At 39.2% G+C, this 57,671-nt stretch carries 53 protein-coding genes (2 of these 53 cut by a window edge); 29 read left to right on the top strand and 24 right to left on the bottom strand.

What is annotated here, in order from left to right:
• From B4Z90_RS16650 to B4Z90_RS16665, 4 genes are all read right to left on the bottom strand, one after another.
• Positions 1–902, bottom strand: the 5' end (the start) of a protein-coding gene (locus B4Z90_RS16650) for an outer membrane beta-barrel protein (RefSeq protein ID WP_201639732.1). The gene continues 1,822 nt to the left of window position 1, outside the view; 902 of the gene's 2,724 nt are visible here — the first part of the coding sequence; its start codon is at positions 900–902; its stop codon lies off the left edge, out of view.
• A gap of 188 nt (positions 903–1,090) precedes the next feature.
• The gene (locus tag B4Z90_RS16655; protein ID WP_286802808.1) at positions 1,091–1,444 is read right to left on the bottom strand and encodes a hypothetical protein; all 354 of its coding nucleotides are present in this window, start codon (positions 1,442–1,444) and stop codon (positions 1,091–1,093) included.
• Positions 1,437–1,988 (bottom strand): RNA polymerase sigma factor, encoded by a 552-nt coding sequence (locus B4Z90_RS16660; RefSeq protein ID WP_070562291.1) that lies wholly within the window; start codon positions 1,986–1,988, stop codon positions 1,437–1,439. Before B4Z90_RS16660 ends, B4Z90_RS16655 begins: the two co-directional genes overlap by 8 nt.
• Before the next feature lie 7 nt (positions 1,989–1,995).
• A complete protein-coding gene (locus tag B4Z90_RS16665) occupies positions 1,996–2,310 on the bottom strand; it encodes a hypothetical protein (RefSeq protein ID WP_139144912.1) in 315 nt (104 codons plus the stop codon).
• 107 nt (positions 2,311–2,417) lie between these two features.
• Between B4Z90_RS16665 and B4Z90_RS16670 the strand changes: the two genes are divergently transcribed.
• The 16 genes from B4Z90_RS16670 (at position 2,418) to B4Z90_RS16745 (ending at position 19,992) form a co-directional block, all read left to right on the top strand.
• Positions 2,418–3,788: a dipeptidase gene (locus B4Z90_RS16670; protein WP_286802810.1), complete on the top strand. Its 1,371-nt coding sequence runs from the start codon at positions 2,418–2,420 to the stop codon at positions 3,786–3,788.
• A gap of 61 nt (positions 3,789–3,849) precedes the next feature.
• Positions 3,850–4,752, top strand: coding sequence for a LysR family transcriptional regulator (locus B4Z90_RS16675; protein ID WP_070562282.1), 903 nt, complete (start codon positions 3,850–3,852; stop codon positions 4,750–4,752).
• Positions 4,753–4,832: 80 nt separating this feature from the next.
• Positions 4,833–5,813 (top strand): c-type cytochrome, encoded by a 981-nt coding sequence (locus B4Z90_RS16680; RefSeq protein WP_070562279.1) that lies wholly within the window; start codon positions 4,833–4,835, stop codon positions 5,811–5,813.
• A gap of 31 nt (positions 5,814–5,844) precedes the next feature.
• The gene (locus B4Z90_RS16685) at positions 5,845–6,315 is read left to right on the top strand and encodes a DsrE family protein (RefSeq protein WP_070562276.1); all 471 of its coding nucleotides are present in this window, start codon (positions 5,845–5,847) and stop codon (positions 6,313–6,315) included.
• Positions 6,316–6,319: 4 nt separating this feature from the next.
• Positions 6,320–7,234 (top strand): substrate-binding domain-containing protein, encoded by a 915-nt coding sequence (locus B4Z90_RS16690; RefSeq protein ID WP_112373778.1) that lies wholly within the window; start codon positions 6,320–6,322, stop codon positions 7,232–7,234.
• Positions 7,235–7,300: 66 nt separating this feature from the next.
• Positions 7,301–8,092 (top strand): lysophospholipid acyltransferase family protein, encoded by a 792-nt coding sequence (locus B4Z90_RS16695; RefSeq protein WP_286710145.1) that lies wholly within the window; start codon positions 7,301–7,303, stop codon positions 8,090–8,092.
• Complete coding sequence (locus B4Z90_RS16700; RefSeq protein ID WP_070562268.1) at positions 8,074–8,832, top strand: ABC transporter ATP-binding protein; 759 nt, start codon at positions 8,074–8,076, stop codon at positions 8,830–8,832. The genes B4Z90_RS16695 and B4Z90_RS16700 overlap by 19 nt, the downstream gene beginning before the upstream one ends.
• A gap of 122 nt (positions 8,833–8,954) precedes the next feature.
• A complete protein-coding gene (locus tag B4Z90_RS16705) occupies positions 8,955–9,176 on the top strand; it encodes a DUF2795 domain-containing protein (RefSeq protein WP_028072584.1) in 222 nt (73 codons plus the stop codon).
• Positions 9,177–9,327: 151 nt separating this feature from the next.
• The gene (locus B4Z90_RS16710) at positions 9,328–9,795 is read left to right on the top strand and encodes a hypothetical protein (RefSeq protein ID WP_146752998.1); all 468 of its coding nucleotides are present in this window, start codon (positions 9,328–9,330) and stop codon (positions 9,793–9,795) included.
• 361 nt (positions 9,796–10,156) lie between these two features.
• Positions 10,157–11,146, top strand: a complete 990-nt coding sequence (trpD, locus tag B4Z90_RS16715; protein WP_070562080.1) for an anthranilate phosphoribosyltransferase — start codon at positions 10,157–10,159, stop codon at positions 11,144–11,146.
• Between the two features lies 1 nt (position 11,147).
• Complete coding sequence (locus tag B4Z90_RS16720) at positions 11,148–11,774, top strand: phosphoribosylanthranilate isomerase (RefSeq protein ID WP_112373782.1); 627 nt, start codon at positions 11,148–11,150, stop codon at positions 11,772–11,774.
• A complete protein-coding gene (gene trpB, locus B4Z90_RS16725) occupies positions 11,771–12,955 on the top strand; it encodes a tryptophan synthase subunit beta (RefSeq protein WP_070562076.1) in 1,185 nt (394 codons plus the stop codon). The genes B4Z90_RS16720 and trpB overlap by 4 nt, the downstream gene beginning before the upstream one ends.
• 3 nt (positions 12,956–12,958) lie before the next feature.
• Positions 12,959–13,720: a tryptophan synthase subunit alpha gene (gene trpA, locus B4Z90_RS16730; RefSeq protein ID WP_112373783.1), complete on the top strand. Its 762-nt coding sequence runs from the start codon at positions 12,959–12,961 to the stop codon at positions 13,718–13,720.
• Positions 13,721–13,904: 184 nt separating this feature from the next.
• A complete protein-coding gene (locus B4Z90_RS16735) occupies positions 13,905–16,370 on the top strand; it encodes a phosphocholine-specific phospholipase C (RefSeq protein ID WP_286802813.1) in 2,466 nt (821 codons plus the stop codon).
• A 170-nt stretch (positions 16,371–16,540) separates the two neighbouring features.
• Entirely contained in the window at positions 16,541–17,140 is a 600-nt protein-coding gene (locus B4Z90_RS16740) for an HYC_CC_PP family protein (protein ID WP_115047266.1), read from the top strand.
• Positions 17,141–17,406: 266 nt separating this feature from the next.
• Positions 17,407–19,992, top strand: coding sequence for a TonB-dependent receptor domain-containing protein (locus B4Z90_RS16745; RefSeq protein WP_286802814.1), 2,586 nt, complete (start codon positions 17,407–17,409; stop codon positions 19,990–19,992).
• A 55-nt stretch (positions 19,993–20,047) separates the two neighbouring features.
• Here the strand turns inward: B4Z90_RS16745 and B4Z90_RS16750 are convergent, their stop codons facing one another.
• Both B4Z90_RS16750 and B4Z90_RS16755 read right to left on the bottom strand, forming a co-directional pair.
• Positions 20,048–20,626: a Maf family protein gene (locus B4Z90_RS16750; protein WP_286802816.1), complete on the bottom strand. Its 579-nt coding sequence runs from the start codon at positions 20,624–20,626 to the stop codon at positions 20,048–20,050.
• 2 nt (positions 20,627–20,628) lie between these two features.
• Positions 20,629–21,147: a KdsC family phosphatase gene (locus B4Z90_RS16755; protein WP_070562067.1), complete on the bottom strand. Its 519-nt coding sequence runs from the start codon at positions 21,145–21,147 to the stop codon at positions 20,629–20,631.
• A 912-nt stretch (positions 21,148–22,059) separates the two neighbouring features.
• Between B4Z90_RS16755 and B4Z90_RS16760 the strand changes: the two genes are divergently transcribed.
• The 7 genes from B4Z90_RS16760 (at position 22,060) to B4Z90_RS16790 (ending at position 31,305) form a co-directional block, all read left to right on the top strand.
• Positions 22,060–25,485, top strand: a complete 3,426-nt coding sequence (locus tag B4Z90_RS16760; RefSeq protein ID WP_286802818.1) for a hybrid sensor histidine kinase/response regulator — start codon at positions 22,060–22,062, stop codon at positions 25,483–25,485.
• On the top strand, positions 25,473–26,312 hold the full coding sequence (locus B4Z90_RS16765; protein ID WP_236560115.1) for a CheR family methyltransferase: 840 nt from the start codon (positions 25,473–25,475) through the stop codon (positions 26,310–26,312). The genes B4Z90_RS16760 and B4Z90_RS16765 overlap by 13 nt, the downstream gene beginning before the upstream one ends.
• Before the next feature lie 6 nt (positions 26,313–26,318).
• Positions 26,319–26,879, top strand: a complete 561-nt coding sequence (locus tag B4Z90_RS16770) for a chemotaxis protein CheB (protein ID WP_070562064.1) — start codon at positions 26,319–26,321, stop codon at positions 26,877–26,879.
• Between the two features lie 22 nt (positions 26,880–26,901).
• Positions 26,902–28,503 (top strand): response regulator, encoded by a 1,602-nt coding sequence (locus tag B4Z90_RS16775; protein WP_115047260.1) that lies wholly within the window; start codon positions 26,902–26,904, stop codon positions 28,501–28,503.
• Between the two features lie 176 nt (positions 28,504–28,679).
• Positions 28,680–29,213, top strand: a complete 534-nt coding sequence (locus tag B4Z90_RS16780) for a plastocyanin/azurin family copper-binding protein (protein WP_286802820.1) — start codon at positions 28,680–28,682, stop codon at positions 29,211–29,213.
• 214 nt (positions 29,214–29,427) lie between these two features.
• Entirely contained in the window at positions 29,428–30,834 is a 1,407-nt protein-coding gene (gene lpdA, locus B4Z90_RS16785) for a dihydrolipoyl dehydrogenase (protein ID WP_070560648.1), read from the top strand.
• A gap of 66 nt (positions 30,835–30,900) precedes the next feature.
• Positions 30,901–31,305, top strand: a complete 405-nt coding sequence (locus B4Z90_RS16790; RefSeq protein WP_046674085.1) for an acyl-CoA thioesterase — start codon at positions 30,901–30,903, stop codon at positions 31,303–31,305.
• Between the two features lie 19 nt (positions 31,306–31,324).
• Here B4Z90_RS16790 and B4Z90_RS16795 read toward each other — a convergent pair whose 3' ends face one another.
• The gene (locus tag B4Z90_RS16795) at positions 31,325–31,453 is read right to left on the bottom strand and encodes a hypothetical protein (protein WP_262511800.1); all 129 of its coding nucleotides are present in this window, start codon (positions 31,451–31,453) and stop codon (positions 31,325–31,327) included.
• Between the two features lie 19 nt (positions 31,454–31,472).
• Positions 31,473–31,772 (bottom strand): DUF3817 domain-containing protein, encoded by a 300-nt coding sequence (locus B4Z90_RS16800; RefSeq protein WP_046674086.1) that lies wholly within the window; start codon positions 31,770–31,772, stop codon positions 31,473–31,475.
• A 245-nt stretch (positions 31,773–32,017) separates the two neighbouring features.
• Here B4Z90_RS16800 and lpdA (B4Z90_RS16805) point away from each other — a divergent pair, with 245 nt between their 5' ends.
• Entirely contained in the window at positions 32,018–33,406 is a 1,389-nt protein-coding gene (gene lpdA / locus B4Z90_RS16805) for a dihydrolipoyl dehydrogenase (protein WP_115047258.1), read from the top strand.
• A 75-nt stretch (positions 33,407–33,481) separates the two neighbouring features.
• Here lpdA (B4Z90_RS16805) and B4Z90_RS16810 read toward each other — a convergent pair whose 3' ends face one another.
• The 4 genes from B4Z90_RS16810 to B4Z90_RS16825 all read right to left on the bottom strand — a co-directional run bounded on the left by B4Z90_RS16810 (position 33,482) and on the right by B4Z90_RS16825 (position 36,381).
• On the bottom strand, positions 33,482–34,486 hold the full coding sequence (locus tag B4Z90_RS16810; RefSeq protein WP_070560710.1) for a LacI family DNA-binding transcriptional regulator: 1,005 nt from the start codon (positions 34,484–34,486) through the stop codon (positions 33,482–33,484).
• A gap of 127 nt (positions 34,487–34,613) precedes the next feature.
• Positions 34,614–35,144, bottom strand: coding sequence for a hypothetical protein (locus B4Z90_RS16815; protein ID WP_070560652.1), 531 nt, complete (start codon positions 35,142–35,144; stop codon positions 34,614–34,616).
• A 77-nt stretch (positions 35,145–35,221) separates the two neighbouring features.
• Positions 35,222–35,701 carry a hypothetical protein gene (locus tag B4Z90_RS16820; protein ID WP_070560653.1) on the bottom strand — a complete coding sequence of 160 codons (480 nt, stop codon included), beginning with the start codon at positions 35,699–35,701 and terminating at the stop codon, positions 35,222–35,224.
• Positions 35,702–35,730: 29 nt separating this feature from the next.
• Complete coding sequence (locus B4Z90_RS16825; RefSeq protein WP_172462322.1) at positions 35,731–36,381, bottom strand: ABC transporter ATP-binding protein; 651 nt, start codon at positions 36,379–36,381, stop codon at positions 35,731–35,733.
• A 172-nt stretch (positions 36,382–36,553) separates the two neighbouring features.
• Here B4Z90_RS16825 and sucC point away from each other — a divergent pair, with 172 nt between their 5' ends.
• From sucC to B4Z90_RS16840, 3 genes are all read left to right on the top strand, one after another.
• On the top strand, positions 36,554–37,747 hold the full coding sequence (gene sucC, locus B4Z90_RS16830) for an ADP-forming succinate--CoA ligase subunit beta (protein ID WP_046674091.1): 1,194 nt from the start codon (positions 36,554–36,556) through the stop codon (positions 37,745–37,747).
• A gap of 323 nt (positions 37,748–38,070) precedes the next feature.
• The gene (gene asnS, locus B4Z90_RS16835) at positions 38,071–39,516 is read left to right on the top strand and encodes an asparagine--tRNA ligase (protein ID WP_112373791.1); all 1,446 of its coding nucleotides are present in this window, start codon (positions 38,071–38,073) and stop codon (positions 39,514–39,516) included.
• Positions 39,517–39,664: 148 nt separating this feature from the next.
• Entirely contained in the window at positions 39,665–40,285 is a 621-nt protein-coding gene (locus B4Z90_RS16840; RefSeq protein WP_070560659.1) for an L-threonylcarbamoyladenylate synthase, read from the top strand.
• Positions 40,286–40,967: 682 nt separating this feature from the next.
• On the opposite strand, the gene B4Z90_RS16845 is transcribed toward B4Z90_RS16840, so the two are convergent.
• The 5 genes from B4Z90_RS16845 to tilS form a co-directional block, all read right to left on the bottom strand.
• On the bottom strand, positions 40,968–41,294 hold the full coding sequence (locus B4Z90_RS16845) for a DUF721 domain-containing protein (RefSeq protein WP_070560660.1): 327 nt from the start codon (positions 41,292–41,294) through the stop codon (positions 40,968–40,970).
• Entirely contained in the window at positions 41,287–42,390 is a 1,104-nt protein-coding gene (gene recF, locus B4Z90_RS16850; protein WP_115047256.1) for a DNA replication/repair protein RecF, read from the bottom strand. The genes B4Z90_RS16845 and recF overlap by 8 nt, the downstream gene beginning before the upstream one ends.
• Positions 42,391–42,423: 33 nt before the next feature.
• A complete protein-coding gene (locus B4Z90_RS16855) occupies positions 42,424–42,744 on the bottom strand; it encodes a DUF4834 family protein (RefSeq protein ID WP_115047254.1) in 321 nt (106 codons plus the stop codon).
• 89 nt (positions 42,745–42,833) lie between these two features.
• Positions 42,834–43,328: a hypothetical protein gene (locus B4Z90_RS16860; RefSeq protein ID WP_070560665.1), complete on the bottom strand. Its 495-nt coding sequence runs from the start codon at positions 43,326–43,328 to the stop codon at positions 42,834–42,836.
• Between the two features lie 192 nt (positions 43,329–43,520).
• A complete protein-coding gene (gene tilS, locus B4Z90_RS16865) occupies positions 43,521–44,852 on the bottom strand; it encodes a tRNA lysidine(34) synthetase TilS (protein ID WP_115047252.1) in 1,332 nt (443 codons plus the stop codon).
• 54 nt (positions 44,853–44,906) lie between these two features.
• On the opposite strand from tilS, the gene B4Z90_RS16870 reads away from it, so the two are divergent.
• On the top strand, positions 44,907–47,480 hold the full coding sequence (locus tag B4Z90_RS16870) for an OstA-like protein (protein WP_236560114.1): 2,574 nt from the start codon (positions 44,907–44,909) through the stop codon (positions 47,478–47,480).
• A gap of 158 nt (positions 47,481–47,638) precedes the next feature.
• On the opposite strand, the gene B4Z90_RS16875 is transcribed toward B4Z90_RS16870, so the two are convergent.
• The 7 genes from B4Z90_RS16875 to B4Z90_RS16905 form a co-directional block, all read right to left on the bottom strand.
• Complete coding sequence (locus tag B4Z90_RS16875) at positions 47,639–48,214, bottom strand: non-canonical purine NTP diphosphatase (RefSeq protein WP_112374049.1); 576 nt, start codon at positions 48,212–48,214, stop codon at positions 47,639–47,641.
• A gap of 147 nt (positions 48,215–48,361) precedes the next feature.
• Positions 48,362–49,021, bottom strand: a complete 660-nt coding sequence (locus tag B4Z90_RS16880) for a hypothetical protein (protein ID WP_236560113.1) — start codon at positions 49,019–49,021, stop codon at positions 48,362–48,364.
• A 91-nt stretch (positions 49,022–49,112) separates the two neighbouring features.
• Complete coding sequence (locus tag B4Z90_RS16885) at positions 49,113–50,093, bottom strand: deoxyhypusine synthase family protein (protein WP_046674101.1); 981 nt, start codon at positions 50,091–50,093, stop codon at positions 49,113–49,115.
• Between the two features lie 129 nt (positions 50,094–50,222).
• Positions 50,223–51,092, bottom strand: a complete 870-nt coding sequence (locus B4Z90_RS16890; protein ID WP_159332732.1) for a hypothetical protein — start codon at positions 51,090–51,092, stop codon at positions 50,223–50,225.
• Between the two features lie 21 nt (positions 51,093–51,113).
• Positions 51,114–52,589, bottom strand: a complete 1,476-nt coding sequence (locus B4Z90_RS16895; protein WP_115047248.1) for an N-acetylmuramoyl-L-alanine amidase — start codon at positions 52,587–52,589, stop codon at positions 51,114–51,116.
• Positions 52,582–52,953 (bottom strand): BlaI/MecI/CopY family transcriptional regulator, encoded by a 372-nt coding sequence (locus B4Z90_RS16900; protein ID WP_070560671.1) that lies wholly within the window; start codon positions 52,951–52,953, stop codon positions 52,582–52,584. Before B4Z90_RS16900 ends, B4Z90_RS16895 begins: the two co-directional genes overlap by 8 nt.
• Before the next feature lie 250 nt (positions 52,954–53,203).
• Entirely contained in the window at positions 53,204–54,301 is a 1,098-nt protein-coding gene (locus tag B4Z90_RS16905; RefSeq protein WP_115047246.1) for a mandelate racemase/muconate lactonizing enzyme family protein, read from the bottom strand.
• Between the two features lie 303 nt (positions 54,302–54,604).
• On the opposite strand from B4Z90_RS16905, the gene gltB reads away from it, so the two are divergent.
• Positions 54,605–57,671: the 5' portion of a glutamate synthase large subunit gene (gene gltB / locus B4Z90_RS16910; RefSeq protein ID WP_070560673.1), read on the top strand. It continues 1,448 nt past the right edge of the window; only the first 3,067 of its 4,515 coding nucleotides appear in the window; the start codon lies at positions 54,605–54,607; its stop codon lies off the right edge, out of view.

Raw genomic sequence — 57,671 nt, forward strand, 5'->3', positions numbered from 1 at the left:
CTCATCGATCCGTCATCACCATAGGATACACCTGAATCACCACCATACTTTTGGGCATCCTGCCAGTTCATGCTCGTGGTACCATTATTACCGAAAAGCCCATAAACTGATATTTTTTGCGAACCCTTAAACTTGTTCAACATCAATTGCCCCATATAGTAGTCGTCGGTTCCACCACCAAGAAGCGCTTTTCCGAACATGCCATTTTTAGAGCCTTCTTTTAGCTTTACATTGATAGTTTGCTCACGCTGACCATCATCCACTCCTGTTCGCTCTGCCTGCTCGGATTTTTTCTCGTAAACCTGAACTTTATCCACCATATCCGATCGGATGTTGCGCGTTACCAGCGTCGGATCATCGCCAAAAAATTCCTCGCCGTCTACCAATACTTTTTTGACTGTTTTACCTTGTGCAGTAATCTTTCCAGATGCATCAACCGTGATGCCGGGCAAAGCTTTCAACAGGTCTTCAACTTTGGCATTCTTCTCAACTTTAAAACTGCCGGCGTCATATTCAGTGGTATCACCTTTAATAGTGATTGGGATACGGCCCGTAACGATGACTTCTTGTAATAATGTAGCTGTGTTTGTTAGACCAATAGCCAATTTGGAATAATCCACACCGGATTGGATCTCCGTATAAAAATCACCATACTTGGGGTAACTCACAATAAGCACATAAGATCCTGTATCGGGCTTGGCTAAGGAAAATAGACCATTTTCATCAGACCGGGTAAAGCCTGTTAATATAGAATCTTTAGCAGTCAATAGCATAACTGTTGCGTCTGATAACTTTAGTTGGTCCTTTACATCACTTATTTTTCCAGCAATCTTGGATTGACCCAAAGCCAGACCAGGAATAGCAAAAATGAAAAATAAGAGCATTTGTAAAACTCTTTTCATAAAATTGTTGGATAGTAAATTAATATCAATATAACATTAGTAGATAAAACCAATGTTTTGTTACAGTAAATTTAATTTTATTTCTAAAAAAACTAATTTTGGCCCACGCCCCCACTATTTGAACGAAATAGGAAGTCCTTTGTACAAAAACTCAGGTCCTATACCTTTACTCAAAAAAAGATTTTTTGCTAGACTTGATAATGTTTTTTCTGTTGCATATTGATCAACCGCCACAACTGCAGACAAAAGAAGCATATCAATAGGGCAAAAGATATTTGACAAGCTATCGCACTATAATTTTTAAGATCCGGGGTTATATCTGCAACTTCAATTTTGGCCATCAGATAATTATTTAACAGGATTCCGCAAACAGTCCCAAGGAGAAAAAATGTAATCGCATACTTTTTATTTGACAGGGCTTTTTCTTTATCTTTCTCAAGCGCTACGATGCTGCCCATGATCCGTTGTTCAAAATCGTCGAATGGCATTTCTATTTTGCTCATTTGCATAACCCTTCTGAATTTTTCCTGCTGCTTATCCATAATACTCTGCTTTTTTAATTAACTGACTCAAGATGATCTGCATATTTTTACGGGCCCGGTGTAAGATCACTTTTGTATTTGCCAATGTCCAGCCCATAATTTCCTGGATTTCATCCATAGACTGTTCTTCTAAATAAAATAAACGTAATGCAACAGACTCCCGGGCGGGCAGGATAGTGAGTGCATCGTTGATCATTTCTTTTCTTTCATGCGCGATTATTTCATCCAATACAGAATCCTCATGCGATGTGTCATGGTGGGAAAGATCAAAATTGACCAGGTCCAGTTTCTTATGTCGAACGGCATTAAAAGCCACATGCACCACAATCCGGTAAAACCAGGTACTAAATTTAGATTTCCCTTTAAAGGAAGACAGCGATTGATAGCATTTTATAAATGCATCCTGAACGGCATCTTCTGCCAAATGCTCTTCCTTCACAATAGAAAGAGCGACAGAAAATGCCATATCCTTATACGTTTTTATAAAATAACGATAAGATTCCACATCACCTGACAGAACTTTTCGAATATAGATTTCATCCATTGGCGGGTTAAATATCGCGTTTTTTATCCAATCGGTTAGCAATTATCATCGCAACTCCTGCAGAAATAATCAAAATTGCTACGGCAAGTGAATCTGGCAAGTCTGTATTGATATAGTTATCCAAAATCCCGACAATGAACAGACCTACTCCGATACCAAGGACCAAAATTCCGGGTTTTTGCCAATCCAAAGACTCCTTTTTCCTACTTTCGCTAGGTAGGTGTACTGTGGCACTTCGATAACGCATAATAAAATAAACACACAAGGTAATACACGTAAATAATCCGACGCCCAAAACGGCTGCTACTGATTGCTTTTCCATAATTATTTGAATTAGTTTTTACATTAGTCACGGCTATTCCCGAAAAGGTTACAACAAATTGAGTTAAATGTGTCGATTTGTGTAAATTTGTTTCAAACACAAACAATATGCAAAACATTAAAGAATATGTAGAAGCAAACAAGCAACGTTTTTTAGATGAGTTGTTTGATTTATTGCGTTTACCATCAGTAAGTGCCGATCCTAAATTTAAAGGAGATGTGGAAAAAACTGCTGACTTTGTTGCTCAGAAATTGCGTGAAGCCGGAGCGGACAATGTAGAAGTCTGTCCTACCGCTGGTAATCCAATCGTTTATGGAGAAAAAATTATCGATCCGGCACTTCCTACAGTGTTGACATATGGTCACTACGATGTACAACCTGCTGATCCTTACGAGCTGTGGGATACCCCTCCTTTCGAACCGACGGTCCGTGATGGCAAAATTTATGCACGTGGTTCTGCCGACGATAAAGGTCAGTTTTATATGCATGTAAAAGCCTTCGAATACATGATTAAAAATGATGCTTTAGCATGTAACATCAAATTTATGATTGAGGGTGAAGAGGAAGTAGGCTCAGTCAATTTGGGCACGTTTGTTAAAGAAAATACAGAGAGACTGAAAGCAGATGTTATCGTTATTTCTGATACCTCGATGATCAGCATGGAGCAACCTTCTTTAGAAACTGGCTTACGCGGCCTTTCTTATGTTGAAGTTGAAGTTACGGGGCCTAATAGAGATTTACATTCCGGCGTATATGGTGGAGCAGTAGCCAATCCGGCGACGATATTAGCAAAACTGATTGCATCATTACATGACGAAAACAATCATATCGCTATCCCTGGATTTTATGATGATGTTGTCGAATTGACCGCCGAAGAACGCAAAGCATTAAATGAAGCACCTTTTGACATTGAAGAATACAAAACAGACCTGGGTATCCAAAATGTCTGGGGAGAAAAAGGTTTCACAACATTAGAACGCACCGGTATTCGACCAACCTTGGAGGTAAATGGTATCTGGGGTGGTTATATCGGTGAAGGCGCCAAAACAGTACTTCCATCAAAAGCGAATGCGAAAATCTCCATGCGTCTTGTACCAAACCAAAACTCTCACCGTATTACGGAGCTTTTCAAAAAACATTTTGAATCTATTGCACCAGATTATGTGAAAGTTGAAGTAAAGCCCCATCATGGTGGTGAGCCTGTCGTGACACCGACCGACAGCATTGCTTACAAAGCAGCAGAGAGAGCGCTACATGAAACATTTGGTGTTCAACCGATCCCAACTCGGGGTGGCGGATCTATTCCAATCGTTGCTCTTTTTGAGGAAGTATTGGGTTTAAAAACAGTACTTCTAGGCTTCGGTTTGGATAGTGACAACCTGCACTCGCCAAATGAAAAATATGGTATTGAGAATTACCTAATGGGAATTTCAACAATACCTTTATTTCATAAATATTACGCGGAACTAAGCAAATAATTTAGTTTTTCATTAGATAAAGGGTTATTTTTAAATTTTAGAAATAACCCTTTATCGTTTTATGGATTTTGACTTCCGCTTAATTGTATTTTACACTGCTGCTCAGCACCTTAACTTCACCAAAACGGCCGCTGCCCTTTTTATCTCGCAACCAGCAGTAAGCAAAAACATCCAAGAACTAGAAAAGAAACTTGGCGTACCACTCTTCGAAAGAAAGGGTAACAATCTTAATTTAACCGATTCAGGTCAAATTCTTTATAAATATGCCCAACAGATTATCAATCTATACAATCAGGCGGGCCAAGAAATACAGGAATTGCAAGAAGGACGAAAAGGAAATCTGGTGTTGGGAGCCAGCACAACCATCTCCCAATATGTTTTACCCGCTCTACTTGCTGATTTTCTATCCCAATACCCCAACAACCGTATTCAGTCTTTTCAATCCAATAGCCGCAGTATTGAGGAACAGCTTATTGATAAAACATTGGATTTAGGTATCACGGAGGGGTCTACCGACAACCGGGCCCTGAAATACATTCCTTTTATGAAGGATGAACTGGTTCTTGTCACAAATAGCCAAAACCCACTATTAGATCAATTAAAAAATCCAGTATTATCCGATATCACACGCTTACCTTTGGTACTACGCGAGCAGGGCTCGGGTACACGAACAATTATTGAGAACGCACTAAAAGATAACCGCATCAATCTATCCGAAGTACAGATAGAAATGATCTTACCTTCAACAGAGAGTATCAAAGGCTACCTTGCCCGTCGCAACAGCTTTGCTTTTTTGTCAATTCATACGGTGCAAAAAGAAGTGTTAAATAATTTATTGACCATTGTCGATATTCCACAATTGACAATAGAACGTTACTTCTATTTTACCCATTTATATGGAGGACTTGCCGGTACGCCCAACCAGTTTCTGCAATTCTGTCTACGGCAAAACTTCAAGTTATAACCAAATGTTATGTCTCATAAACAAACTTCGTTTTAATTCCAGGTTGGAGCCGCATAGATTTGTACAAATGAATTAGCGGAATGGATTATAAAAAACTTACAAATTACTTAAAGGCACTCAGCTGGATCATCGTCGCATTGGTCATTACTTGTACAACTTTATGTGTGTTTCCACTCAAACATGAGAATCGGAAAAACCGAGCAGATGCTATTGATATACACAACGACTCCCTTATTACACACGTTTCCCAATTTAAGGAAATCTCCTTCAAAGATAGCCCCGAAGGTGAAATGGCCAGTTATGGTGAAAAGCTAATTAAAAACACATACGATTATTTTTATGATGGTGAAGTCAAGATTGGAAACAAGCTGGCCTGTAGCAGCTGCCATCTTAATGGCGGCACAAAGGCTTTTGCTGCTCCTTACGTCGGGCTCACCAATGTCTTTCCAACCTATATTGGACGAGAAAATAAGATTGAATCACTTGAAGAGCGCATCAATGGTTGTTTTGAGCGGAGTATGAATGGTCGAGCTATTCCCGAAAACAGCAAGGAAATGAGGGCTATTGTCACCTATATCAAGAACATCAGCGTGAATACAGTTAATAAAGGTCGGTTGGCAGGCCAAGGATTTATAAAAATGGATATTCCCAACCGTGCGGCGGACCTGAAACATGGTCAAGTGGTCTTTGAGAACAAATGTGCCAGTTGTCATGGACGAGATGGACAGGGGCTGCCTCAAACAGCTGGCAAAGGATATCAATATCCACCCTTATGGGGTAAAGACAGCTACAATGATGGCGCGGGGATGGCACGATTGCTTACCGCGGCCCGTTTTATCAAAGCGAATATGCCTTTAGGCGCAACTTATGATGCACCTCAGTTGAAAGACGACGAAGCCTATGATGTGGCGGCGTATATCAATTCTTTCGATAGACCTCAAAAAACAGATAAGCAATTGGACTATCCTAATCTAAGCAAAAAGCCCAAAGATAGCCCCTATCCACCTTATGCCGATAACATTAGTATAGAACAACATAAACTCGGACCTTTTAATTTTTAAACATACATATCCCTTTAAATCAATAATAAATATGAAAAAACAATTTACAATCGCTTGTATTTTATTAGCGATAATGACTATTCAAGCGAAAGCACAGGACAATAAATTGTTGCTCGATAACCATCAATACAGCGGTGCCGTTGCGAAGAAAAAAGCGTATAAAGCTATCTATCAACTGGACAGCAATGATCCAAAAACAATTGAAAAAGCAATTCGCAATATTAACAATGTCTTGAAGGACCCGCGATTAAAAGGACGTTTACAAATTGAACTGGTTGCATTTTCTGGCGGTACCGAAGCCTACCTAAAAAAGAACAGCCAATACGAGAAACCCTTGAAAGATCTCGTCGAGAAAGGCGTTATCGTAGCGCAATGCCTGAATACGTTGGAAGAGAAACATATTGCCAAAGAAGAGCTATTTGATTTTATAGGTTATGTTCCTAGCGGAAATGGTGAATTAATCTTACGCGCAAATGAAGGTTGGGTTATCGTTAAACCATAGTATAATGAGAAATTTTCTACTGCTTGGTCTAACAATAGCATTATTGGGTGTCCAGGAAATTAAGGCACAAGAACATCGTTTTGATCCGCCCTGGAATACTCCACCAGAATCGGCGCTAAATTTTACGGTACCCGGAATAGACAATATTCCAGATTTATATGGTGATATCGAGAATCCGCAGCTTACCGTTTTTTTCGCTGGCAATCAATTTATGGTCGTCGATGATCTACTCGCATCATTCAAACAAGAATACCCACAATACGAACGTATTTTTGTTGAAACACTGCCACCAGGCATTTTAGCCAAGCAGATTAAAGGCGGTTCAATTACGATAGGCAATCTACGCATTACGCATAAACCCGATATTTACACGGCGAGTAAACGGGCGATCAACGAAATGGCAGATTATTTTAGCCATACGCAGGTGTATTGCTATAACAATATCTGTTTGATGGTTCCAAAAGGAAATCCCGCTAATATCAGCACATTGAATGATCTGGGGAATGACAAAGTTCGTATCAGCATGCCTAATCCCCAATGGGAAGGAATTGGGGAGCAGATCAAAGCATCCTATAGAAAAGCCGGGGGCGAACAACTCGTCAAAAAAATCATGGAAGATAAGGTCAACGACGGCAGCACTTATCTGACTAAGATCCACCATCGCGAAAGCCCCATGCGTGTATTGTATGGACAGGCTGATGCGGCTCCAGTTTGGGCTTCTGAAGTCGTTTATCAAAAACTAATTGGCCATCCTGTCGAAGGGATTACCATTCCTGATGCGCAAAATACAACCGCAACTTACGTTGCTGCAAAATTGAAAAACGCACCGCATACGCAGGCTGCAGATGACTTTTTAAAATTCATGGACTCGCCAACAGCCAAGCGTATTTACAAGAAGTATGGTTTTACAGTAGACTAAAAAAGAAAATGGATAATTAATTATCCATTTTCTTTTTTTACTTTAGGTCAAAATTAGTTGACTTGTATGATCCTATTGCTCAAAAAACTCCATCGGTATTGGTATTTTATCAGCGTTCTACTTGTTTTTCTTCTGTTTTTCCCTTACATCTATTTTTTAGCACGACGTCCCGAAAAAAATTATGCTCGGATTGCCCGTATGCGACGCTGGGTATCAGTTGGTGGTTCGGCCTTAGCTGGTGTATTTTTTAAGGTGAGCTATGAATCAAAAATAGATTGGAACCGTTCCATGGTATTGTGTCCCAATCATACTTCGGTCTTGGATATAACAGCCCTTACCTACTTGTGCCCCGCTCCTTTTTCATTTATTGGAAAAGCTTCCCTGCTTAAAAACCCGGTTACACGCATTTTTTTCAAAACAATAGATATCCCGGTCACAAGAAGAAGTAAAGTATCTTCTTTCAAGGCTTTTCAACGTGCCAATGAACTCGTCCGAAGCGGAAGAAGTGTGGTTATCTTCCCAGAAGGAAAAATCGACGATGGTTTCCCCCCACAGATTCACGCATTTAAATCCGGAGCCTTTCGAATTGCTATTCAGAATGACGTTCCCACAGTACCCATTATTATAGAAAATGCCTGGGATATCTTTTTCGATGACGGCTCGAAAAGAGGATCTCGGCCGGGAATAGTTAAAATACATGTATTCAAGCCGATAGAGACTAAAGATTTTAACGATGATAATGCATCGGAACTAGAAAAAGTTGTATATGACAAAATGCATTCCTATTGGATTATGAAGAATAAATCGTATTTTCATAACCTAGAGAATCTCCAAAAAATATGTCAGGAAAGATCTTAATCGAAATCAAGGATATTGCCAGAGAGTACCAAATTGGTGCAGAAACAATTCATGCCTTAAGCTCCGTTACACTCAACATCCATAAAGGAGAATTTGTTGCCTTAATGGGGCCTTCAGGATCAGGCAAGTCCACGTTAATGAACATTCTCGGTTGTTTGGATACCCCTAGCCGGGGAGAATATATCCTCAACGGGATTAATGTGAGTGACATGACTGACGATGAACTCGCCGAAGTAAGAAACAAAGAAATTGGTTTTGTCTTTCAAACGTTTAACCTATTACCAAAGAATACAGCACTTGAAAATGTTGCACTTCCCCTAATTTATGCGGGCTATAATAAAGTTAAACGTGAGGAAAAAGCTACTGCAGCATTGGAAAGTGTCGGCTTAGGACATCGTATGGATCATAGGCCGAACGAGCTCTCAGGAGGACAACGACAACGTGTGGCTGTTGCAAGAGCGTTGATCAACGATCCATCCATTATACTTGCCGATGAGCCAACAGGAAACCTTGATACCAAAACGTCTATTGAAATTATGGGTCTACTGGAAGAAATTCACTCCAAGGGCAATACCATTATCCTAGTGACTCATGAAGAGGATATCGCATTACATGCACACCGTATTGTACGCATGCGAGATGGCTTGATCGAAAATGATTATCCAAATCCTGATATTAAATCCGTGTCCCCAAGACTTAATGCGTTAAACGAAAAGGGAAGTGATTTTGAGAATATCTAAAAATATTATAACGTTAACAATCAACCACTTACATTAAAACCACAAAAATAACACGTGATTTACTTGCTTAAGTTAAATTAAATCATAGTTTTGCGAAAATAGAGAACTTAAATTGTTTTTATATGTATTGGACATTAGAATTAGCTTCGCATCTAGAAGATGCACCATGGCCAGCAACAAAAGATGAATTAATCGATTACGCTATTCGTTCGGGTGCACCTGTTGAGGTGATTGAAAACTTACAATCTCTTGAGGACGATGGTGAGCCATATGAAAATATCGAAGAAATTTGGCCCGACTATCCAACAAAAGACGATTTCTTCTTCAATGAAGATGAATACTAAAAAATAAAAAACGCCTTTTTAATAAAGGCGTTTTTTATTGAAAACATCCCCCTCTTTTCGGAGACACCTCAGTATGGTGTATACCGATTAGCTCCCGAGTTTTTTTATTCCCTAGTTTTAATCCATTTAGATGAAACTAAGTCTTACAGATATGAAGATAAAATTAAAGCTATTGTTGTTCCTATTGATTAGCTGTATGGTCAGCCAAAGCTTATTTGCTCAGGAACAACAAACATCCAATGAATATATTGTTGTTTTAAAAAGGTTTGTCCAACGTTTACATGATCCTAGTCTAGCTACTGATATTATACTAAGTCAAGATCTAATCACATCAAAAAAACTAAACGAAGACCTGCAAGAATACTTATTGGCAAGCATCGATGAAATCAGGATAAATGTACAGAGCAAAAATATCAACCAACTGGAATATCTTAGCTTTGCTCAAGCGGGAAGAAAAGAAACAAGTGATATCGATCTCGAAGGTATTGATCCACAACAAGTCTACTTTGTCAAATACCTCAAGCGTTTTGTATTTGCTGCCGTTATTCGTGATAGAAAAATAGCTTCTTTTACATTAGTCTCTAAAGGTAACAATAAGGCCCATTTTGTATTCTATTAATTTTCATCTTGTTTTCATCGCCCCCATTTTATCAGATACCTGCTCTTATAACCCTTAAATATCACGCTCAGGCTTACATAAATGCGCGCTTATCAGGTTTTATTTTACAGCATATTTGTGAGCAATATTAAGCCAATGATGCTTTCTTAAAAATTTTTCAATAAAAACACTTGCATTTTATAATTCTATCAACCATATTTGTATTAATAAAAACAACAATGATAACAACTGTCTCAAATAAAGCTTGGTGGTGGCACAACGAATAACGTTGTGGCAAATTCCTATTGCATTATTTGATTAATACGTCAAGATATGATGGGCTTGCCTAAATAAGGTAAGCCCTTTTTTTATTTAAATTACCATGAAAGAAATTTTAGCGCATTTATTTGAATACAAGACATTTTCTCGGCAAGAGGCCTACGAGATTCTAACCAACATTGCCATGGGCAAATATGACAGCCACCAAATTGCGGCATTTATGACCGCTTATGGTATGCGCAGCATTCGCGTTGAAGAGCTTGGAGGGTTTAGGGATGCGATGTATGATTTATGTCTCAAACTGGATTTTGATGGTTATGATTTAATTGACCTTTGCGGTACAGGTGGGGATGGTAAAAATACCTTTAATATCTCGACAATAGCATCTTTTATCACAGCTGGGGCTGGTTACCATGTCGCAAAACACGGTAATATCGGGGTATCTTCGAGCTGTGGTTCTTCCAATGTCATGGAATATTTAGGCTATCAATTCAGCAACGATAAGGCTGAACTACAACGCCAGCTTGATGAAGCCAACATCTGTTTTCTCCATGCACCATTGTTTCACCCTGCAATGAAAACTGTTGCCCCGATACGTCGTGCATTGGGTGTTAAGACTTTCTTTAACATGTTAGGGCCATTGACAAATCCTTCCAATCCTAGATTTCAGTCTGTTGGTGTATTTAGTTTAGAATTGGCAAGACTGTATGGTTATTTATACCAAAACACCAACAAACAATATTCCATTATTCATGCTTTGGACGGTTATGACGAGATATCCATGACCGGTGATTTTAAGTTAATCAACAACCAAGGGGAAAATTACTACAACATGGAAGAGCTTGGTTTCACCCCAGTCTCAGCCCAGGAGCTGACAGGAGGTGAAACGATAGCGGATGCCGCCCACACATTCTTATCGATATTGAACAATCAGGGTACAGATGTGCAGAACAATGTTGTTTTGACCAATGCCGCATTTGCGATCAAGACCTTTAACCCCGAAAAATCTTTTGGCGACTGTTTTTATGAAGCAGAAGGTTCATTGATGGGAGGTAAAGCTTTACGAAGTTTCCAAAAACTAATCAAAAAATAAAATGGCGGTCAAAGTAAAAGTTTGTGGTATGAAATATCCCGACAATATAACCGCTGTAGCTTCCTTGGGCATCGATTATATGGGATTTATATTTTATGATCAATCCAAACGTTATGTTGGTCAAAGCTCCTCCGCATACATTAAGGAGCTTGACGGCCTAAGCAAAGTCGGCGTTTTCGTCAATGCTAGCCTCTCAGCAATTCTAGATAAAATAACTGAATTCCAACTAAATGTAATTCAATTGCATGGCGATGAATCTGTCGAATTCTGTCTTGAATTGAAAGAAAAATCAGGGGTTATCATCTTGAAAGCCTTCGGAGTTGATCAAAACTTTGACTGGATACAGCTTGATCCTTACGCTAAAGTTGTGGACTACTTTTTATTTGATACCAAAAGTAGTTCCTATGGTGGTACAGGAGTACAATTTGACTGGTCCCTATTGGACCAATACAAACTTACTACCCCCTATTTTCTCAGCGGTGGTTTAGATCCCGAAAATATCAAAACAGCGCTAGAAAGAAATGATCCACGACTATATGCCCTGGATTTAAATTCAAAATTTGAAGTAGAACCCGGCTTAAAAGATATTGCGCTATTAAGCCACAGTATAAATACAATTAAAAAATGAGTATATATCAAGTCAATGAAAAAGGATATTATGGTCCCTTTGGAGGAGCCTATATCCCTGAGATGCTCTATCCAAATGTGAAAGAGCTACGTGAAGAATATCTCAAAATTATCGAAGAAGAGAGCTTTCAGGAGGAATTTAACCAACTGCTCAGCGATTATGTCGGACGTCCTTCTCCATTATATCATGCCAAGCGTCTATCTGAAAAATATGGAACTACGATTTACTTAAAACGGGAGGATCTTAACCATACCGGAGCGCATAAAATCAACAATACCATTGGCCAAATTCTATTAGCGGAACGCCTGGGCAAAAAGCGCATCATTGCGGAGACAGGCGCAGGACAGCATGGCGTAGCCACAGCGACCGTCTGTGCACTCAAAGGTATACAATGTGCAGTGTACATGGGAGAAGTTGATATTCAACGTCAGGCTCCAAATGTAGCACGGATGAAAATGATGGGTGCCGAAGTTATTCCGGCAACATCAGGGTCCAAAACGCTAAAGGATGCTACCAATGAAGCTTTGCGAGATTGGATCAACAATCCTGTCGACACCCATTATATCATTGGGTCTGTTGTGGGACCACATCCTTATCCCGATATGGTTGCTCGCTTTCAGTCTATTATTTCTGCCGAAACGAAAAAACAGCTCTTGACAAAAACAGGAAGAGAAAATCCAGATATTGTATTGGCCTGTGTCGGTGGAGGCTCCAATGCGGCAGGTATGTTCTATCATTACCTCGATGAAGAATCGGTTCAATTGTATGCCGTAGAGGCCGCTGGACACGGTGTTGATTCAGGCGAATCCGCTGCTACAACAGCATTAGGAAAAGAGGGAGTTTTACATGGAAGCCGATCTATACTTATGCAAACAGCGGATGGCCAGGTCATCGAACCTTACTCCATATCGGCGGGACTCGATTATCCTGGTATTGGCCCCCAACACGCTTGGTTATTCAAATCCGGTAGAGGTAACTATGTCAGCGTAACTGACGACGAAGCGATGCGTGCAGGTCTTGAGCTTACGCGATTAGAAGGTATCATACCGGCTATTGAGAGTTCTCATGCGCTGGCTTATCTGGAAAAAATACCTTTTAAAGGCGATGAGACTGTCGTTGTCTGTCTTTCTGGACGTGGTGACAAGGATCTAGATAATTATATGAAATACTTTGATTTTTAAGGCATGAATACAATTGAGAAAAAAGAAGGTACCCCCCTTTTATCGATATATTTTACAGCTGGGTATCCAACATTGGACAGCACAATCCATATTGCAAAGAAATTGGAAGATGCCGGCGCGGACTTTCTGGAAATCGGTTTCCCTTATTCCGATCCAGTGGCAGATGGACCTGTCATTCAGCACAGTTCTGAAATTGCCTTGGCAAATGGTATGACTGTAGAAAAGTTATTTAATCAGTTGAATGACCTGCGTAAGCATGTCAGTATCCCCGTATTTTTGATGGGCTACTTTAATCCTGTACTTCAATTTGGTGTGGAAAGATTCTGTGAAGCATGTAAAAATGTAGGCGTTAATGGTGTCATTATACCCGACCTACCAATGGATGAATACGAAGAACTTTACAAAGAGACGTTCGAGAAAAATGGGATCGCCAATATATTCATCGTAACACCGCAGACTTCTGAAGAACGCGTCAGAAAAATAGACAGCCTTTCTAGGAGCTTTATTTATTTACTTTCTTCCAATGCAACGACGGGTAAAACACTTGATGTTGGAGACGATACAGCAGCTTACTTTAAGCGGATACATGATCTCCAATTAAAAAATCCATTGATCGTTGGCTTCGGTATCTCCGATAAACCGACCTTTCAAAAAGCAAGCAAGCATACGGCGGGTGCCATTATAGGTACTGCATTTGTAAAACGGTTAAAGGAACCGGATTATCTCGACCAAATCCCAGCATTTATCTCGTCTATCAAAGCTTAACCTACAGGCTAAAAATTAGCAAAGCATTATTTTTTTAATAAGAGTTCGATCTAAAGTCTTTTTTCTTGGATCGAACTCTTATTTTTAAGACGGTTTTTGAAAATGTATTTTTTCAAAGAGAATATCTTTGCTGCCTTAATTAACCAAGCAATAGGCGGCCCGTCAAATCTATACTGATATAACCATGGATACACGAAGAGATTTTTTAAAGAAAGCGGCTATGCTTGCCGGGGGAGCATCTCTCTCCCATGTTATTCCATCCGCTATTGCGAAGGCGATGGCTATTAATCCAGCATTGGGCAGCACCTTTTATGATGCCGAGCACGTCGTTTTATTAATGCAGGAAAACCGTTCATTTGATCATGCCTTTGGAACACTACGTGGTGTAAGAGGCTTCAATGACCCAAGAGCTATCCGTCAACCCAATCGAAATAAAGTATGGTTTCAGACGCAAAAATCCGGAGAAACATTTGCCCCCTTCCGATTGGATATCAAAGATTCAAAAGTTACCTGGATGGGCTGTCTTCCGCACAACTGGACCGATCAAACCGACGCAAGGAATAAGGGTAAAATGAACAGATGGTTGGATGTAAAACATTCTGGATTTAAAGAATTTGCCGATCTACCGTTGACTATGGGACATTATACCCGTGAAGACATTCCTTTTTACTACTCTCTGGCAGACTCTTTCACAATCTGTGACCAACACTTTTGTTCGAGCATCACCGGCACGAATCCAAACCGGCTTTATTTCTGGACGGCCAATATCCGGGAAAATCTGACAGGAAAAGCCTTAGTTTGGAATGGAGACTCCGAGTTTAGCGGGAAAGCAACATGGACCACTTTTCCTGAACGCCTTTCGGAATTAGGCGTAGACTGGAAAATCTATCAAAATGAAATTTCTTCAAGCAGTGCTGGTTATAGTGGAGAGGCAAACAGCTGGCTCGCCAATTTTGGTTGTAATCCGATGGAGTACTTCCCCCAATATCAGGTCAAATATCATCCCCGCTATCGCCAGCTCCTGACTCTAAAAAAAGAAGATCTCGAGCGCAAAATTAGCGAAACACCAGCTGCCGAAGCACTTGAAGATTTAAAGAAAAATCTCAAGCATATTCAAGAAGAATTACAGCGATATACAGCCGATAACTTTGAAAAGCTCGACGAGCGGACAAAAGATATTCATCGCCGTGCCTTTGTTAACAACAGTGCGCAGCAAGATTATATGGAATTGGAAACAATGCATTATCAAGAAGGGGGGCAACAGCGCGAGTTACAGATCCCTAAAGGAGATGTCCTGTATCAATTCCGAAAAGATGTTGAGGAGGGTAAACTTCCAACCGTATCTTGGTTAGCTCCGCCCCAGCTTTTTTCTGACCACCCCGATTCTCCTTGGTTCGGCGCATGGTATGTCAGCGAAATTATGGACATTCTCACCCAAAATCCAGAAGTTTGGAAAAAGACAATTTTTATACTTACTTATGATGAGAATGATGGGTATTTCGATCACTTTGCACCCTTTACAGCACCAAACCCTGATGATACAGAAAGTGGAAAAGTATCCGAGGGAATAAACCCTGCGTTGGAATTTGTACGCCGCGATGAGCAATATTATCCTGAAAGCGGAAGGGAAAGCAATATCGGTCTTGGCTATCGTGTACCGATGATTATTGCTTCTCCGTGGACCAGAGGCGGTTGGGTCAATTCACAAGTGTTTGACCATACCTCCAGTTTACAATTCCTGGAGAAGTTTATTAATCACAAAATCAATAAAAATATAAAAGAAACCAACATCAGCACTTGGCGGCGTACCGTATGTGGAGACTTAACTTCGGCATTTAGACCCTATCATGGCGAAACCATGAACAAACCTATTGTGCTGGAGCGGGAACCTTTTATCCAAGAGATTCACCAAGCCAAGTTCAAAAGTCTTCCCATGGGGTTCAAAGCGCTTAGCGCAATGGAGATCAAACAAATAGAGCAAGACCCCGGCAGTTCACCCTATTTCCCAAAACAAGAAAAAGGGCTTCGGGATTCATGTATCCTTCCTTATGAACTTTATGTGCATGGCGAATACCAATCCAAAGGGGATTACCTGGTCACATTTGAGGCTTCAGATAAAATTTTTGGCAAACAGGCCGCAGGCGCACCATTTACAGTTTACCATGCTGCTAGCTACAAAGGAGAAGTTGGAACCTCCAGAAATTATGCGGTTGCTCCAGGAGATCATGTAACAGACCATTGGCCGCTAGATGCCTTCGACAAAAGAATGTACCACCTCGAAATCCATGGTCCAAACGGATTTTATCGGGAATTTAAAGGCGACGCGGATAATCCACATGTAAAGATCCGCTGTACGTATGAAAAAAGTAAAAATGAAGCAGCATTTACTGGCCGTTTGTCTTTCTCCTGTACAAACAATGGAAAAACAACCGAGCAACTTATTTTTGAGGATCTCAGCTATGGAAAGGAAAAAAGAAGTTTGCAACTTAAAGGTGGACAATCCATCACGATACATTTTGAATTGGCTAAACAAAACTTTTGGTACGACTTCAGCCTTACTTGCAGTGGTTTTCTAAACTTCGAAGAACGATATGCAGGTCGTGTAGAGATTGGAAATGCCGGAAAAAGTGACCCTTTATTAAGCCGATAAACAACACGAATGGGAGCATCTAGAAAATGTTCCCATTCTTATAAAATCTTCCTTGAGTAGTCAAATTTAAGGGACTAAACTACATAGGCTGTTTCCCTGTAAAGTGCTCCTAAAAAACACCGAACATACTGTACTATTCCTGTATACGACGAGCCAGATGGTAAAATCCCTTGTACAATAGAATTGCCCCAACAATCAAAAAGATAGCTAGCAAATACGAGCTGACCGGATTGATAAATAATAAATTCATAACTTTGGTAAATTTTAGTTTTTCATTTGTTACTACAAGTTATAACATTTATCCAAAATATTACAAAAAAAAATTACATATTTTCTTTATTTTTGCTTCTATGAAGAAAATTGCACTATTAATCGGCCTATTTTTCTATTTGCTCGCAGCAAGTGGTGCCTCAGTGCATCTTCATTTTTGCCAAGGGGAAACACAAAGTGTATCGTTATCGGAAAGCCATAATATGGCCTGCCCTCTGTGTGCCAAGTCTGCAAAAAAACAGCAGAAACACTGTCATGAAACAGGAAGCTGTAAAGATGTTAAGATCGAAGCACAAAAGGTCGATAAATTCAGCAGAGTAACACAAAATCTTGATTTTAACCATTTTTCTCCTGCAATAATTACGCTTCATTGGATACTTAATTATTATCATTTCGCTGGGGAGGAAGACGATTTTTCTAAACTAACGTATACCGATTTTGCGAGCTACAATAGACAGAGCCCTCCTGTTTTTATTCTCAATCAAAATTTTAGAATTTAATATCACCTCTTTTCACTGAACGCAGTTCATTTTCTTGAATTGATCGAAGTCCACTATAGTTTTTCTATCTCGCGAGAATAGCAGACTGTTATTCCCAACATTCATCTTTCCGTAGCTTATCACGGAACAAAAAAAAATGGATTTTAAATCATTCAGCAAAAAAAATTGTAGAACTGAAAAAAATAAATCCGTACCCCATGCATGTGGTTGCGCGATATCATGAAGATAAAATTAAATGCTAGTTGAAGCGAATACTCTTAATTAAAATGATGAATCAAATTTTCAAAAAAATATATACAACGACCATCCTATCCTTATTTTTTCTGGCATTTGTACAGGCACAGACCGACAGTACGCGCACACTTACAGTGGCCGGAAATTGCGCTATGTGTAAAAAACGTATTGAAACGGCCGCAAAAATGCATGGCGTAGAAACGGCCGTTTGGAATGCAGGAGACAACCTATTGCAAATCAAATATAACCCCCAAAAAGTTCAGTTGGAGGCAATCAAGAAAAATATTGCTCAGGTTGGTCATGATGTTGACAACCTGGTGGCCACTGATGAAGCCTATGCTAAACTCCATGAATGCTGTATGTATCCGCGACTGGAAAATGGCAAAGTACCCGAAAAGAAAGCGGTGACAACCGATAACCATGATCATCCACATACCGTTACCGGTGTTGTTGTTGAAGAAAATGAAAAGGGGGATCTTAAACCCATCATTGGCGCCAATTTACACTGGGCCAACCTTCCAACCAAAAACACAAGGACAAACGAAAATGGTGTTTTTAAATTGGACCACAAAGAAGGGTTCAACAAATTGGTTGTAAGTTATGTAGGGATGAAATCTGACACCATCACCATCAAAGATCTGCATGAAGTCATTATGATTACAGCGAAGGGTAATGTGTTGATGGAAGTCGAGGTTAAAGGAACACGACGCTCAAATTATATTGACCGTATGACACCTGCACGACTAGAAGTTCTTACCGGAAAAGAGTTATTCAAAGCGGCTTGCTGTGATTTAAGCGAAAGCTTTGAAACCAACGCCTCCGTCGATGTCGTCAGTGCTGATGCAGTAACAGGCAGTAAACAGATTCAAATGCTAGGCCTTAGCGGTATTTATACCCAATTAACCGTTGAAAATTTACCTGGGCCACGTGGGCTCGCTTCTCCTTTAGGTTTAAATTCTATTGCAGGTACATGGATTGAATCTATTCAAATTGCGAAAGGTATCGGTTCCGTAGCCAACGGTTTCGAAAACATGGCGGGACAGATCAACGTCGAATTGAAGAAACCTCAAAATTCAGAAAGATTGTTTTTTAATGCCTATGCGAACAACATGGGACGTACAGATGTCAACTTAAATCTTTCACAAAAAATTGGTCAGCATTGGTCCACTGCAGTGCTCCTGCATGACAATTTCATGTACAATAAATCCATGAACTTTAGTCACAACGGATTTAGAGATATACCCGTTGGCAATCTATTCTCTGGTGTCAACCGCTGGTTTTATGAAAATGGAAAAGGGCTTATGGTACAATTTGGGGTTAAATATCTCAATGACGACCGTACAGGCGGACAGATTGATTTTAACAAGAAGACAGATAAGGGTACCACAAATCGCTATGGTTTGGGATTTGATATCGAACGCGTAGAAGGTTTTGCTAAAATTGGTTATGTGTTCCCCGAAAATAAGCACCGCAGCATAGGTCTCCAGCTTGCAGGATCAAACTACAATCAAAAAAGCTATTTTGGGCTCAATAACTACGATTCGGAGCAACAAAATGGATATGCTAATCTCTTATTTCAAGATATTATCGGGACAGTCGCCCACAAGTATCGCGTTGGTGCCTCCATTAATTATGACAATTACAATGAGTGGTATTTAAAAGATCAAAACTTCAAAAGGAAAGAAGTGGTTTCGGGAGCATTTGCAGAATATACCTATAGTCCATCAGAAAAATTTGATGCCATTATTGGTCTTCGCCAAGACTACAACTCCCTGTATGGATGGTTTACAACACCACGCATCCATTTACGTTATGCCCCGCTTTCGGGAACAACAGTTCGAGCTAGCTCAGGAAGAGGTCAACGTACTGCAAATATATTTGCGGAGAACACGGCAGTATTGGCTAGTAGCAGAAAATTGGTTATCCAATCGCCTAATATATACGATAAGGCTTATGGCCTACAACCTGAAGTCTCCTGGAATAGCGGAATAGCGATAGACCAAAGTATGCGGATCTTCGGACGTGAGGCTTCGGCATCAGTTGAATTTTTCCATAACAGCTTCTCTAATCAGGTCGTGGTCGATTACGAAAATCCCCGAGAGATCAATTTTTATAATTTGAATGGAAAATCTTTCTCCAATAGTTTGCAAACAGAATTTCGCTTGATGCCAGCACCACATTTTGAAACGAGGTTGGCCTATCGCTTACTTGATGTTCAAACTGATTTTGAAAGTGGCAGAAAGACCAAACCGCTATTGGCCAAACACCGTGGTTTTGTCAACCTGGCATATAATCACCATTCTGGCTGGAGTGTAGATTATACATTGAATGTCGTTGGACAAAAACGCATTCCATCAACAGCAGAGAACCCCGTTGAATATCAAATGCCTACAGCATCAAAGGCTTATGCGACAATGAATGCGCAGATTAGCAAAACTTTTGGGAAAGAGAAAAACTTCACCGTGTATGTGGGCGGAGAAAATCTGTCTAATTATTTCCAAAATATGCCAATCCTTGCCGCGGATCAACCCTTTGGAAACTATTTTGATACGTCAATGCTTTGGGGTCCTTTAACAGGACGCATGTTCTACACCGGCGTTCGTTATTTCATCAAATAACAGCTAAGCTAAAAAAAATCAAAGAGTAATAAAAAAGCGGCAAAAGCCGCTTTTTTTATATTAACTTTTTCAATTCTTGATAAAGCTTTGCCGTGGGTAATCCGACCACATTATTGTATTCCCCTTCTATCTTTTTTATGGCGATTAAGCCGATCCATTCCTGTATCCCATAAGAACCTGCTTTATCTAGTGGCGAAAATTGAGTAACATAATGATCGATTTCATCCAACTCTAGTTCGTAAAAATAAACAGTTGTCGTCTCGACAAAAGTGCTCATCTTACCCTCCCATGAGATCGCTACAGCAGTCAGCACCACATGTTTCTGACCAGACAAGTTTGTTAGCGTTTCTCTGGCTTCCTGTTCATCTTTGGGCTTACCTAAGATTTCGCCCTTATCCGATACCACAATAGTATCGGCACAGATAACCAAACAATCTTTTTTATCCGCAAATGCTCCCGCTTTACAAATAGCAATTTGACGAACGACCTCAGCTGCAGACAAATTCGGATCCACATATTCTGCCGTTTCCCGTACGTCGACTTCAAATGTCAGTCCAAGCCCTGCTAACAGCTGCTTTCTCCGTGGAGACTGAGACCCTAATATAATTGTTCTATTTTTTAGATTTTTCAACATCCCTATATGCTTTTTACCGTTTCATCCTCATACCAGTTGCCTTGTACTTTCATTACCTTTTCGATCAATTCACGTACAACTCCCTTTCCGCCACAAAAACCAGACACATAATGTGAAATTTTCTTGATCTCTTCTACTGCATCTGCCGGAGAAACAGCTATCCCAACGGACTTCATGCAGCTAAGATCAGGGATATCGTCGCCGATGTACATCAATTGATTTAATTCAAGCTTGTAATCACAAGCAAGTTCTTTCATTTTAGAAAGCTTGTCCGTAACTTTTGAATAGACTTCTTTGATCCCCAAACCTTTCATCCGCTGCTCGACGCCCTTCGAACCTCCACCTGTGATAATAAAAATCGGATAACCTTTCTTGATCGCCAACTGCATGGCATAGCCATCTTTTATATGAAATGTACGTAACTGATGCCCTTCTTCATTAACTTGCACAGTACCATCAGTCAGCACACCATCTACATCCAATACAAATGCTTTTATCGATTTAAATTCAGTCAATACCATAAATATATTTTTTGTAAAAGTAAGGCATTTCGAGTAATAATTCGCGAAGCGATACTGATCAAATTGACAACACTGTCAGACAATTATTCAGATAAGCCAAAATATCATTTGTGTGTCACAACATAGTTGTATTAGCAACTTATTCTTAAAAATATTTGGATGCTACGGTATATTTACCGTATCTTTGTAGAAGATAATTAAAGGTTATCTCGCTATGAAACACTAACAGCAAGCAATCAGAAGAGTTATTGACTTGAAGCTTGCATAAGATTAAAAAAACAATCATTTTTAGTTTTCACGGCACAACACGGCAACTAATTTAGTTTAGAAGCCCTTAAAGAGTCTTTTCATAATTTAGGTTTATAATTGGTTAGTAACGAACCCTGGTGCCCATCATCAGGGTTTTGTTTTTATAAGTATTTTTTCTTCTTCTATTTCATAGATTCTACTATTTGATGATTACCATAATATCTTATTATCAATCGAAATAACAATCGGTCTGACAGATCTTCATATCACCTTAAAGCTTACTACAGTTTTCCATCTATTATTAAACAGTGATCAGTCACTCAATATTCAGTTCATACTGAGTAATCACTGAACAAGCACTGAACAATCACTGAACAAATACTGTTAGAATATCAAACCTGATCACTACTTGCCCCCAATGTGCTGCGACTAAGAATGAAAAGACAAAAAAATGGTCTAAGTTACGCTTAAGCAACAAAAAGTCGATGTTGTGCGCAAATAGATTGGTGGGGATCCTTGACGGCTGTACAGGTTTGTTTCTATGCTGACTTTTGATTATTTTAGGAATAGCAAGTTTTTTTGTTATTTTACATATATCTTTTTCCCCAGGTACCATCGAAACACAATACCTACAGAAAAGTAAAACGATAAACTCATTCTCACATGGATCGAAAAAATTATAGAAAGCAAATTACCATTGGAGTGATCATTTCTTTTTCGCTTATCTTCCTTTCAGCCCTATATTTTTTCATATCGCTGCATCATAACTTAAATAACGAGCGAAGTATTGTTCGTGTCGCCGAAAATAGATTCAATATCATTAATGAAATCAAATCAAGTGTAGACGAGGTAAATGACATCAAACTTGATTACGTGAATAAGAAAGACGCTTCACTATTTATTCCTTATAAAATGGAATTAAAAAAAATGGATGAACTGTTACGATCTTTAAGTCTAAAAGATGATTTCTATCATGTTCAGCCAAACAGCACTGAAAACATCCGAAAGGATATTGTTGCATTTTACGACTTTGAGCAGGATATTGATAACACGAAGGAAACACAATCCATATCCCATAATATTCACGAGCGAAAAGCCTCGATATTAAATCAGATCGATCTCATGTCGAGAGACTTATTGGATCAAAGGGCAAGACTCTTAGAAAGATCTAGAAATGAACTACAACTGGCCCAGTACATTACTTACCTTTTCATCGCCATTGGCCTAAGTGGATTTTTCTATATTCTCGCCAAAATTTCCTCGATCTCTAGATTTCTGAGGTCTACAGTGAAAAGTCAGCAAGAATCCAATAACCGCCTCCAACTGTTGCAAGACCAGACCAACAGTGATAACTGGATTTTGAATGCTATTAATGGCATCGACGAACAATTACGCGGTGACTATACAAACAAGAAAATTGCCGAAATAAGCCTACATGCTATTGCTTCCACGACAAAAGCATTAGGTGGGACTATTTATATTTTCGATGATAACTATCAGGAGTATCAGCTTTGCCACAAAATTGGCATTTCCTCCACACAGTTTATCAAACGAACGTTTAAGGAAAACGATGGTATTTTGGGCGAAGTCGCAAATAATCATGAAGTCGTTAAAATAAAGGACATCGACCACAAGCATCTTATCTTAGAAACCTCATTATCCGACCTCTTAGAAACTGAGATTTATATTGTACCCTTCTCTTATGAAAACCAGTGTGTCGGTATCATGGAAATTTGTTGCCCAATTATTAATGCGAAGGACGAGCAACTGCGATTTAACTTCTTGGATAAAGCAAAAGATAACATTGCCGTTATCATAAAAGTAGCCCAAACGCATGGAAAGCTTGCTGATCTTTATGAGGAACTTCAACAACAAACAGAGGAATTAGAGACTCAACAGGAGGAATTGAGAACAACTAATGAGGAGTTAATCCATAAGACACATTTGTTGGAGGCTTCTGAGGAAGAGCTTAGAGTACAGCAGGAAGAGCTTATCCAAACCAATAATGAGCTGGACGAGAAGGCCAAATTGCTCTTTGCACAAAACGAAGATCTGGAAAAAGCCCGTCAGTCCATAGCCCAAAAAATAGAGGAAGTAGAGCTGTCGAGCAAATATAAATCTGAATTTATGGCCAATATGAGCCATGAATTACGGACACCACTCAATAGTATTCTCATTCTTGCCAAATTACTTCAGGATAACAAAAAGAAAAACCTCAGTGAAGACCAAATAAAGTATGCTTCTGTTATTCATAGTGCCGGCTCAGATCTCCTACATTTAATTAACGAATTGTTGGATCTGGCAAAAATTGAATCGGGGAAGGTTGAAGTCCAAAAAGAACGTATCAACACGTACGACCTTGTCAATTATATTAAAGATTTTTTCAGCGATACCGCAGCGTCGAAAGATATTCACTTCTTACTCGATGTCAATGTAAATGCACCGCAGGAATTCATTGGCGATGAACATCGTATACAACAAGTCCTCAAGAATTTATTATCGAATGCGTTCAAGTTTACAAGTGAAAAAGGCGAAGTTTCTTTAGGAATAATAGCTGAAGCAGAAAATCTTCTTTTTACGGTCAAAGATAACGGGATCGGGATCGCCCCTGAAAAACAAGAGCTTATCTTTGATGCTTTTAAACAGGAAGATGGCTCAACGAGCCGTAAATATGGTGGCACAGGTTTAGGCTTATCGATATGCCGCGAAATTGCTAGCTTATTAAAAGGGAAAATAATCTTATCCAGTAAGGTTGGTGAAGGTAGTATCTTCACCTTCAGTATCCCGCTAGAACAAGAAATTCAGGTTCCGAAAGTACCATCTATCGAAAAAGAAAGTAATCCGCCAACACAAATTCCGAAGGAAAATCCTATAGTCGAAAAAACAAAGTCAATCGACAACGATGGAAAACACAATAAACTGCTGATTATTGAAGACGATTTCATTTTTGCAGATATTCTAAAAGACTACGCCGAACAAAACGGCTACGATGTATACATCAGCTATGATGGGCAAGATGGGCTACAAAAAGCACAGAATTTACGCCCTGCCGCGATTATCCTAGATATTATGTTGCCTAAAATGGACGGCTGGGAAGTTCTTCGTAACCTCAAAAAAATCGACAGCACCAAGGAGATTCCTGTGCACATGATGTCGGCAGGAACATTTTTACATGACGAACCTATTTCTGCCGGAGCCATCGGGTTTATGGCTAAACCTGTGTCAGAAGAATCTTTGGCTGAAACATTCTTAAAAATAAAAGCATCGACTAGTCATCCACTGAAAAAAATTCTGCTGGTGGAAGATCAGGAAATCCAAAGCGATTTTATCAAACAATCTTTGGAAGAACAGCACATTCAGATATTTCAGGCCTTCAATGCGAGACAGGCTCTCGATTTATTAGATCAAGAGAAATTGTTTGACTGCATCATTATGGACCTAAACCTTCCTGACAAATCGGGCATTGAACTCCTGAATGAAATCAAATCGAACGATCAATTTAGGGATTTACCTATTATCATCAATACAGCAATGGAACTCACGACAGAGCAGACTTCCGAAATTTTGCATCACAGCCAAGCGATGGTCCTTAAGTCAGCGAAATCAAATAATCGCCTGATCGATGAAGTTAATTTATTCTTAAATAAAATCCGCAGCAATAAGAGCGAATACAATATGTTCAATCACGCCGGAGCTTCTGTCATTGCTGAAAACAATTTAGCTTCCAAAACAGTACTACTAGCAGATGACGATATGCGAAATATATTTGCCCTTAGCACGGCGTTTGAAAGCTATGATATGAACATTGAAATTGCCAACAATGGTCAGGAAGCATTAGATATTCTTGAACGAAATGAACAGATTGACCTTGTCTTAATGGATATCATGATGCCCGTGATGGATGGTTATGAAGCTATTGAAAAAATAAGGGCAAACAAGAAATTTGCAAACCTTCCAATTATTGCTGTGACAGCGAAAGCCATGAAAGGTGATCGGGAAAAAACAATTGCTGTTGGTGCAAACGATTATATTAGTAAACCGGTTGATGTTGACAAATTAATATCCCTAATGCGCGTATGGCTGAGTTAACTGATAAAATAGTAGCAATGATCAATTTTGAAGAGTTAGAAGAAGTTATTGATATAGTCAAAAATCTCCACGGATATGATGTGTCCGGCTATACAAGAGCTTCTTTAAAAAGACGTGTGACTAGAATAATGGAACTTAACAAGCTCAATCTACAGGAGCTAAAGTCCAATTTGATCAATCAGCCCGGATTCAGCACCTATTTCCTACAGGAAATTACAGTCAATGTGACTGAAATGTTTAGGGATCCCGATTTTTATAAAGCTGTAAAAACGGATGTATTTCCCTATCTCGCAACTTATCCACATATCAAACTCTGGAGTGCAGGTTGTTCGACTGGCGAAGAAGTCTATTCGCTAGCCATCTTATTAGAAGAAGCAAATCTTTACCAACGGGCGTTTATCTATGGCACCGATATTAATGGCAAAGTGTTAGAAAAGGCAAAACGCGGTATTTATTCGCTTACGAAAGTTAAGGAATACTCGGAAAATTTTATTAAGACGGAACCGAAAAACTCATTGTCAGATTATTATACAGCGATGTACAACGCCGCTACCATTAATAATAGTCTTAAAAAAAATGTCCTTTTCTCCATACATAGTTTGGTATCCGATGGCGTTTTTAATGAATTTCAACTGATTACCTGCCGTAATGTATTGATCTATTTTGATACTGAATTGCAAAATAAAGTCCTGGATTTATTCTATCATTCACTTTGCCATCTGGGCTTCTTATGTTTGGGAGCAAAAGAATCTTTAATCAACTATAAAGATGCTGCTAAATTTAAGATCGTAAACAAAAAACAGAATATTTACCAAAAAATTGGGTAGTAGGTAATGGAAAGAAAAATTCTTTTATTAGCGGGGTCTGCAGGTGGGTTTAGTGTGATTCTAAATATTTTAAAGTCATTGGAACGGCCAATTCGCATACCCGTTATTGTCATCGTACACAGAAACCCTAAGTATGCTTCTAGTATTGAGGACACGCTATCTAAAGCACTTGTTCAAAAAATAAAAACTGCAGATGATAAGGAAGCGATAGAAAATGGAACGATCTATTTTGCCCCTGCAGGCTATCATCTTTTAGTTGAACCAGACTATAGCTTTTCTTTGGATATCTCAGAACCTGTTCAATATTCCAGACCATCAATTGATGTGACTTTTGAATCCGTAGCCGAAATATATAAAGAAAATTGTACAGCTATTTTATTCTCTGGGGCGAATCAGGATGGTGCACAAGGACTATTAATGATAAAACGATACGGCGGGAAGACATTTGTACAAGACCCTGTGACTGCTGAAGTTCCCATCATGCCCGAAGCAGCTATTCAACTCGATGCGCAGGAACGCATTTTGAGCATTCAAGAAATAAAGGACTACGTCAAACAGTTGACTTAAAATTGTATTTAGATTTGCTAAAATGAAGAAGGTAAATATATTGATTGTCGATGATAAAATTGAAAATATTATCAGTCTAACAGCATTACTGGAGGATATCGAAAATATAAATATAGTGACGAGCACAGATCCCAACGAAGCTCTAAAAATCTGTTGGAAAGAGGATATTGATTTAGCACTTGTTGACGTACAGATGCCCGAGATCAATGGTTTTGAATTTGTTTCCTTCCTAAAGAAGAATCCGAAAACAAACCATATTATCCCTATTATGGTAACAGCAATCTCAAAAGAAGACAAATACCTTATTCAGGGACTAAATAGTGGAGCTGTGGATTATTTATATAAACCGCTTAACCCGGAAGCAACGATCGCGAAAGTAAAATCTTTTGTCCAGCAATTACTGATACAGCAAGAAATTAAAGAGAAAAACATAGCCTTAGAAGAATCAAAACAGGCGATTCTCAAAGCTAAAGAAGAGGCCGATCTTGCTCGAAAATCCAAGGAAACCTTTTTGGCCAATATGAGCCATGAGATCCGTACCCCGATTAACGGTATTATGGGCATTACACAGATGCTAAAAAACTCGCAGCTCACGCTAGAGCAAGAAAATTGGATCAATAAATTGGATTCTGCCTCTCAAAATCTGTTGACTATTATCAACGACATACTCGACCTATCTAAAGTTGACTCGGGTATGATGAAACTTAATATGGAATCTACCTCTGTACATGATATTACGGATGATCTAAACAATCTCTTCATTGATAAAGCGGTCTACAAAGGCCTGGATTTTTCAATTGATGTGGACGATCGGATCACAAGTTATTTTCTAACCGATCCACTTCGATTAAAACAAATACTGACCAACTTTATCTCCAATAGTTTTAAATTCACCTCGGAAGGTTCTGTTGTATTAAAGATTCAACTCCTAGCAGAAGATAACCATAGCATTTGTTTAGGTTTTCAGGTAATAGACACAGGGATCGGCATTGTAGAAGATGCCCTGGAGAAAATATTTATTGCGTTTGAACAGGGAGAGGATAGTATCACCAAAAAGTTTGGCGGTACAGGACTAGGTCTTGCAATTGTAAAACGTATTGCTGCGCTGCTCAACGGTCGGGTTTTTGCTTCAAGTGAATACGGTAAAGGAAGTATATTTTCTTTTGAATGTACCTTTGATAAAATCAAAGACAAACCGGTAGAGAAAGAAACGCAGGTACTCTATACAGAATTACCCAAGTTCAACTTTCCGATGATTTTGATTGCTGAAGACAATGAATTAAACAGTTTTATGCTGGCGAATATCCTGAAGAGCTGGAATTGCGATATCACTTTGGCGACAAATGGCCTCATTGCATTAGAAGAAATCAATAAGAAAAAAATTGATCTGGTGTTTATGGACGCCCATATGCCACTCATGAGTGGTTTTGAAGCAATCAAGGAAATACGTCGAAACACGAATCCGATAATCGCAAACATGCCGATTATTTCCATTTCAGCCTCTGTGCTTCAAGCCGAACAACAGGAAGCGCTCGATGCAGGAGCCAATGAAGTCGTCGGAAAGCCATTTGATCCTATCAAATTATATAAAACAATTGATACTTTATTGTCAAAATTGAAATGATAGTTTCAATTTATCAATGAAATCATTAATTTTAGAACATAAACAATATGTTTTGATGTTATTTCTCAAGAACGCACATCCAGAAAGGAATCAAGTTCGTCATAACTTCATCACTAAACCGCTAGAGGCTGCGGAAATGCCTACAATAAATAAAAGATAAACAAACAATCATTCAAATGAAAAAACTTTTTATGATACCAGCAGTTGCAGTTGCTTTATCAATTGCATCTTGTGGTGGAAACAGTGACAAGTCTGAAAAATCAACTGGTACAGAAGCGACAACTTCAGCCGAAAGCCAAGCAACAGAAACAGTGCCTGGTATTGAAAACGTAGCTATTTCCAACAGCTTATCTTTAGAAGGTAACGATCAAATGAAATATAATAAGGATCTTTTCCGTGTAAAAGCGGGTGAACCAGTAGAATTATCTTTCAAAAATGCAGGTACTATGCCGAAAGAGTCCATGGGACATAACGTCGTTATCCTAAAACCAGGTGTTGACCTTCCAACTTTCGGTGCTGAGGCTGCTGCAGCTGCTGCAGACGAATATATTCCAAAATCAGCTTTATCTTCAATTGTTTCGCACACCAAATTATTGGGACCTGGAGAAACTGATAAAATCACATTTACACTTGAAAAAGGAGTTTATACGTTTATTTGTAGCTTCCCTGGTCACTATGGTGTTATGCAAGGAAAAATTGTTGCAGAATAACAAATAAGTAAAAAAGGATATTCATATTTTGAATATCCTTTTTTAGATCTATCCCCCTTTAAAGCACCGCCCCGTTCCTCCCCAAGGTGCATAATTTCCATTCTTTTATCAAAAAAATGTAAAGTAAGGGTCTTTGATCACAAATCGTAAGTTTTGATTTCCTATCCCATTAATAATCATTAAATTTGTGCTACAAAAAAATAAAACGTAATCAATGCAATACGACGTAATTGTAATCGGAAGTGGTCCAGGCGGATATGTAGGAGCTATCCGTTGTGCCCAATTAGGATTAAAAACAGCTGTTATTGAAAAATATAGCACATTTGGTGGTACTTGTCTTAACGTTGGATGTATTCCTTCAAAAGCGCTTTTAGATTCTTCGGAGCATTACCACAATGCTGCGCACAATTTTGATGCATTTGGCATCAGTTTGAAAGATCTGAAAGTAGACATGGCAAAGATGATTGCTCGTAAAGACGATGTCATTGCCCAAAATACTGCCGGTATCACCTTCTTATTTAAGAAGAATAAAATTGACAGTTTTCAGGGTGTGGGTTCATTTGTGGACAAAAACACCATCAAAATAACGAAAGCAGATGGTTCTACAGAGCAGATCACTGCTAAAAATGTAATTATCGCAACGGGATCGAAACCGACTTCATTGCCTTTCTTACCTGTTGATAAAAAAAGAATCATTACCTCAACCGAAGCACTTAACCTAAAAGAAATACCAAAACACCTTATTGTCATTGGTGGTGGTGTTATCGGTTTGGAACTCGGTTCTGTTTATGCGCGTTTGGGTTCAAAAGTATCTGTTGTTGAATTTGCAAAATCTATCATCGGTACAATGGATGGTGGCTTAGGAAAAGAACTACAACGTGTTTTGAAAAAATCATTGGGCATGGAGTTCTATTTAGGTCATAAAGTGACTGGAGCTTCCGCGAAAGGTAAAGTTGTAAAAGTAACTGCTGAAGATCCAAAAGGACAAGAAGTAACTTTAGAAGGCGACTACTGTATCGTAGCCGTTGGTCGTACCGCGTATTCTGAAGGTTTAGGATTAGAAAATATCGGCATCACAGTAGAAGAAAGAGGTAAGAAAATCCCCGTTAATGCCCATCTGGAAACAGCAGTGCAAGGTGTATTTGCAATTGGTGATGTGATCACTGGAGCAATGTTGGCACACAAAGCTGAGGACGAAGGTGTATATGTTGCAGAATATATCGCAGGTCAAAAACCACATATTGATTATAATTTGATTCCAGGTGTTGTTTATACTTGGCCTGAAGTTGCTTCTGTTGGCAAGACGGAAGAACAACTTAAAGAGGCTGGTGTAAAATACAAAGCTGGATCATTCTCTTTCAAAGCTTCTGGTCGTGCAAAAGCATCGGGTGACACCGACGGTTTTGTAAAAGTACTGGCAGACGCGACAACTGACGAAGTATTAGGTGTACATATGATCGGTCCTCGTGCAGCAGATATGATTGGTGAGGCAACCGTAGCTATGGAATACCGTGCATCTGCAGAAGATATCGCACGTATTTGCCACGCACACCCAACCTACACGGAAGCAATCAAAGAGGCGGCGCTAGCAGCTACAGCAAATAGAGCAATACACGCTTAGGCGATAAATATCGAAACGTAAGGGGAAAAGGAAACTTTTCCCCTTTCTCTTAACTACCTAAACACGATGAATTTTTACACAAGAAAGTGGGTCAAACCAGAAGACCTAAATCCCAATGGAACATTATTTGGCGGAACACTCCTGCGATGGATTGATGAAGAAGCGGTCATTTATGCTATCGTTCAATTAGGAAACCCCAAAGTGGTTACGAAATTTATTTCAGAAATTAACTTTGTAAGCTCAGCCAAACAAGGCGATATACTTGAACTGGGTATTGAAGCGATCAATTTTGGAACAACATCGTTAACGATGCGCTGCGAGGTCCGCAATAAAATATCCAGAAAAACAATTCTATCAATCGATAAATTGGTCTTTGTAAACCTGGATGAAGAAGGTAATCCTGCTCCCCACGGAAGGGATAGCATTACCTATGCGTATATGGGTATTGAGAAGACAGGTAGAGAGGATTAAACATCTCTCTCCTGTCTTATTAATTGATATCTCCCGCAAAGGAGAGGGACACACGTATTCGTCCATTGAATACAGGCGATTCCTCTGGTCTATTCGCAATCCAATTCCTTCTCTTACCTCTTCCTGAACCTTTATAAAAATCATGCATTTGAATTTTTATACAAATACTATGACTTCTGTCTTTTTCCTTCGATTTCTTTTTTAAGGTCCAATTCCACCCAAAAGCCAAAAATAGGGATCAAGGATGCTAAGAAATATTTTACCGCTTTTAATATAGGCCACTTGTATTCTACTGTTGACATAATCAGCATAACCACAAAAATAACAACAAAGAAGCCATGAATGGAACCGGCTATTTTGACAGCTTCGGGGATTCCCGCAAAATACTTCAAGGGCATAGCAATAAAAAACAAGCAAATGGTGGAGATAGCTTCCCACAAGGCGATCTGTCTGAATATTCTTAACATAATGATAAACTGTGTATTGTGAACTTCAAAAATAAGACACTAAAAACGCTTTAACTATTATTTTTCCCCCTTTGACCAGGATGTGACATTCAGCTAGAAACAGCGACAGCGTTTTATCAGAAACCGCCAATTTTACAATAAATAGTTCATATTCATCAGAAAAAATGCGTACTTTTGAATGAATATATGCTTCACATATTTTGTCATTTGAAGCTATAACACTCAACTACAGAATATTTATTTATATGAATTACGACATCATTGTAATCGGTAGTGGTCCAGGCGGGTATGTTGCTGCCATTAGAGCCGCTCAGTTAGGGTTCAAAACAGCGATTATTGAACGCGAATCATTAGGCGGAATCTGTCTAAACTGGGGCTGTATCCCTACAAAAGCATTATTGAAAAGTGCTCAGGTATTTGAATATTTAAACCATGCCGCTGATTACGGCATCAATGTTCAAGGTGGTGAGGCTGATTTTGACGCTATTGTCAAAAGAAGTCGCGGGGTTGCTGAAGGAATGAGTAAAGGTATTCAGTTCTTGATGAAAAAGAATAAAATCGACGTCATCAATGGAACTGCAAAAATTAAAAAAGGTGGTAAAATCGATGTGAAAGGAGCAGACGGTTCTACTAAAGAATATTCGGCAAAACATACCATCCTAGCGACTGGTGCACGTTCACGTGAATTGCCTAATTTACCGCAAGATGGTAAAAAAATCATCGGTTACCGTCAGGCAATGACACTTCCTGAGCAACCAAAGTCTTTAGTTGTTGTTGGCTCCGGTGCAATCGGTGTTGAATTCGCTTATTTCTATAATGCAATCGGAACAAAGGTAACGATCGTAGAGTTTATGGATAGAATCGTTCCTGTTGAAGATGAAGAAATTTCAAAACAATTAGAGAAAAGCTTAAAGAAACAAGGTATCACCATCTTAACGAAATCTGAAGTTCAATCCGTTGACACAACAGGTGAGTTGAGCAAAGTTTCAATCAAAACAGAAAAAGGTATTGAAGTTATCGAAGCAGAGATTGTATTATCGGCTGTTGGTATCGCTCCAAATATCGAAAATATCGGCTTGGAAGAGGTTGGTGTAAAAACTGATCGCGGCCGTGTTGTTGTAGATGATTTCTACAAAACAAACATCGAAGGTGTATATGCTATCGGTGACATCGTTAAAGGCCAAGCCCTGGCTCACGTTGCCTCAGCAGAAGGGATCACATGTGTTGAAAAAATCAAAGGGCTACATGTTGAACCTATTGACTACAATAATATCCCAGGCTGTACCTATTGCTCCCCAGAAATTGCTTCTGTAGGTTATACTGAAAAAGCGGCAAAAGAAGCCGGCTATGAAATTAAAGTTGGTAAATTCCCATTCTCAGCTTCAGGAAAAGCTTCAGCTGCTGGTGCGAAAGATGGCTTTGTTAAAGTTATCTTTGACGCTAAATATGGTGAGTTTCTAGGCGCACACCTTATCGGAGCCAATGTGACCGAGATGATTGCAGAAGTTGTTGTTGCCCGCAAATTGGAAACAACAGGTCATGAAATGATTAAAACGATCCATCCTCACCCAACAATGAGTGAAGCGATTATGGAAGCTTGTGCTGATGCTTACGGTGAAGTGATCCACTTGTAGTATTAAAAAAAATAAAACTAAAAAGGGGAAAANNTTTTCCCCTTTTTAGTTTTATTGCCGAATGGATAATAGCGATTACATAACCAATCGTGACTTAAAGACGATCTGTTGATCGACAATTTCGGTATTGTCAATGCGTTCAAATAAGATTTCAGCGGCTTTACGCGCTTGCATGCCTGGAAATTGCTCTATGCGCCCCATTGGCGGATTTTCCATATATTGCCATAACGGATAGTTGGCATAACTAATAAAGAAAATATCTTGATTTAAGACAAGACCCTTTTGTCTGGCTGCTTTCATCAAATCAAGTGTAACAAAGTCATTAAAAGATATAATGGCTGAAGGCCGCTCAGACATCGCGAATATATGATCCATCGCTTTCTCGTTTCCTTCCGTACTCAAATCCGTTTCGATGATATTCTTCTCCAGAATATCCATCCCATTCCTTTTCATTGCCGATAGGTAAGCTACTTTTCTGTCTTCACTAGCGGGCAGTGTTTTCGGCCCATTTACAAGCGCGATAACTTTGTGTCCACGGGCTACGAAGGCGTCCACAGCTTCGTTCATACCCGTAGAAAGATCACTTTGTACTTTATTGATATTGGGTAAACTAGGCACACAGTCAAAGAAAACAATCGGGATACCGGACGATTCCAATTTCTCAATAAATTCCAAATTGGTCGTCTTTTTACCTATAGACATTAAAATCCCGTCAACACGATGGTTTTTAAATGTTTTTAAAATTTGCTCTTCCCGATCAGGATCATCCAAGGATTGCCCCATCAGAACTGTATATCGGTGTTCTGATGCAACATTTTCAATTTCACTAATGGCGAAAGAAAAAAACGGTTCAGACAAACTCGGTAAGATTACAGCAATCGTAAAAGTTTTACGCTGCTTGAAGAATATAGCCGTCTGATTGGGTTCATAATTCAATTCTTCGGCCATTTTTTTAACCCGCATTGTTGTTACCAGTCCAATACTTGGGTGATCATTCAATGCTCTAGAAACTGTCGAAGGACTGATTTTGAGCTTCTTGGCAATTTCTTTAATCGTGGCAGGCTTGTTCACTTTATTCATAAATCCAAGGGCTTTATATAAAAATAGGGCTTTTATATCCCTAATCATAATTTTTTCTCAACAATATCGACAACGACTTTAATGGCAATTATTGTTGGTAGATTCAACAAAGATACTGACTGTAAACTTAGTCTACAAATTGAATTGCAGCCGTTTCAACGGTAAACTCCTTGGCGAGGAACTCCAATGGATCAATTTCCCTAAAAACAAGTTCATCTTTAAAATAAACCTTTATATCATCCCCATATTCACCCCAATCCACAAATTTAACTTTATTGAGTTGTTCTAGCGGATTTCCTTTCGTCAAAATACATACATGTTTATCTGCCGCTTTTAATTGCTTAAACAGCGTATTAATATGATCAAACAAATGTAACCGTAGCGGCAAAATTGCATTGACATGAAGCCGCTCAAAATTCTCTTTATATTTTGGATCAAATCCAAAAGTTTGCTGCGCATGTTCGAACAATAAATACTCACCTTGATGCTCAAGGTGATTTTTCATAAATTGAACCAAATCTGCTTGCGCAGGAACAGTCTCTGTAAATTCTATAAAACTAGCAAAAAGATAATATACTTGAAGTAAGTAATCCTTTTTAGGAAAAACAACATCATCCAATTCAAAAACATATACCTTTTTATCTTCTGGAAACATCATGATAAGTAAAAGCTTAAAATTAAGGGTTGTGTCGACATCGTTAAAACCTTAATGACACTGGCCACAACAATAAGATTCTATTTGGACACACAGATTAGCGCTAAGTCCTCGCCTGAATCCGAAGTGACAAACAATCCATCCAATGGCCTGTCAAATCTCGTCGAATCCAATAAATTGTTCCCCTTCGAAAGGAGTTTATAAGGCAATTCAGCAGGTGGATTTTCCATAACAGGAATAGTTTCAAGCTGCTGTTTATCGGGGACAAGAACGGAGATCTGATATTCCTCAAATAAAACCTTGGCAGTGGACAATGGCTCCAGCTCAAAACCACCCAGAGGCAAAACATAATCAACCTCTTGGTCTAAACTTAATTTGAGTATCTCATGCGCAAAAGTAGGAAGAAGACCTTTTGGAATTTTAGCATATTTCCCTGAGGCTAAAAGCAATTCGGGAATATCTTCTGAACTTGCATATAATATTTCGAAATCAGTCCCAAGTCTTTTAGCGATACGCATCGCCAAAGGTCTGGTCCCGAAAGTTATGAGTATTTTCTTCATTAAAAATATAATTATAATCCCGATTACTGTTACACGACTAACCCATCGCGCATATGAATCGTTCGATCCGAAATTCGGGCAAGCTCCTCATTATGAGTAACGATAATAAATGTCTGTTGAAATTTATGTCTAAGATCAAAAAACAATTGATGTAAAGCTGCCGCGTTCTCTGAGTCAAGATTACCCGAAGGTTCATCGGCCAAAATAATGGAAGGATCATTGATCAAAGCGCGGGCCACAGAAACGCGTTGTTGTTCGCCGCCAGACATTTCAGCGGGCTTGTGGTCAATACGATGAGAAACCCCCAATAATTCCAGCAATTCTCTTGCTTTAGCTTCCGCCTCGGATCTCCCTTTTCCCTGAATAAAAGCTGGAATACATACGTTTTCCAAGGCCGTAAATTCAGGCAGCAAATGGTGAAATTGAAAAACAAAACCGATATGTTCATTACGGAAAGCACTGAGCTTTTTAGCATTCAATTTTTGAACATCAACACCATTGATGAAAACTGTTCCCTGATCAGGCTTATCCAAGGTACCAATAATATGCAACAGTGTACTTTTTCCAGCTCCTGAGGCACCAACAATACTGACGATTTCCCCTTTTTCAACAGCGATATCAACACCTTTCAAAATTGGTAATGATCCATAAGCTTTGTGAATTCCTTTGGCATGTAACATCATAGGACAAAGATAAATAAATTTACGATACCACGAGTTTGAATAAATAAGCTGTTATTTCTCTATTCCAGCCATTTTATTTTGTCTAAATGTCAAAAAATAGATAAAAGAGCAACTTATCCCTTGTCTTATCCCCCAAAAAATTATATTTTTACGCCAAATATTTTTGCAAATGAACATTCACGAATATCAAGGAAAGCAAATACTAAAGAGCTTTGGTGTGCGCGTACAGGAAGGTATCGTAGCAGATACTCCAGAGCAAGCTGTGGAAGCGGCCAAAAAAATGAAAGAAGACTACAATTCTGATTGGGTTGTTGTTAAAGCTCAAATTCACGCTGGTGGCCGTGGTAAAGGTGGTGGTGTCAAGTTGGCTAAGAACTTAGATGAAGTCAAACAAAGAGCAACTGACATCATTGGCATGCAATTAGTAACGCCTCAAACTGGACCTGAAGGTAAAAAAGTAAACAAAGTTTTGGTAGCTCAAGACGTTTATTATCCAGGCGAGAGCGAAACAAAAGAATTCTACATGTCTGTATTATTAGACCGTGCTAAAGGACGTAACATCGTTATGTACTCTACAGAAGGTGGTATGGATATCGAAGAAGTTGCAGAAAAAACACCACACTTGATTTTCAAAGAAGAAATCGATCCAAAAGTAGGCTTACAAGGATTCCAAGCACGTAAAATTGCTTTCAATCTTGGTCTTTCTGGTGCTGCACACAAAGAAATGGTAAAATTTGTTGCTGCTCTTTACAAAGCATACGATTCTACAGACTCTTCTATGTTTGAGATCAATCCGGTATTAAAAACTTCAGACGACAAGATCTTAGCAGTTGATGCGAAGGTAAATCTTGATGAGAACGCTTTGTACCGTCACCCAGATTACGCTGCTATGCGTGACGTAACTGAAGAAGATCCGACGGAAGTTGAAGCTGGTGAATCAAACCTTAACTACGTTAAATTAGATGGTAACGTAGGTTGTATGGTAAATGGTGCTGGTTTAGCAATGGCTACAATGGACATCATCAAATTAGCTGGTGGTGAACCTGCAAATTTCTTGGACGTAGGTGGTACTGCTAACGCTGAAACTGTAAAGGCTGGTTTCAATATCATCTTAAAGGACCCTAACGTAAAAGCGATCTTAATTAATATCTTCGGTGGTATTGTTCGTTGTGACCGTGTTGCTCAAGGTGTAATTGATGCTTACAGCGAAATCGGTAACATCCCTGTTCCAATCATCGTTCGCCTTCAAGGTACGAATGCTGAAGAGGCTAAAAAATTAATTGATGAGTCCGGTTTACAAGTTTATTCCGCAATCTTATTGAAAGAAGCTGCTGAATTGGTAACAAAAGTATTAAAAGGTTAGTTCCTTTAATCATCATAACAAAAAGCGCGGATTAGTTATAATCCGCGCTTTTTTGTTTCTATCGGCTATTTCTGTACGCCACAACGAAAAAAAAGCACTTCCTACCGATCCGATATTTCATAGCAAAGTGAGCTATGTGTCGTTTCCCCTGCTTTGCGTTTTCACCCATCTTTATTTCAGAAAATATTTTTCCTTTGCACATTAACGAACCATCTTCAAGTGAATTAAATCAACATTTATAACCAATAAACCAACAGAATAGCTTATTTTTGTATTGCTTTTCTAACAAAGCATCTTTTACAAGTCAATCTCCAAAAATTAAGATGGAACACACAAGAATAAAGGAACTATTGAATGCCACAGAATTTGGCAAAGAGGTCGTTGTTAAAGGTTGGGTAAGAACTTTCCGTAACAATCAGTTTATAGCAATCAATGACGGTTCGTCAATCAATAATATTCAAGCAGTAGTCGATTTTGAAAATACACCTGAAGATATCTTAAAACGGATCACCACTGGAGCAGCAGTTCGCGTAAAAGGTCAATTGGTAGAATCACTGGGTAAAGGGCAAAAAGTTGAGGTTAAAGCGACAGAAGTTAGTATTATTGGCGACTCTGATCCCGAAAAATATCCATTACAGCCCAAAAAGCATAGCTTAGAATTTTTACGTGAAATTGCGCATTTGCGTTTCCGTACCGGAACATTCAATGCGGTTTTCAAAGTGCGTAATGCTTTAGCATTTGCAGTACACAAGTTTTTTCAGGAAAATGACTTTGTCTACATGCATACACCAATCATCACAGGTTCGGATGCGGAAGGTGCTGGAGAAATGTTCCAGGTTACAACCTTGGATTTAAAAAACCCGCCACGTAAAGAAAATGGAGATATCGATTTCAAAGAAGACTTCTTTGGGAAATCGACGAACCTTACTGTATCAGGCCAATTAGAAGGGGAGCTTGGCGCTATGGCCTTTGGAAACATCTATACGTTCGGCCCTACATTTAGAGCGGAAAACTCAAATACAACACGTCACTTAGCCGAATTTTGGATGATCGAACCAGAAATGGCTTTCTATGAATTGGAAGACAATATGGATCTGGCCGAAGCTTTGCTGAAATATGTCATCAAATACGCTTTGGAAACTTGTCCAGAAGAAATTGAGTTCTTAACAAATCGCTTAATGGAAGAAGAGAAATCAAAACCAGCTGCGGAACGGTCAGAATTAAACCTGGTAGAGAAATTGAACTTTGTTTTAACAAACGATTTTGAACGCGTAACCTATACAGATGCCGTTGAAATATTAAAGCGTAGCAAACCAAACCAGAAGAAACAATTCAAATATTTAATTGATGACTGGGGAGCTGATTTACAATCGGAACACGAACGTTATTTGGTGGAAAAACACTTCAAAAAACCTGTTATCTTAACAGACTATCCACGCGAAATCAAGTCCTTTTATATGAAGCAAAATGAGCCGGATGCACAAGGAAGAAACACAGTCCGTGCCATGGACATTCTTTTTCCAGGTATTGGTGAAATGGTCGGTGGTTCGCAACGTGAAGAAAATCTTGATCGCTTACTCGATCGCATGGCTGAAGTTGGTATTCCTGCAGAAGAAATGGAGTGGTTCTTGGATACACGACGCTTTGGTTCAGTCCCACATTCAGGATTTGGTGTAGGCTTTGAGCGCTTGGTATTATTCACAACCGGAATGACAAATATCCGCGATGTAATACCATTTCCGCGCACACCGAAAAACGCAGAATTTTAATCTAAAGAACAACAGCCAAAACAAAATATTTTGGCTGTTGTTCTTTTATATATAGTGTATCTGAATGCAGATAATAACCATTGCCCTATTGACATCCTACAATAGGGCCTGAGATTAGACCTAATTCAGGTGCTTAACAAAAATAAAAATGCTCATTAAGATATATAACGATAACCCCAATCCCAGGGCAATAGAACAGGCAGTTGATATTCTTCGCCGTGGTGGTGTAATTATCTACCCTACCGATACCGTATACGGTATTGGCTGTGATATCACGCAACAAAAAGCCATAGAACGCTTATGTGAAATTAGGGGGCTAAAACCAGAAAAGGCGAACCTATCATTTATCTGCTATGATTTAACAGATATTTCGCAGTACACAAAATCCTTCGATACCTCCGTATTCCGTGTATTGAAAAAAGCATTGCCAGGACCCTTTACTTTTATTTTTAACGCAACAACTAAAGTCCCTAAGCTCCTAAGTTCCAAAAAGAAGACCGTGGGTATCCGTGTTCCAGACAATAATATTGTTCGTGAAATTGTCAGACAATTAGGCAACCCTATTGTGACAGCCTCCATTCACGATGAAGATGAAATTATTGAATATTCTACCGATCCAGAATTAATTCACGAAAAATACGAAGATCTAGTTGATGCTGTTATAGATGGCGGTTATGGCGATAATGTCGCATCTACCGTGGTTGATCTTACAGAAGGAACTTTTGAAGTAATTCGTGAAGGAAAAGGTGACTTGGAGCAATTCCTATAAAAACCAACTTTCAATAGAAATTCTACATACTGACCTATTTGCAAAATTTTCCCCAGCGTCATTGTTGGTAATTTGTGCATAAACTACTCCCGTCAACATACTTATTAACAAAACAAGCTACTTATTAACATAGAGAATGTTAATAAGTAGCTTAATGACCTATGCGCATCAACATAAAATGTGCACAAGTAACCACTTATCAACATGAAATTGTTAATAACACAAATTAACAGGAGTCAAAAAAACACCAAAATGTGTATAAGTAGGGGGTTATACACATAAAAATGTGTATAAGTTAGCGGTCATCGACAAATTTGTTAAATAGCGTGTTTATAAAAAAGCTATACTAACAGATCCCTGTGGAAAGTTAAGAACTATATGCTATCCGTCTTTTTATCGCTATGTTGAAAAGGTCAAATCTGCGCTTTGTTTCTATAAGTAGTTTTCAGAAAAGGAAAAAACAATCCAACACAATTCACCTTGGACAAATCTAACCTGTGCATTTCCGACCGGTTGCTTTTCAAACTGTTTGATAGTTGGGCTCCATTCCTCTTCTGCTGTCGCGTCAATGAGAATACTCGTTTTAATTCAATACGCTCGAAGTTTGAGAAAAGTTTTAAGGCACTAGCCTCAGATATAGGAAAAAAATATTAAAAGAGTTGCTCTAACATGAAAGGAGGTTTTATAAAATCACGACTTCTTCAATAATGACGTGACCTACATATTCATTTACTCTTCCTAGAATTTGTCTTCGCATAAGCGCCAATTCATTCTTAATAACAGCAGACTCTACCCGTACGAACAGTTTTTTATCACGAACATATAGCTGCTGTGTGCGATTAGCAATAGCCTTACCAATTAATTGAGGCCAAACAGATGCGATCGAAGTTTCATCAAATTTCCTTCGTAGCTTATAAGCCTCCAAAAGACGCTCAACCCCCTCTTTAATCGTCATATCGTCGCTTGACCGAATGAATTCTAGGCTTTTTTTAGTTTGCTTCTTATACATTGACTTGTCCTCCTTCAATATCAAAGATACGAACAGGGCGGCTGATTTCGTCAAAGATTCGCTGAATTCTCATGGAATCTGTATCCGTCAGGAAAATCTGTCCAAAATCATCTTCTGAAACCATCTGCATCAATTTATGTGTACGGCGATCATCAAGTTTATCAAAGATGTCATCCAAAAGAAGTAAAGGCTTAAAACCTTTTTTCTGTTGTAGATAAGAATATTGCGCAAGCTTCAGTGCAATTAGAAAAGATTTTTGTTGGCCCTGGGAGCCAAACTTTTTTAAGGGCATTCCACCGTGAATGGTAAAGATCAGATCATCTTTATGTATTCCCTGAGTTGTGCGTTCCAGAATACGGTCACGTTCCAAATTCTTCTCCAAAATATTTAGAAAAGAATCAGCCATTAAAGGCGATTCATAGTGTAAGTGAACAGACTCTGCATCCTCGGTAAGGAACTGATAGTGTCGATCAAACTCTGACTGAAATTCCTCCATAAAAGACCTTCTTTTCTGGAAAATAATATTTCCTACTTCTTCAAGTTGAAAATTGAGAATTTCGATTAGGCCCAGATCCAATACACTGGTTTGACGCGCTTGTTTAAGGAGACTATTACGTTGGGCTAAAAACTTATTATAAATAATTAGGGTATCTAAATATTTATTATCTGTCTGGGAAATCACATTATCGACAAACTTTCTGCGCTCTTCACTCCCATCTGTTACGATGATGCTATCATTGGGAGATATCATGACCAAAGGAAATAAGCCGATATGGTCAGCGAGTCGGGGATAATCCTTTTTATTTTTTTTAAACTGCTTTTTCTGATTTTTCTTAAGGCTACAAGAAATGAAGTCACTAATTGATTCTTTATCAAACTCACCCTGTACCATAAACCAGTCATTACCTGATTTGATATGCTGCGAATCAATTGGATTGAAATAACTTTTACAGAGTGATAAATAGTGAATCGCATCCAAAAGATTGGTTTTACCAACACCATTATTCCCTGTAAACGCATTTACCTCGGGAAGAAATTCCAAAGATGATTCCGAGTAATTCTTGAAATTCAGAACAGAAAGTTGCTTCAGCCACATAGCACAAAGATACGCTATTTGGGTTGCTAAAAATTATTTTATTTCCTCAAAATCCACAAACTCACCAGCAGTTTCAGTCCCTTTACGTTCAGGGCCATCCTTCGGTGGAATGTAATCGACATGTACCTTCCCTTCGGGCTGAGACCTTTTACTTTCCTGTTGTCCTTGACCATTACATTCATAATAAAATGTACCGCCTGATCCTTGGCTACCGTATGCTCCACCCTGCTGCTGCGCTTTTTTCATCAACTTTTCAGCTGCCTTACGCATTGCAAATGGTAAAAATAATCTAAATAAGAATCTTACTACAAAGTAAACAGCGAATGCAATAAGTATAAATTTTAAAAATGCCATAGTTAATTCGTTGCTATTTTCTCAAATTTAACCAATAACTCGATAAACTGTTGTCTTTAAAATGTCAGATAAGAATTTATTAACAAATTTTAAGACTTTCCTAATCGCCCTTTTGTTTCCATAATTATTCGATAGAGCTCTTCTTGGCGCTGTGTTCCCAATACGTAAGTAAGACCATCTTTATCTGTTAAAAAAACAGCATTTTTGCCACCAGCAAAGAATTTAATCTTTCCTTTTGTATGCAGGTTATAAACCGGATTATTGAAAAAGAATGTGCTATAAGGCGCCTTTTCTATTTTTGTAATAGAGGCAAGATCGATTTTGACGACACGAGTAGACCATAGTCCACTAATCAGTATATGGTCTTGAAATACTTCCGTACGGAATAATACCATATACATCATGACAATGGACGTGATGATAATACCTACTCCTACGATAAAGAACAATTGACTCGATATCAAATGGTCTAAATTCAAATAAAATGCTGTGAAGCAAAAAAGTACGAGCACCAAACGCACGCTTATCCAAACACGGTCACGACCTAAATATTGATTTTCCGAATAAAGTACACCTTCTTTCATTTACTTAAGATTTAGCTATTAATTTGGAGACTTCACACCATTGTTTTCTAATAGCAGAGCTTCTCAATAACTTCGTTTTTACTTCTATAGATTTTGTCACCTCCAGGGCCCATTGTTTGGACTATCAAGCATATGGCATTAATTCTCAAAACAGAGACCCTTGGCGCTGATTAACATCAGCAATTTTTGCTGCTAATCAGTTTTGCAAACTAAAGTAAGGACTTTTTTTGTATTGGTGGTAATTTTATAACGATTGTCCATGCGATAATTGGCTACCCATAGGATATCTCCATTTCCATTCACTACGATCGGAATATTTTCTTTTTCAAATAAGCTGATCTTCTTATTGATAAAAAAATCGCTCAACTTCTTCCGCCCTTCCATACCTAAAGGATAAAAGCTGTCGCCAACTTTCCATGATCGAATCGTGAGCGGGAAAACTAATACATCATAATCCAGCTTTGCAACCTCACTCGCTTTGACGATAGCTAGATCCGCAGAAACATTGGCATGAAAACAATAGTGTTTCCACTCCACAGTTGAAGTTTCGGAGGTGATTAAAGCCTCGTCGGGAGAAATAAATTCCTTTTCACGAATAAAAAGCTCATTTCTATCCAAGAGCATATGGTAGGCATCGGATTGAAAAATACGCCCAGACTCTCTCGTCCAAGCCTGTTGAAGATCACTTAGTACCGCCTTTGAGAAATTAAAAGCCGAAAACAACTCATAGAGTAAAGGCAAATTATCCATATAGGGTTCCAGGTCTTCTTTCCGAACTCCCCAGCCCTCATCTATAGGATAAAACAGCTTTCTCCGGATAGGCTCCACAAATTGCTGCAACAGCTGATAAGATTCCTTAAAATGATTGATATTCTGCTCGAAGACTATCTCAAAATCTGGCTGAAGTTTTTTAAAATGTGGGATGATATCAATTCTTATTTTATTACGCGCATATTTTGTTGAAAAGTTGGATTGATCGTCTCGATAAGCAATCCCATACATATCAACAAAATGTTCAATCTCGCTTGCTTTCAGAAAAAGTAGTGGCCGAATGATGCGTTCCCGGATAGGGAAAATACCCTGGAGTCCTTGGAGACCCGTTCCACGTGAAAGGTTCAGGAGTACCGTTTCGATATGATCGTTCAGATGCTGGGCTACTGCAATTCGATCGAACTGCAGTTCATGTCGCAATTTCTCAAACCAAGTATAGCGAAGTTCCCGGGCCGCCATTTGAATCGAAATCTGATGGTCCTTTGCGTAAGCTTTTGTATCAAAGTGCTTCACGTATATTGGAACATTATTTTCCGTTGCAAATTTCCGAACTAAAGCTTCATCCTCATCAGATTCTGTTCCTCTTAATTGAAAATTGCAATGTGCAATCGCAATAGTATACCCTGCTTTTGCAAATAAATGTGCCATTAACATCGAGTCCTTTCCCCCACTCACCGTAAGCAATATTTTATCATGAGGCATCAACAAATGCTCCTTTTCAATATAGCCCATTAGTCTTTCCAGCACATTCATAGAACAAAGTTACGGTATATTTTGTCCGAATGATAAATTCAACTCTTAAAATTTGTGAAATCCAGTGAAGTAGCAATTAAAATCCATATTTTTGCCCTTGTGAAACAATACATTTATACACTTATTGTATTTATTTTAACTGGCTTGTCGGTCCAAGCACAGAAACAGGATGAACTAAAGCTTCTTTCGTCATCCCATATTATTACTGGGAAAGACGGCAATATTTTGTTTTACCGTCCAGTCTATGAACATGTAGGTTCAACGCTATCATCAGATAGTGGCTATTTACATAAAGACAACATTGGCCGACAATTTTTTGAAGCCTTTGGAAACGTAATCATTACTCAACGCGACGGTACACAGATATTTTCCAATAAATTACATTATGAAGCAGCAATGCAGCTCGCTACGCTTACAGGCGCTGTTCGAATGGTCAGCACTAGTGGATCGGTATTAACGACCGATCATCTTGTCTACAATATGCGAAGTAAAATCGGCAATTATTACAGCGGCGGGCGTATTCTATCAGGAAGCGATACAATTACAAGCCAGCGAGCTACTTATTTCGAAAATACAGGGGAATCTTATTTCAATCAAAAAGTTGTGGTTCGATCGACCAATGTAAAAGTCTACACAGACTCCATGAAATATAATGGTAATACACGCATTACTGATTTCTATGGTCCCACGAATATCAAGGGAAATAAAGGGGAAAACCTGTATACTGAAAAAGGCCGATACCATATGGCAACGGGCCAGGCTTATTTCTCTAAAAACAACCTCTACACAGAAGGGACAAAGTTTCTTAAAGGAGACAGCCTATTCTACGATAGACAAGTGGGAATCGGTAAAGCCGTAAAAAATGTGGTCTTTGTTGATACCTTAGACAAATTTTACGCCTATGGTGGATTTGGTTTGTACAACGGGAGGAACGAATCCATTACAATGACAGACAAACCCCTGATTATTTCGGTGGTCAAAAAAGATTCAACACAAAAAGATTCTGTATCTTCTTTGTCTCCTGCCCAACAAAAATCGGAGAAAGAGCGAAAAAATGAAGCCAAGGAATTGAAGAAGATTGAAAAAGAACAAAACAAAGATGAACTCAAATCAAATAAAGCCACATCGCAAGTTGTTCTAGAAGAAAAGGAACATCCAGGTAAGAATATCAAAAGCGATAATAGTAAAACCCTTAAGGCTGATTCACAAGTCGATTCTGTTTTTATGACAGCCGACACCCTCTTCTCACAGATGATATTTCGCCGAGATTATATTGCAAAAGATTTTAAATTGAATCGTGAAGGTGGGGCTATTGAAGATGACAATGAAGTCGATTATGGTGACCAGGATTCCAGCTCAACAACAGTTGATTCTACTGGTACATCAGATAACACAAGAGTTAACCTTCACAAGGGAATAGACAGTTTGTCTAAAAAAGACAGTGACAAACCGGTTCTTGAAAAGAGCATTAAAAAAGTACAAGATACACTTATAAATAAAAAACCGATTGCACCAAAGAAAACACCAGTTATTGTCGGCGATCAAAACAAGATAGAAATTGAAAAAAACCTCAAGGCTGATAGTGTTTTGCGTAAAAAAGCGATCATCCCCAAAGGCGGTGAATCCGATAAATTGATGGGAGCAGCTTTAAAAAATGCCCAAGAGAATAGAAGAGATTCTCTCGCACAGGATACTGCTAAAACACGGATTATAAAAGCCTACTATAATGCACGATTATTTAAATCAGACTTGCAGGCTGTAGCAGATTCTATGTATTATGGTATGCAAGATTCGATGTTCAGGCTGATGGGAAAACCAATGATGTGGGCCGAAAACTCACAAATCTCCGGAGATACCATATTTTTACAGGTAAAGAATCAGAAATTGGACAATTCCTTACTCGTCGGTAATGCTTTCATGGTGAACGCAACAAGCGACTCATTAAAGTTCAATCAGATTAAGGGCCGTAAGATTACCAGCTTTTTCACCAATAACCGTATGGAACGTTTGTTTGTTGATGGCAATGCAGAAAATATCTTTTACAATATTGATGAAAAGACCAATGTAACCACTGAGCTTGTACATGATCGAAGCAGTCGTTTCAAGATCTTGATGGAAGATAATAAGTTGAAGGAATATGTATCTATTCGAAAAGTGGATGGCAAAGTCTATCCCATTGCTGAAGTCACGGCCGACAAAGAATTTCTTCCGAATTTCACCTGGCGTCCCGAAGATCGACCTAAATCAAAAAATGATTTATTAAATCGAAAAAGGGATCTTTCAAAAGCGTCATTTACGGTTCCGACTGCACCAGAAGGTGAAGAATCCGGGACAATGAAGTCTATTAAAAAAGGCGATAAAACAACGACTCCTCAAAAAGGTGCCGCTAAGAAAGCTGGTACTACCGAAACGCTCGAGGAAGAAAAAGAGGTGGGTGCTGCAAACAATAAAACAAACGCTGTAACCAAAACAGCTAAGCCATCTGAAACAACGGATAAAGTTAGCGCTACAAAAACAAATGTAAAGACCGCAACCGACAAAGCAGCTGCGAAGTCTGACTCAACAACCAATAAATCGGCGATAATACCTGCTCAAGATAGTATTCAAACAAAAGTAAAAGCTAAATAACCGTCAATACTGAGTCGCACAAAAAAGCAGCGCAAAACAAATTGTTTTGCGCTGCTTTTTTAATTTAAGGCTATCTCCTGATCGTATCAGACGCACTCATTCCTTAGCTCAGAGAAATGAAAATTTCTATTTATAACTCAAATGAGGTAGTTATTAACCTATTTCGTTTTTAAATATGTAGCAAGTTTACCAACTGCAATCGCTCGATGGCTAATGCTATTTTTTTCTGCCGCTGTCATTTCGGCAAACGTCCTATCATAGCCATTCGGAATAAAAATAGGATCATAACCAAAGCCATCAATACCTCTACGTTCTTCAATAATTTTCCCCTCGATACTTCCTTCAAAAAAGTGCTGCTGCTCATTCAAATATAATGAAATAACTGTTTTGAATCTCGCTGTACGATTGGTGTTATCGCCTAATTTTTGTAGGACAAGATCAATATTCTTTTCCATATCCCTTGATCCCGAATAACGTGCTGAATAAACTCCCGGTTCGCCATTTAATGCATCAATTTCCAAACCTGAGTCATCTCCAAAACAGTAAAGTCCATATTTATTAACCAAATAATCTGTTTTCTGCTTGGCATTTTCCTCAAAGGTCTCTCCTGTCTCTGGAATATCATCGCTACAGTCAATATCATTTAAACTCTTAATGATAAAAGCACTTCCCACGATCGCTTGGACTTCCTCCAATTTATGGGCATTATTGGTTGCAAATACAAGTTCTAGCATCTTCTTCAAATTTAGCTTTTTGTTTGTTCTTTCTCTTTGTTGACAGTGCTCCTCACGTTGTAGTATGTTACTATCTTTCCATGAATTCACGCCCCCAAAAATAAGCATTAAACCCCAATTTTTATTCAGAACAAGTATCTGATAAAATCAGGAAACAATAAAGGTCTTAAATTCGTTCCAGAACAGCTTCTTTTTATTTACATCGACAAACATCTCTTCAAAACTGAACGTATTAAAAACCGTTGCAATACGGCCTTTCATGTAGGAATTATGTTCAATAAATGGAAGTTTCAAAGACGCGGGTTCCACACCCAACAATATAATCTTAGTCGGTTGAAAAAACTGCATAATGCGCTTAAAATCATTCGGATTATGGGGATTTGCCAAATTGAGTACCGCAACGGTCTCTTTAGTCAATTTCAAGGCACCAATTGTTTTTTCAAAAGCGTCCAATGCTGCGGGAGAAAAGTAGGGATATTGCTCGTAGCGCAATATAAATAGTATGCCCTGATCCTTATTTCCTTGATAAATAAATTCACCTCCCAATACCTCCAGATTGTCAACAGTATCGCCAACCCTGCCGGACTCAATAGCCATAGCGGCCTGCTCCGCACCTACCCCCACTGCCACATACGAGGTATCCTTCGTTGTCGATGATGAGGGGGCAGCATATTGCACATGAGTACTGTTCTCCTCCTGTAAAGGATGTACAGACAGATCGGCTTTAAAATCAAAACCATTTCCAAAGATTGTTTCATCCATTAAGGTCTGAAGTGCAACGGGATTATCTGTTGTAAGATTGCTCATCGGGAAAAGAAATATTAGACCGTAAAGATAAAGAAGAAAAAGGGAAAAGAAAAAGGAGCGAAGAATCGCTCCTTTCTATATGTCAAAAAGATTAATGACCTAAGATATAGGAGAAAATTAATGGCGCAACGATCGTCGCGTCAGATTCTACGATAAATTTAGGTGTATCAATATCTAATTTGCCCCAAGTGATTTTCTCGTTTGGAACAGCACCAGAGTAAGAACCATACGAAGTAGTTGAATCCGAAATCTGACAGAAATAAGCCCAGAAAGGTACTTCTTCCCATTCAAGATCCTGATACATCATCGGAACTACACAGATTGGGAAGTCACCAGAAATACCGCCTGCGATTTGGAAAAATCCAACACCTTTACCTGCGGAGTTGTTACGGTACCACTCTGTCAAGTAAATCATGTATTCGATACCCGATTTTACTGTACTTGCTTTCAATTTACCTTTTATCACATTGGAAGCGAAGATATTACCTGTCGTTGAATCTTCCCATCCCGGACATACGATCGGTAAATTTTTCTCAGCGGCTGCAACAATCCAAGAATCTTTTGGGTCGATCTCATAATATTGTTCCAACACACCCGAGTTAACAACTTGATAAAGAAACTCATGTGGTAAGTAACGCTCACCTTTAGCTTCAGCAGCATGCCAAACATCCTCGAGATGTTTTTGCAGACGACGAAAAGCTTCCTCTTCTGGAATACAAGTATCTGTAACACGATTATAGTGATTATCCAATAGCTCTCTTTCTTGCTCAGCTGTCAAATCTCTATAATTCGGAATTCTTTTGTAGTGTGAGTGTGCGACAAGGTTCATCACGTCCTCTTCCAAATTGGCACCAGTACAAGAAATAAAGTGTACTTTATCTTGACGGATCATTTCTGCTAAAGAAACACCCAATTCGGCAGTAGACATTGCACCCCCCAAAGAGATCAACATTTTTCCACCATCCAACAGATGCTCCTCGTAACCTTTTGCAGCGTCTACTAATGCAGCTGCGTTAAAGTGACGGTAATTATGCTCAATAAATTGAGAAATAGGTCCTTTTTGAGTACTCATGATATTTTCTAACTTTTATAAAATAATAAGTACCGCAAAGGTACTGAATATAATCTATTTTCGTCCCAATAGAGATTTAAAACACGTATAGACCACATTTTTTTAACAAATGTAAAAGGAATCGTATTCCTAGGCTGCACTTATAAATGTTCCATCGGCTGAAAAATCATTTTGATAGACGCCTATCTCCTCATAATTATTGCGAAGATAATTCCAGTTCAATTCAATAGACGACTGCTTGTCGATTCGATAACTCATGCCCAAACGACCATTTAATTCCTGCGTACTATTCGTCTCTTTATTCAGCTGTCCGATCACATAATGAACATTTTCACGATACGCAAGTTCACGCCTACGGTCAACATCAAAATAATTCGAAGAGCGTGCAACGGAAAAACTGGAGTTTAAGGTCCATTTCTTCATTCCATACTGCAGCCCCACGCCATTATTACATTTCCAAAGCCTTCCTTTTGATGCTCCTAAAAAAACATTTCCTGTTAGACCTTTCAGGACATCCTTTTTGATACGAATATCAATTACTCCACCGGCCCCTTCCGCACTCCATTTTGCTGGTGGAATGGTCATGAGATCAATGCTCTCTAAAGAGCTTGCCGGGATAGATTTTAAATAGGCGATCAAAGAGGTTCCGTTGAGATAGGTCTGCTTGCCGTTGACGGTAATCAACACGCCCGTTTTTCCCTGTAAAGAAAAATTGCCTAATTCGTCTACCTGTATACTCGGAATGGCATTTAAAACAGCCAACGTATTTCCATTCAATAAAACGGGATTGCTGTCCGTTCGAATACGGACCCGATCCAAAAGTTGCTGTTCGAGAGGCCCTGATCCCTCAACAAGCACTGTATCTATCCTCCTTGAATCGGATCCAGTATTTCGCAGCATCGTGCTGTCGATTAATTGCTGTTTAGTTTTGGGGACTATTTGCGCCGATAACAGACATGGCAATGCCATGGATAACCCTATAAGTATCCTAAACTTCATGATATCTACGAAAATTAACGCTTAGTCTTCAAAGCTTTGGTCTATAGCCTGTGCTAGTTTATGGATAAATTCAGGTTTTACGTTTTTATCAATGGCATTGATGTTCTCCAGCTCAAGGAGAAGCGCCGGTATTTTAGCACCGCGTAAAATTGCAAGCTTTGTATTTATCGCTGGAGTACCCGCAGCCAGTCCATTCTGTTGCAACATTTGGCCCAAACTAAACGCAAATTTGCGGTTAAGCTCTTCTAGCATCGTATGACTAACCCCCGACTGATATAATATTCGTATAGGAAGAGATTGTTTGCCCTTTACATTGTCGAAATGGATTGATAACAATAAATCCCCTTCAACGTTCGATCGGTCTCCGAGTAATTTATATTCATCAGCCGCTCTTGACAATACGACTTTGTGCCCCTTGCGCTCCAGCTCCTGTTTCAAAAGCAAACAGGTTTCCCAGGTCAATGATTTTTCTTCCAATCCGAAAGATGAAATACCACCCGTGTCTTTTCCTCCATGTCCGGGGTCAAGAATGATCGTTTTAGACCGATTACTTCCTTCTTTTAAAGAAGTAGAAAACCAAGTGCTCTTCGGTGGATTAATAAAAGAGTAAAATAACAGTGAAAGACCTAGTAATGGAATGGTCAATACGTACTGCCATCTTGCCTTTTTGGAGGAAGGTTTTGACATCATAACCTGTACCCGCTCCACCAACTCATGTCTATTCTTAAATAAACTACTCTGCAACCCAGTGGGACATGGCTGCTGTGTTTGAGTCAGTAGAAAACGGGCATAGCCGCTATTACCATATCGATTGGCCAACACCTCATCAACCTGATATTCATGCAGCAAATACAGCTGTCTACGCAACCAATAAACAAATGGATTTAGCCAATAAAGGCAACGAAAAATTTCTATCAACCATTTATCCCGGCAATGGTTAAAAACAATATGCTGACGCTCATGCTCAAAAATCAATTTACCTTCTGGCGTATCGAGCTGATCCTCTTCCATAACAATGACATGCTGCACAGAACAATTCGCATAATGTCCAAAAGGAGCAACCATTGTAAATCCGTCAAATTTATACTGACTTAACTGTCCAATTCGACGGTACAAGCGGATATAGCGAAACGCAAAGCGGCACAACAATACAAAAGATACAAGCAGATAACCATAAGCAATGCCATATCCGATCGAAAAAGAATGCCAGAAAGAATCGGCCATTTCTACTTCTGACACGAGACCACTCGCAGTTCCGATGGAATGAGTTAGTGTATTGGATTGTCCAAAAGCGAGAGCCGGACTTGCCGACGGAAGAAATAATTCACCCAAACGTACAGTTCCAAATGGCAGAAGCAGACTCAACAAACATAAACCTAGGATAAAATAACGGTTCCATTGAAAAAATGAAAGCTGTCTGAATACCAGAAAATAAAGAACTGCCCCGATTACCAGACTGCAGTTAACTTCAAATAAATAATAAAGTAAGCTATTCATGATCTTCTTGTTTTTTGATGAGTTGTTCTATTTTCTGAATATCCTCCGCCGAAAGCTTCTTTTCTTTTACCATAAAAGAGAGTAAATTCTCTACCGAATCATCAAAATAATGATCGAGCACTCTCGAGAATGATAATTTCCGGTATTGCATCTTCGAAATCAAAGGATAATATTGGTAAGTTTTTCCGAAGGCCTTATAACCTACATACCCTTTCTTTTCCAATATTCTTACAATCGAGGAGATTGTATTATAAGGAATTGAACTGCTTGGATCCAGATACTCAATAATATCTTTGACAAAGACCTCGTTGAGTTTCCAGATCACCTGCATGACTTCCTCTTCTTTTTTTGTTAATTCTTCCATAATTTGATGCGTTGTTTATACTAACATAAAGCTATAACTTATTTTTCAGTTTTACAACTTAAAAATAAGTTATAAAACTGAAAAATAAGTTCATCGAAGGAATTCAATCAAAAAAAGGCAATTAAAACCTACTTTTTCAACAACTTAGAGAAAAACAAATAGGCCGCTATCAAAAAGATAACGATAATAATCAGGACAATAATCTCTTGTGTCCCTATTCCCCAGTTCATACTATTCATATTTCTTCAATTTAAATGATCCATTTCTCGCATTGATCTAAAAATGTCTGTTCCATATCTGCTCCGATTCCAATTTGGTCTGAGATATGTATTTTGTATCCATCATATTGAATACCACCTATAACAGGGTCCTTCAGATGGCCAACCATACAGGTGTCCAGATCAAAAAACTTGACATTCGGTGCTGCATAAGCGAAATGTACTTTAGCTGCTAAAGCCAAGCGAGATTCCAACATCCCTCCGATCATACAAGTAATACCGTATTCCGCTGCAATATGGTTAATTTTTAAGGCTTCCTGTATGCCTCCTGATTTCGAAAATTTAATATTGATATAATCGCAAGCATCCGCTTTGCAGAGACGCTCTGCGTCATGGTGAGAATAAACGGATTCATCCGCCATCACGGGAACAATTGTTTCTGCACGCAATTGCGGTAAATATTCGTCGTCCCATGTACGCATCGGTTGCTCGCAAAATTGTATCTTATAAGGTTCCAACCCCTGTAATGCTTCTAATGCCTCCTCATAAGACCAGCCTTGGTTTGCATCAACACGAATAGGCATTTCGAATCCAACAGCCTTACGTATTTCACGTATACGCGCAATATCTGTTTTTGGATCCTTTCCCAACTTAACTTTCAACATGACCGCACCTTCGCTCTGTAAACGTTTTGCTTTCAACGCCATCTCTTCTGGAGACGCAATTCCCAAGGTGATATCTGTCGTAATCTCTCGCTTCGCTCCCTTTAGAAATTGATAAAGTGGCAGACCAGCATGTTTGGCCGCCAGATCATGCAAGGCCATATCAAAAGCTGATTTGATCGTCTTGTTACCGGCGATATATATGTCCAATTCTGCCAAACGCTCTTCTATAGCCAAAGGATCGCGCCCCTTCCAAATCTTTGCAAAATCCCGTGCCAGAACTAAACAAGTATCTTGTGTTTCTCCTACGATCATCGGAAAGGCAGAACATTCGCCCACACCATATATATTAGCATCTGTATATATACGTATAAAAGTATTTTGCGCATAATCCATCGTCCCTGTTGCGATAACAAAAGGTTCCATAGGAATGCTTAGTCGATAAATTTCAATTTCAGTTATTTTCATCTCACTCTTTAGTTAAGCCATGTCGATACAGCATAAAGGATATGCAATACTTTGCCTAATTTATATATATTCTTGCAATCTTGGGATGATTTTTCCATATCCCACAAAAAATATTGCCAAATGTTGCATTATTCAGCGATGCATCAAACTGAATTGACTGCGGCGAATATCAAATACAATATCGGCAATAAAACATATCAAAAGAAATGATAAAATCAAACTAAATACATTTTCATTATAATATTTATAATATTTCCGTTTTTTATTCCTATATTAGCAATGTATAATATTTGAAAAGGAAAGATGATTCAACAAAGACCGAAAACGGAGGGCCTCTACGACCCTAATTTTGAGCATGACGCCTGTGGGGTAGGCTTTGTCGCCCATATCAAAGGGAATAAATCACACGCACAAGTAAAAGATGCATTAACCATGTTGGAGAATATGGAGCACCGTGGTGCTTGTGGCTGTGACCCAGAAAGCGGTGATGGAGCGGGTATCATGATCCAGCTTCCCCATGAATTTTTATGGGAAGAATGTATCAACTTGGGTATACAATTGGAAGAGCCAGGTTATTATGGCACAGGTATGGTCTTTCTTCCAAAAGAAGAAGACATGAACAAAATATGTCGGGATTTGATTGAGGAAGCGGCAGCAGAAAGGGGTATGAAATTCCTTGGCTACCGTCCAGTACCAGTCAATCGTGAAGGTATTGGACCAACAGCGCTCAGTGCAGAACCTGAAATAGTCCAATTTTTTGTTAGCAGACCGGACGGCGTTTCAAACACTGAAGAATTTGAACGCAAACTTTTTGTACTACGTCGCCTGATCATTCAAAAAGTTAAACAACAACAAGAATACCCTCTCCCCCTTTACTTTGCATCGCTTTCTTGCAAAACAATTATTTACAAAGGTCAATTAACAACATACCAGGTCGGAACTTATTATCTTGATTTACGCGATCCTCGTGTGGTATCTGCTTTTGGCTTAGTTCACTCGCGCTTTTCCACCAATACTTTTCCTTCATGGTCCCTCGCTCAGCCATTCCGTATGCTGGCACACAATGGCGAGATCAATACATTGACAGGTAACCTGAATTGGTTTTACGCCGGTATGCGCGCTTTATCATCGCCGTATTTTACGGAAGAAGAGATGGAAATCTTACTTCCTATTGTTGACCGTGGTCAATCAGATTCTGCCTGCCTTGACAATGTAGCCGAACTTCTTTTACATAGCGGACGTAGTCTCACCCATGTGATGTTGATGTTGGTCCCTGAGGCTTGGGATGGCAATACGCAAATGGATCCTTTAAAACGTGCTTTCTACGAATATCACGCAACCTTGATGGAGCCTTGGGATGGTCCTGCAGCACTCTGCTTCACCGATGGCAAGCATATTGGTGCTACATTAGACCGCAACGGCTTACGCCCGCTACGTTATGCCGTAACCTCAGACGACCGCGTCGTTGTTGCTTCTGAAGCAGGGGCACTTCCGATCGAGGAGTCTACCATCATCAAAAAAGGCCGTCAACAAGCAGGCAAGATTTTCCTTGTCGACATGGAACAAGGCCGTATCCTCACCGATAACGAAGTAAAAGATCAATTGATCAACCAACAGCCTTATAGTGATTGGTTGGACAACTATAAAATTAAGCTAGAAGAACTGGAAGAACCTCGTGTAACCTACACCTATCTTTCCAAAGATTCTGTTTTCAAATATCAAAAGACATTTGGTTTCTCCCGCGAGGATCTAGAAACCATCCTGACCCCAATGGCATTGACAGGATACGAACCAACAGGCTCCATGGGGTCCGATGTTCCGCTAGCCATTCTTTCCGATCAACCACAACATATTTCAAGTTATTTTAAGCAATTTTTTGCCCAAGTAACCAACCCACCGATCGATCCGATTCGCGAACGCTTGGTCATGAGTTTAGCAACATTTATCGGTAACGCAGGCAATATCCTAATCGAAGACAAGAAATTCTGTCACTGTGTAACCTTACCGCATCCGATCCTGACCTCCAAAGAACTGGAGAAATTGCGTTCGATCGATACAGGATTGTTCCAAGCAAAAACCATCCAGTCTTACTTCCGCTCAGATGGTAAACCTGGATCATTGGAAGCCGGTCTGGAACGCTTGTGCCGCTATGCGGATGATGCTGTACGTGATGGTTTTGAAGTACTCATTCTTTCGGATCGTGCGATTGACTCCAAACATGCAGCTATACCTTCATTACTTGCTGTTTCGGCAGTCCATCACCACTTGATCAAAACAGGTAATCGTGGTGCTGTAGGCCTAGTGGTCGAAGCCGGTGATGCTTGGGAAGTACACCATTTTGCCTGCCTATTGGCATTCGGTGCCACAGCGATCAATCCTTATATGGCCTTGGCAAGTATCCGTACCATGAAGGAACAAAACACCTTGGATACCGAACTGACTTGGCCTGAACTATCCAAAAATTACGTCAAAGCCGTTAACAATGGTTTGTTGAAAATTTTCTCCAAAATGGGGATCTCCACATTGCAATCCTACCACGGTGCACAGATCTTTGAGGTACTTGGTATTGACAAGTCTGTTGTCGATAAATTCTTTTGCGGAGCTGTCTCACGTATCGGCGGTATGACTTTGGATGATCTGGCTAAAGAAGCTCTTTCAAAACATTGGCGCGGATTTGAAAAAAGCCGTACTCCACAAAATCTATTGCCAGAAGGCGGTATTTATCAATGGAAGCGTCGTGGTGAAGGCCACCTTTGGAATCCAGACACGATTCACCTATTGCAACAAGCCTGTCGCACTGGAGATTATGCGACCTATAAAAAATACGCGCAGAAAATCAATGAGCAAAAAGAACACATGTTTACCCTTCGCGGATTGTTGGACTTTGCAAAACATCGCAATTCTATTCCATTGGAGCAAGTAGAACCTGCTAGTGAAATTCTAAAACGTTTCGCAACCGGTGCGATGTCTTTTGGATCAATTTCCCACGAAGCGCATAGCACCCTTGCCATCGCCATGAACCGCATCGGCGCAAAATCGAACACCGGTGAAGGCGGCGAAGATGAATTGCGTTATCAACCGCTTCCAAATGGAGATTCTATGCGCTCGGCAATAAAACAGGTTGCCTCGGCTCGTTTTGGTGTTACTTCCAACTATCTGACACAAGCAGACGAACTACAAATCAAAATGGCGCAAGGTGCCAAACCGGGAGAAGGAGGTCAATTACCCGGCGCCAAAGTGGATGCCTGGATTGCAAAAACCAGACACTCTACACCGGGTGTCGGTCTAATTTCACCACCACCCCATCACGATATTTACTCCATCGAAGATTTAGCGCAGCTGATCTTTGACCTAAAGAATGCTAACCGTC

This window comes from Sphingobacterium sp. UBA5639, from assembly GCF_002421245.1.
GTDB lineage: Bacteria > Bacteroidota > Bacteroidia > Sphingobacteriales > Sphingobacteriaceae > Sphingobacterium > Sphingobacterium multivorum.

What these genes read in the sequence shown, in the direction of transcription:
- B4Z90_RS16775 (WP_115047260.1), top strand. Translation starts at nt 26,902, where the DNA reads ATGAAGAAGGTAAATATATTGATTGTCGATGATAAAATTGAAAATATT.
- B4Z90_RS16680 (WP_070562279.1), top strand. Translation starts at nt 4,833, where the DNA reads ATGGATTATAAAAAACTTACAAATTACTTAAAGGCACTCAGCTGGATC.
- sucC (WP_046674091.1), top strand. Translation starts at nt 36,554, where the DNA reads ATGAACATTCACGAATATCAAGGAAAGCAAATACTAAAGAGCTTTGGT.
- B4Z90_RS16700 (WP_070562268.1), top strand. Translation starts at nt 8,074, where the DNA reads ATGTCAGGAAAGATCTTAATCGAAATCAAGGATATTGCCAGAGAGTAC.
- B4Z90_RS16755 (WP_070562067.1), bottom strand. Translation starts at nt 21,147, where the DNA reads ATGGTATTGACTGAATTTAAATCGATAAAAGCATTTGTATTGGATGTA.
- B4Z90_RS16790 (WP_046674085.1), top strand. Translation starts at nt 30,901, where the DNA reads ATGAATTTTTACACAAGAAAGTGGGTCAAACCAGAAGACCTAAATCCC.
- B4Z90_RS16750 (WP_286802816.1), bottom strand. Translation starts at nt 20,626, where the DNA reads ATGTTGAAAAATCTAAAAAATAGAACAATTATATTAGGGTCTCAGTCT.
- lpdA (WP_115047258.1), top strand. Translation starts at nt 32,018, where the DNA reads ATGAATTACGACATCATTGTAATCGGTAGTGGTCCAGGCGGGTATGTT.
- B4Z90_RS16670 (WP_286802810.1), top strand. Translation starts at nt 2,418, where the DNA reads ATGCAAAACATTAAAGAATATGTAGAAGCAAACAAGCAACGTTTTTTA.
- B4Z90_RS16780 (WP_286802820.1), top strand. Translation starts at nt 28,680, where the DNA reads ATGAAAAAACTTTTTATGATACCAGCAGTTGCAGTTGCTTTATCAATT.
- B4Z90_RS16885 (WP_046674101.1), bottom strand. Translation starts at nt 50,093, where the DNA reads ATGAGTACTCAAAAAGGACCTATTTCTCAATTTATTGAGCATAATTAC.
- B4Z90_RS16765 (WP_236560115.1), top strand. Translation starts at nt 25,473, where the DNA reads ATGGCTGAGTTAACTGATAAAATAGTAGCAATGATCAATTTTGAAGAG.
- B4Z90_RS16840 (WP_070560659.1), top strand. Translation starts at nt 39,665, where the DNA reads ATGCTCATTAAGATATATAACGATAACCCCAATCCCAGGGCAATAGAA.
- trpB (WP_070562076.1), top strand. Translation starts at nt 11,771, where the DNA reads ATGAGTATATATCAAGTCAATGAAAAAGGATATTATGGTCCCTTTGGA.
- B4Z90_RS16825 (WP_172462322.1), bottom strand. Translation starts at nt 36,381, where the DNA reads ATGTTACATGCCAAAGGAATTCACAAAGCTTATGGATCATTACCAATT.
- trpD (WP_070562080.1), top strand. Translation starts at nt 10,157, where the DNA reads ATGAAAGAAATTTTAGCGCATTTATTTGAATACAAGACATTTTCTCGG.
- B4Z90_RS16655 (WP_286802808.1), bottom strand. Translation starts at nt 1,444, where the DNA reads ATGGATAAGCAGCAGGAAAAATTCAGAAGGGTTATGCAAATGAGCAAA.
- recF (WP_115047256.1), bottom strand. Translation starts at nt 42,390, where the DNA reads ATGTGGCTGAAGCAACTTTCTGTTCTGAATTTCAAGAATTACTCGGAA.
- B4Z90_RS16665 (WP_139144912.1), bottom strand. Translation starts at nt 2,310, where the DNA reads ATGGAAAAGCAATCAGTAGCAGCCGTTTTGGGCGTCGGATTATTTACG.
- B4Z90_RS16735 (WP_286802813.1), top strand. Translation starts at nt 13,905, where the DNA reads ATGGATACACGAAGAGATTTTTTAAAGAAAGCGGCTATGCTTGCCGGG.
- B4Z90_RS16820 (WP_070560653.1), bottom strand. Translation starts at nt 35,701, where the DNA reads ATGAAGAAAATACTCATAACTTTCGGGACCAGACCTTTGGCGATGCGT.
- B4Z90_RS16905 (WP_115047246.1), bottom strand. Translation starts at nt 54,301, where the DNA reads ATGAAAATAACTGAAATTGAAATTTATCGACTAAGCATTCCTATGGAA.
- B4Z90_RS16815 (WP_070560652.1), bottom strand. Translation starts at nt 35,144, where the DNA reads ATGATGTTTCCAGAAGATAAAAAGGTATATGTTTTTGAATTGGATGAT.
- B4Z90_RS16770 (WP_070562064.1), top strand. Translation starts at nt 26,319, where the DNA reads ATGGAAAGAAAAATTCTTTTATTAGCGGGGTCTGCAGGTGGGTTTAGT.
- trpA (WP_112373783.1), top strand. Translation starts at nt 12,959, where the DNA reads ATGAATACAATTGAGAAAAAAGAAGGTACCCCCCTTTTATCGATATAT.
- B4Z90_RS16855 (WP_115047254.1), bottom strand. Translation starts at nt 42,744, where the DNA reads ATGGCATTTTTAAAATTTATACTTATTGCATTCGCTGTTTACTTTGTA.
- B4Z90_RS16810 (WP_070560710.1), bottom strand. Translation starts at nt 34,486, where the DNA reads ATGAATAAAGTGAACAAGCCTGCCACGATTAAAGAAATTGCCAAGAAG.
- B4Z90_RS16800 (WP_046674086.1), bottom strand. Translation starts at nt 31,772, where the DNA reads ATGTTAAGAATATTCAGACAGATCGCCTTGTGGGAAGCTATCTCCACC.
- B4Z90_RS16890 (WP_159332732.1), bottom strand. Translation starts at nt 51,092, where the DNA reads ATGAAGTTTAGGATACTTATAGGGTTATCCATGGCATTGCCATGTCTG.
- B4Z90_RS16710 (WP_146752998.1), top strand. Translation starts at nt 9,328, where the DNA reads ATGAAGATAAAATTAAAGCTATTGTTGTTCCTATTGATTAGCTGTATG.
- B4Z90_RS16660 (WP_070562291.1), bottom strand. Translation starts at nt 1,988, where the DNA reads ATGGATGAAATCTATATTCGAAAAGTTCTGTCAGGTGATGTGGAATCT.
- B4Z90_RS16675 (WP_070562282.1), top strand. Translation starts at nt 3,850, where the DNA reads ATGGATTTTGACTTCCGCTTAATTGTATTTTACACTGCTGCTCAGCAC.
- B4Z90_RS16695 (WP_286710145.1), top strand. Translation starts at nt 7,301, where the DNA reads ATGATCCTATTGCTCAAAAAACTCCATCGGTATTGGTATTTTATCAGC.
- asnS (WP_112373791.1), top strand. Translation starts at nt 38,071, where the DNA reads ATGGAACACACAAGAATAAAGGAACTATTGAATGCCACAGAATTTGGC.
- B4Z90_RS16720 (WP_112373782.1), top strand. Translation starts at nt 11,148, where the DNA reads ATGGCGGTCAAAGTAAAAGTTTGTGGTATGAAATATCCCGACAATATA.
- B4Z90_RS16760 (WP_286802818.1), top strand. Translation starts at nt 22,060, where the DNA reads ATGGATCGAAAAAATTATAGAAAGCAAATTACCATTGGAGTGATCATT.
- B4Z90_RS16690 (WP_112373778.1), top strand. Translation starts at nt 6,320, where the DNA reads ATGAGAAATTTTCTACTGCTTGGTCTAACAATAGCATTATTGGGTGTC.
- B4Z90_RS16860 (WP_070560665.1), bottom strand. Translation starts at nt 43,328, where the DNA reads ATGAAAGAAGGTGTACTTTATTCGGAAAATCAATATTTAGGTCGTGAC.
- B4Z90_RS16685 (WP_070562276.1), top strand. Translation starts at nt 5,845, where the DNA reads ATGAAAAAACAATTTACAATCGCTTGTATTTTATTAGCGATAATGACT.
- tilS (WP_115047252.1), bottom strand. Translation starts at nt 44,852, where the DNA reads ATGAATGTGCTGGAAAGACTAATGGGCTATATTGAAAAGGAGCATTTG.
- B4Z90_RS16880 (WP_236560113.1), bottom strand. Translation starts at nt 49,021, where the DNA reads ATGAGCAATCTTACAACAGATAATCCCGTTGCACTTCAGACCTTAATG.
- B4Z90_RS16705 (WP_028072584.1), top strand. Translation starts at nt 8,955, where the DNA reads ATGTATTGGACATTAGAATTAGCTTCGCATCTAGAAGATGCACCATGG.
- B4Z90_RS16795 (WP_262511800.1), bottom strand. Translation starts at nt 31,453, where the DNA reads ATGCATGATTTTTATAAAGGTTCAGGAAGAGGTAAGAGAAGGAATTGG.
- B4Z90_RS16895 (WP_115047248.1), bottom strand. Translation starts at nt 52,589, where the DNA reads ATGAATAGCTTACTTTATTATTTATTTGAAGTTAACTGCAGTCTGGTA.
- B4Z90_RS16845 (WP_070560660.1), bottom strand. Translation starts at nt 41,294, where the DNA reads ATGTATAAGAAGCAAACTAAAAAAAGCCTAGAATTCATTCGGTCAAGC.
- B4Z90_RS16745 (WP_286802814.1), top strand. Translation starts at nt 17,407, where the DNA reads ATGATGAATCAAATTTTCAAAAAAATATATACAACGACCATCCTATCC.
- lpdA (WP_070560648.1), top strand. Translation starts at nt 29,428, where the DNA reads ATGCAATACGACGTAATTGTAATCGGAAGTGGTCCAGGCGGATATGTA.
- B4Z90_RS16875 (WP_112374049.1), bottom strand. Translation starts at nt 48,214, where the DNA reads ATGCTAGAACTTGTATTTGCAACCAATAATGCCCATAAATTGGAGGAA.
- B4Z90_RS16900 (WP_070560671.1), bottom strand. Translation starts at nt 52,953, where the DNA reads ATGGAAGAATTAACAAAAAAAGAAGAGGAAGTCATGCAGGTGATCTGG.